At 51.1% G+C, this 57,671-nt stretch carries 49 protein-coding genes, 2 tRNA genes and 4 pseudogenes (2 of these 55 only partly in view); 19 read left to right on the plus strand and 36 right to left on the minus strand.

Going from position 1 to position 57,671, the window contains the following annotated elements; translation table 11 throughout:
- The 8 genes from accA to dnaQ all read right to left on the minus strand — a co-directional run.
- A protein-coding gene (gene accA, locus C5610_RS08360) for an acetyl-CoA carboxylase carboxyl transferase subunit alpha (RefSeq protein ID WP_105306772.1) crosses the window boundary here: on the minus strand, positions 1–914 show its 5' portion. The gene continues 43 nt to the left of window position 1, outside the view; the window shows 914 of its 957 coding nt (coding positions 1–914); it begins with the start codon at positions 912–914; its stop codon lies off the left edge, out of view.
- Between the two features lie 15 nt (positions 915–929).
- Positions 930–4,409: a DNA polymerase III subunit alpha gene (gene dnaE / locus C5610_RS08365; protein WP_105306773.1), complete on the minus strand. Its 3,480-nt coding sequence runs from the start codon at positions 4,407–4,409 to the stop codon at positions 930–932.
- Positions 4,410–4,484: 75 nt separating this feature from the next.
- Positions 4,485–5,777, minus strand: a complete 1,293-nt coding sequence (locus C5610_RS08370; protein ID WP_105306774.1) for an NAD(P)/FAD-dependent oxidoreductase — start codon at positions 5,775–5,777, stop codon at positions 4,485–4,487.
- 120 nt (positions 5,778–5,897) lie between these two features.
- Positions 5,898–8,084 (minus strand): M3 family metallopeptidase, encoded by a 2,187-nt coding sequence (locus tag C5610_RS08375; protein ID WP_105306775.1) that lies wholly within the window; start codon positions 8,082–8,084, stop codon positions 5,898–5,900.
- A gap of 165 nt (positions 8,085–8,249) precedes the next feature.
- A tRNA-Asp gene (locus C5610_RS08380) sits at positions 8,250–8,326 on the minus strand.
- Between the two features lie 44 nt (positions 8,327–8,370).
- Positions 8,371–8,447, minus strand: a tRNA-Asp gene (locus C5610_RS08385).
- Positions 8,448–8,585: 138 nt separating this feature from the next.
- Positions 8,586–9,896, minus strand: a complete 1,311-nt coding sequence (locus C5610_RS08390; RefSeq protein ID WP_105307760.1) for a TIGR03503 family protein — start codon at positions 9,894–9,896, stop codon at positions 8,586–8,588.
- Entirely contained in the window at positions 9,881–10,591 is a 711-nt protein-coding gene (gene dnaQ / locus C5610_RS08395; protein WP_105306776.1) for a DNA polymerase III subunit epsilon, read from the minus strand. The genes C5610_RS08390 and dnaQ overlap by 16 nt, the downstream gene beginning before the upstream one ends.
- Before the next feature lie 52 nt (positions 10,592–10,643).
- Between dnaQ and rnhA the strand changes: the two genes are divergently transcribed.
- Positions 10,644–11,123 carry a ribonuclease HI gene (gene rnhA / locus C5610_RS08400; protein ID WP_105306777.1) on the plus strand — a complete coding sequence of 160 codons (480 nt, stop codon included), beginning with the start codon at positions 10,644–10,646 and terminating at the stop codon, positions 11,121–11,123.
- A gap of 10 nt (positions 11,124–11,133) precedes the next feature.
- Here the strand turns inward: rnhA and C5610_RS08405 are convergent, their stop codons facing one another.
- Both C5610_RS08405 and C5610_RS08410 read right to left on the minus strand, forming a co-directional pair.
- Positions 11,134–11,526 (minus strand): rhodanese-like domain-containing protein, encoded by a 393-nt coding sequence (locus C5610_RS08405; protein WP_105306778.1) that lies wholly within the window; start codon positions 11,524–11,526, stop codon positions 11,134–11,136.
- Positions 11,519–12,313 (minus strand): class I SAM-dependent methyltransferase, encoded by a 795-nt coding sequence (locus C5610_RS08410; protein ID WP_105306779.1) that lies wholly within the window; start codon positions 12,311–12,313, stop codon positions 11,519–11,521. Before C5610_RS08410 ends, C5610_RS08405 begins: the two co-directional genes overlap by 8 nt.
- A 61-nt stretch (positions 12,314–12,374) precedes the next feature.
- Between C5610_RS08410 and gloB the strand changes: the two genes are divergently transcribed.
- From gloB to C5610_RS08425, 3 genes are read left to right on the plus strand one after another with little or no spacing between them, the layout of a single operon-like run.
- The gene (gene gloB, locus C5610_RS08415) at positions 12,375–13,136 is read left to right on the plus strand and encodes a hydroxyacylglutathione hydrolase (protein WP_105306780.1); all 762 of its coding nucleotides are present in this window, start codon (positions 12,375–12,377) and stop codon (positions 13,134–13,136) included.
- Between the two features lie 48 nt (positions 13,137–13,184).
- A complete protein-coding gene (locus C5610_RS08420; RefSeq protein ID WP_105306781.1) occupies positions 13,185–14,834 on the plus strand; it encodes a LysM peptidoglycan-binding domain-containing protein in 1,650 nt (549 codons plus the stop codon).
- A gap of 10 nt (positions 14,835–14,844) precedes the next feature.
- Positions 14,845–15,354: a hypothetical protein gene (locus tag C5610_RS08425; protein WP_262339821.1), complete on the plus strand. Its 510-nt coding sequence runs from the start codon at positions 14,845–14,847 to the stop codon at positions 15,352–15,354.
- Positions 15,355–15,392: 38 nt separating this feature from the next.
- On the opposite strand, the gene ligA is transcribed toward C5610_RS08425, so the two are convergent.
- From ligA to smc, 3 genes are read right to left on the minus strand one after another with little or no spacing between them, the layout of a single operon-like run.
- Positions 15,393–17,417 carry an NAD-dependent DNA ligase LigA gene (gene ligA, locus C5610_RS08430; RefSeq protein WP_105306782.1) on the minus strand — a complete coding sequence of 675 codons (2,025 nt, stop codon included), beginning with the start codon at positions 17,415–17,417 and terminating at the stop codon, positions 15,393–15,395.
- Between the two features lie 28 nt (positions 17,418–17,445).
- Positions 17,446–18,387, minus strand: a complete 942-nt coding sequence (gene zipA, locus C5610_RS08435; RefSeq protein ID WP_105306783.1) for a cell division protein ZipA — start codon at positions 18,385–18,387, stop codon at positions 17,446–17,448.
- 25 nt (positions 18,388–18,412) lie between these two features.
- Entirely contained in the window at positions 18,413–21,880 is a 3,468-nt protein-coding gene (gene smc, locus C5610_RS08440) for a chromosome segregation protein SMC (protein ID WP_105306784.1), read from the minus strand.
- Between the two features lie 115 nt (positions 21,881–21,995).
- Between smc and cysZ the strand changes: the two genes are divergently transcribed.
- Positions 21,996–22,736, plus strand: coding sequence for a sulfate transporter CysZ (cysZ, locus tag C5610_RS08445; protein WP_105306785.1), 741 nt, complete (start codon positions 21,996–21,998; stop codon positions 22,734–22,736).
- A gap of 409 nt (positions 22,737–23,145) precedes the next feature.
- Here cysZ and rmuC read toward each other — a convergent pair whose 3' ends face one another.
- The gene (gene rmuC, locus C5610_RS08450) at positions 23,146–24,468 is read right to left on the minus strand and encodes a DNA recombination protein RmuC (RefSeq protein ID WP_262339822.1); all 1,323 of its coding nucleotides are present in this window, start codon (positions 24,466–24,468) and stop codon (positions 23,146–23,148) included.
- Positions 24,469–24,471: 3 nt separating this feature from the next.
- The gene (locus C5610_RS08455; protein ID WP_105306786.1) at positions 24,472–25,995 is read right to left on the minus strand and encodes a fumarate hydratase; all 1,524 of its coding nucleotides are present in this window, start codon (positions 25,993–25,995) and stop codon (positions 24,472–24,474) included.
- 139 nt (positions 25,996–26,134) lie between these two features.
- On the opposite strand from C5610_RS08455, the gene pabB reads away from it, so the two are divergent.
- From pabB to C5610_RS08470, 3 genes are read left to right on the plus strand one after another with little or no spacing between them, the layout of a single operon-like run.
- The gene (gene pabB / locus C5610_RS08460) at positions 26,135–27,571 is read left to right on the plus strand and encodes an aminodeoxychorismate synthase component I (RefSeq protein ID WP_105306787.1); all 1,437 of its coding nucleotides are present in this window, start codon (positions 26,135–26,137) and stop codon (positions 27,569–27,571) included.
- Complete coding sequence (locus tag C5610_RS08465; protein ID WP_105306788.1) at positions 27,568–28,182, plus strand: CoA pyrophosphatase; 615 nt, start codon at positions 27,568–27,570, stop codon at positions 28,180–28,182. The genes pabB and C5610_RS08465 overlap by 4 nt, the downstream gene beginning before the upstream one ends.
- 59 nt (positions 28,183–28,241) lie before the next feature.
- The gene (locus tag C5610_RS08470) at positions 28,242–29,615 is read left to right on the plus strand and encodes an L-serine ammonia-lyase (RefSeq protein ID WP_105306789.1); all 1,374 of its coding nucleotides are present in this window, start codon (positions 28,242–28,244) and stop codon (positions 29,613–29,615) included.
- A 28-nt stretch (positions 29,616–29,643) separates the two neighbouring features.
- Here the strand turns inward: C5610_RS08470 and cysB are convergent, their stop codons facing one another.
- On the minus strand, positions 29,644–30,618 hold the full coding sequence (gene cysB / locus C5610_RS08475) for an HTH-type transcriptional regulator CysB (RefSeq protein ID WP_105306790.1): 975 nt from the start codon (positions 30,616–30,618) through the stop codon (positions 29,644–29,646).
- Between the two features lie 102 nt (positions 30,619–30,720).
- Between cysB and C5610_RS08480 the strand changes: the two genes are divergently transcribed.
- From C5610_RS08480 to yciH, 3 genes and pseudogenes are all read left to right on the plus strand, one after another.
- Positions 30,721–31,410 (plus strand): sensor histidine kinase, encoded by a 690-nt coding sequence (locus C5610_RS08480; RefSeq protein WP_105306791.1) that lies wholly within the window; start codon positions 30,721–30,723, stop codon positions 31,408–31,410.
- 58 nt (positions 31,411–31,468) lie between these two features.
- On the plus strand, positions 31,469–32,224 hold the full coding sequence (locus C5610_RS08485; RefSeq protein ID WP_105306792.1) for a hypothetical protein: 756 nt from the start codon (positions 31,469–31,471) through the stop codon (positions 32,222–32,224).
- Positions 32,225–32,230: 6 nt separating this feature from the next.
- Positions 32,231–32,559 (plus strand): annotated as a pseudogene (gene yciH / locus C5610_RS08490) (stress response translation initiation inhibitor YciH); the annotation flags it as partial.
- Positions 32,560–33,150: 591 nt separating this feature from the next.
- Here yciH and C5610_RS13870 read toward each other — a convergent pair.
- Together C5610_RS13870 and C5610_RS08510 are read right to left on the minus strand one after the other, a co-directional pair.
- Positions 33,151–33,809: pseudogene (locus C5610_RS13870) on the minus strand (PP2C family protein-serine/threonine phosphatase); the annotation flags it as partial.
- Between the two features lie 405 nt (positions 33,810–34,214).
- Positions 34,215–34,530, minus strand: a pseudogene (locus C5610_RS08510) (STAS domain-containing protein).
- A gap of 238 nt (positions 34,531–34,768) precedes the next feature.
- Here C5610_RS08510 and C5610_RS13820 point away from each other — a divergent pair.
- Together C5610_RS13820 and C5610_RS13825 are read left to right on the plus strand one after the other, a co-directional pair.
- Complete coding sequence (locus tag C5610_RS13820) at positions 34,769–35,224, plus strand: response regulator (protein WP_316042205.1); 456 nt, start codon at positions 34,769–34,771, stop codon at positions 35,222–35,224.
- A complete protein-coding gene (locus C5610_RS13825) occupies positions 35,224–35,415 on the plus strand; it encodes a hypothetical protein (protein WP_316042206.1) in 192 nt (63 codons plus the stop codon). Before C5610_RS13820 ends, C5610_RS13825 begins: the two co-directional genes overlap by 1 nt.
- A gap of 63 nt (positions 35,416–35,478) precedes the next feature.
- Here C5610_RS13825 and C5610_RS13710 read toward each other — a convergent pair whose 3' ends face one another.
- The 5 genes and pseudogenes from C5610_RS13710 to C5610_RS13875 form a co-directional block, all read right to left on the minus strand.
- A complete protein-coding gene (locus C5610_RS13710; RefSeq protein WP_262339823.1) occupies positions 35,479–35,646 on the minus strand; it encodes a hypothetical protein in 168 nt (55 codons plus the stop codon).
- Between the two features lie 161 nt (positions 35,647–35,807).
- Positions 35,808–35,951: a hypothetical protein gene (locus C5610_RS13715; RefSeq protein WP_262339824.1), complete on the minus strand. Its 144-nt coding sequence runs from the start codon at positions 35,949–35,951 to the stop codon at positions 35,808–35,810.
- 4 nt (positions 35,952–35,955) lie between these two features.
- Positions 35,956–36,498: a hypothetical protein gene (locus tag C5610_RS13720; protein ID WP_262339825.1), complete on the minus strand. Its 543-nt coding sequence runs from the start codon at positions 36,496–36,498 to the stop codon at positions 35,956–35,958.
- A gap of 122 nt (positions 36,499–36,620) precedes the next feature.
- Complete coding sequence (locus C5610_RS13725; protein WP_262339826.1) at positions 36,621–36,791, minus strand: hypothetical protein; 171 nt, start codon at positions 36,789–36,791, stop codon at positions 36,621–36,623.
- Positions 36,775–39,855 (minus strand): annotated as a pseudogene (locus tag C5610_RS13875) (amidohydrolase family protein). The gene C5610_RS13725 and the pseudogene C5610_RS13875 overlap by 17 nt, the downstream one beginning before the upstream one ends.
- Positions 39,856–40,005: 150 nt before the next feature.
- Between C5610_RS13875 and C5610_RS08530 the strand changes: the two are divergent.
- Positions 40,006–40,476 carry a c-type cytochrome gene (locus C5610_RS08530; protein ID WP_105306797.1) on the plus strand — a complete coding sequence of 157 codons (471 nt, stop codon included), beginning with the start codon at positions 40,006–40,008 and terminating at the stop codon, positions 40,474–40,476.
- Here C5610_RS08530 and C5610_RS08535 read toward each other — a convergent pair.
- The gene (locus C5610_RS08535) at positions 40,473–41,120 is read right to left on the minus strand and encodes a cytochrome b/b6 domain-containing protein (protein WP_105306798.1); all 648 of its coding nucleotides are present in this window, start codon (positions 41,118–41,120) and stop codon (positions 40,473–40,475) included. The genes C5610_RS08530 and C5610_RS08535 overlap by 4 nt on opposite strands.
- Before the next feature lie 75 nt (positions 41,121–41,195).
- Between C5610_RS08535 and C5610_RS08540 the strand changes: the two genes are divergently transcribed.
- Complete coding sequence (locus C5610_RS08540; RefSeq protein WP_241970572.1) at positions 41,196–41,570, plus strand: response regulator; 375 nt, start codon at positions 41,196–41,198, stop codon at positions 41,568–41,570.
- A gap of 18 nt (positions 41,571–41,588) precedes the next feature.
- On the opposite strand, the gene tyrA is transcribed toward C5610_RS08540, so the two are convergent.
- From tyrA to ffh, 7 genes are all read right to left on the minus strand, one after another.
- Positions 41,589–42,749, minus strand: a complete 1,161-nt coding sequence (tyrA, locus tag C5610_RS08545; RefSeq protein WP_105306799.1) for a bifunctional chorismate mutase/prephenate dehydrogenase — start codon at positions 42,747–42,749, stop codon at positions 41,589–41,591.
- Between the two features lie 46 nt (positions 42,750–42,795).
- A complete protein-coding gene (locus C5610_RS08550; protein ID WP_105306800.1) occupies positions 42,796–43,389 on the minus strand; it encodes a DNA-J related domain-containing protein in 594 nt (197 codons plus the stop codon).
- A gap of 157 nt (positions 43,390–43,546) precedes the next feature.
- Positions 43,547–43,912 carry a 50S ribosomal protein L19 gene (gene rplS / locus C5610_RS08555; RefSeq protein ID WP_105306801.1) on the minus strand — a complete coding sequence of 122 codons (366 nt, stop codon included), beginning with the start codon at positions 43,910–43,912 and terminating at the stop codon, positions 43,547–43,549.
- A gap of 31 nt (positions 43,913–43,943) precedes the next feature.
- Positions 43,944–44,690, minus strand: coding sequence for a tRNA (guanosine(37)-N1)-methyltransferase TrmD (gene trmD / locus C5610_RS08560; RefSeq protein WP_105306802.1), 747 nt, complete (start codon positions 44,688–44,690; stop codon positions 43,944–43,946).
- Positions 44,691–44,701: 11 nt separating this feature from the next.
- Positions 44,702–45,241: a ribosome maturation factor RimM gene (gene rimM, locus C5610_RS08565; protein ID WP_105306803.1), complete on the minus strand. Its 540-nt coding sequence runs from the start codon at positions 45,239–45,241 to the stop codon at positions 44,702–44,704.
- 35 nt (positions 45,242–45,276) lie between these two features.
- A complete protein-coding gene (rpsP, locus tag C5610_RS08570; protein WP_105306804.1) occupies positions 45,277–45,525 on the minus strand; it encodes a 30S ribosomal protein S16 in 249 nt (82 codons plus the stop codon).
- A 118-nt stretch (positions 45,526–45,643) separates the two neighbouring features.
- On the minus strand, positions 45,644–47,008 hold the full coding sequence (gene ffh / locus C5610_RS08575; RefSeq protein ID WP_105306805.1) for a signal recognition particle protein: 1,365 nt from the start codon (positions 47,006–47,008) through the stop codon (positions 45,644–45,646).
- A 170-nt stretch (positions 47,009–47,178) separates the two neighbouring features.
- Here ffh and C5610_RS08580 point away from each other — a divergent pair, with 170 nt between their 5' ends.
- Together C5610_RS08580 and C5610_RS08585 are read left to right on the plus strand one after the other, a co-directional pair.
- Positions 47,179–47,973 (plus strand): inner membrane protein YpjD, encoded by a 795-nt coding sequence (locus C5610_RS08580; protein WP_105306806.1) that lies wholly within the window; start codon positions 47,179–47,181, stop codon positions 47,971–47,973.
- Positions 47,974–47,984: 11 nt separating this feature from the next.
- Positions 47,985–49,283, plus strand: a complete 1,299-nt coding sequence (locus C5610_RS08585) for an HlyC/CorC family transporter (RefSeq protein WP_105306807.1) — start codon at positions 47,985–47,987, stop codon at positions 49,281–49,283.
- On the opposite strand, the gene C5610_RS08590 is transcribed toward C5610_RS08585, so the two are convergent.
- Together C5610_RS08590 and gshA are read right to left on the minus strand one after the other, a co-directional pair.
- Complete coding sequence (locus tag C5610_RS08590; protein ID WP_105306808.1) at positions 49,280–49,915, minus strand: hypothetical protein; 636 nt, start codon at positions 49,913–49,915, stop codon at positions 49,280–49,282. The two genes, C5610_RS08585 and C5610_RS08590, sit on opposite strands and share 4 nt — an antisense overlap.
- A 112-nt stretch (positions 49,916–50,027) precedes the next feature.
- Positions 50,028–51,647, minus strand: coding sequence for a glutamate--cysteine ligase (gene gshA, locus C5610_RS08595; protein WP_105306809.1), 1,620 nt, complete (start codon positions 51,645–51,647; stop codon positions 50,028–50,030).
- 160 nt (positions 51,648–51,807) lie between these two features.
- Here gshA and C5610_RS08600 point away from each other — a divergent pair, with 160 nt between their 5' ends.
- A complete protein-coding gene (locus C5610_RS08600) occupies positions 51,808–54,408 on the plus strand; it encodes a response regulator (protein ID WP_105306810.1) in 2,601 nt (866 codons plus the stop codon).
- Between the two features lie 7 nt (positions 54,409–54,415).
- Positions 54,416–54,589: a hypothetical protein gene (locus tag C5610_RS13630; protein WP_187346262.1), complete on the plus strand. Its 174-nt coding sequence runs from the start codon at positions 54,416–54,418 to the stop codon at positions 54,587–54,589.
- Positions 54,590–54,605: 16 nt separating this feature from the next.
- On the opposite strand, the gene C5610_RS08605 is transcribed toward C5610_RS13630, so the two are convergent.
- The 3 genes in view from C5610_RS08605 to C5610_RS08615 are tightly spaced (at most 59 nt apart) and all read right to left on the minus strand, a layout consistent with a single transcriptional unit that may run on beyond the window.
- Positions 54,606–55,733 (minus strand): sodium ion-translocating decarboxylase subunit beta, encoded by a 1,128-nt coding sequence (locus C5610_RS08605; RefSeq protein WP_105306811.1) that lies wholly within the window; start codon positions 55,731–55,733, stop codon positions 54,606–54,608.
- 3 nt (positions 55,734–55,736) lie between these two features.
- On the minus strand, positions 55,737–57,530 hold the full coding sequence (gene oadA / locus C5610_RS08610; RefSeq protein WP_105306812.1) for a sodium-extruding oxaloacetate decarboxylase subunit alpha: 1,794 nt from the start codon (positions 57,528–57,530) through the stop codon (positions 55,737–55,739).
- A gap of 59 nt (positions 57,531–57,589) precedes the next feature.
- Positions 57,590–57,671, minus strand: the 3' end of a protein-coding gene (locus C5610_RS08615) for an oxaloacetate decarboxylase subunit gamma (RefSeq protein ID WP_105306813.1). Its footprint extends 167 nt past the window's final position; 82 of the gene's 249 nt are visible here — the last part of the coding sequence; its start codon lies beyond the right edge, outside the window; the stop codon is at positions 57,590–57,592.

Consider the following 57,671-nt stretch of genomic DNA (forward strand, 5'->3'; position numbering starts at 1 on the left):
AGTAATTCGCTGCGCTCCAAGCCACGCAGGTCATTCAGGTCAGTGACCAGACGTTCCTTCAGGGACTGTGCCATTGCGTCCATATCGCGGTGTGCGCCGCCAAGCGGCTCAGCAATAACGGTATCAATAAGCCCCAATTGTTTACTGCGTTGCGCGGTAACGCCCATCGCTTCGGCTGCTAACGGCGCTTTGCTGGCGCTCTTCCAAAGAATCGACGCACAGCCTTCAGGTGAAATCACCGAATAGGTGCTGTATTGCAGCATATTGACTTTGTCACCGACACCAATGGCCAGAGCACCGCCTGAGCCGCCCTCGCCAATCACTGTACAAACGATGGGCACGCCAAGACGCGACATCACTTTGAGGTTGCGGGCAATGGCCTCACTCTGCCCGCGTTCTTCGGCGCCAATCCCCGGATAGGCACCCGGCGTATCAATGAAGGTTACAATGGGCATTTTAAAACGTTCGGCCGTTTCCATCAGACGTAACGCTTTGCGATACCCTTCCGGCTTTGGCATGCCAAAATTGCGGCGTATTTTATCTTTAGTTTCGCGGCCTTTCTGTTGCCCGATAACCATGACGGGTTCATCGTTTAACCGCGCAATACCACCAACGATGGCTTCATCATTGGCGTAAGTACGATCCCCTGCCAGCTCATCAAACTCGGTAAAAATACGCGGGATATAATCCAGTGTATAGGGACGCAGCGGATGGCGTGCTAGCTGAGCGACCTGCCAGGCGCCAAGCTCTGAGAAAATCTTTTCCGTCAGCTCACGGCTTTTATTTGTCAGACGTTGGATTTCCTCTTCGATATTAATATCCAATGCCCCACGCTCGCCGACACTTTTTAGTTCTTCGATCTGCGCTTCCAGCTCGGCAATGGGTTGTTCAAAATCCAAAAAGTTCAGGCTCATTCGCTACCAATTCCTTTAAAATTCTAACGAGACCCACTGCTCACCCAGCAGCTCTCTTAAATGGTGTATTAATTCGTCAGCCGGGCGCACATACCATTGAGGCCCGGCTCGTAACGTCGCATTCGCCTTGTCGCCCTTAAAATGAATCAGTAACGGGCAAGTTCCTTGCGCATAGGGTTGCAATTCATTTTGCAACTTGGCGGCCATGCCATTTTTTAACTGTTCACTGGTCACGGTAATGGCGATATGACGCAGGAAACTCTCCCGCGCCTGATCAATACTCATCACTTCACGGGCTATCATTCTATTACCACCGGAGAAGTTATCAAATCGTACCTCCCCTTTTGCCCACAAAATTCTGTCTTTTTCGAGTAAATGTTGGAAACTATCGTACTCGTTACTATAAAGCATTACATCCATGCGCGCGCTTTTATCGTCTAATGTTACTACCGCGAAGCGCTGTCCACGCTTGTTGACAATGACCCGCACATCAATGACCAGGCCAGCGATAGCAACCAGCTCATTTTTGCGCGTTTCGTTCACTTCCGATAAGAAGCCGGCAACGTAATGCCGTAATTCCTTGCGAAAACGATTGATCGGGTGGCCGGTCAGATACAGCCCCAGAGTTTCCCGCTCGCCTTCCAGCCAAACCGCTTCCGGCCAGGGTTTAACGTTAACAAATTCGTGCTCAACGGCCTCAGGTTCGGTGGTTAACACGCCAAACATATCGCTCTGGCCAATACTCTCAGCCTTATGATGCTGTTCCGCCTGACGCATGGCCTTTTCCAACGAGGCCATTAAGGTTGCCCGATGAGGCCCGAGGTTATCCATGGCTCCGCCGCGGATCAGTCGCTCCATCACCCGTTTATTCAGGCGTTTTAAATCGACCCGACAGCAAAAATCAAATAGATCAGTAAAAGCACCACCCTGCTCACGCGCCTCAATGATCGCTTCAATCGGGCCTTCACCTACGCCTTTTATGGCGCCAATGCCATAAACCACGCGTCCCTGTTCATCGACGGTGAATTTATACTGACCTTTATTGACATCCGGCGGCAACAGCTTCAGCCCCATGCGCTCGCATTCGTCCGCCAGTGTCACAATCTTATCGGTATTGTCCATATCCGCGGACATAACCGCCGCCATAAACTCCGCCGGATAATGGGTTTTCATCCACAGCGTCTGATAAGAAACCAACGCGTAGGCGGCCGAGTGCGATTTATTAAAACCATACCCGGCGAACTTTTCCACCAGGTCGAAGATTTTCATCGCCAGTTCTGGGTCGATGTTATTTTTCGCCGCGCCCTCACGGAAGATATCCCGCTGTTTGGCCATTTCCTCGGGTTTTTTCTTACCCATTGCGCGCCGCAATAGGTCGGCCGCCCCCAATGAGTAACCGGCCATCACCTGCGCGACCTGCATCACCTGTTCCTGATACAAAATAACCCCGTAGGTCGGCTCCAATATCGGTTTCAGGCAGTCGTGCTGATAGGTGGCGTCGGGATAGGAAACTTCTTCACGGCCATGCTTACGGTCGATAAAGTTGTCCACCATGCCCGATTCCAGTGGTCCCGGTCGAAACAGCGCCACCAGGGCGATGATGTCTTCAAAGCTGTCCGGCAACAGGCGTAAAATCAATTTTTTCATGCCCGCGGATTCCAACTGGAATACCGCGGTCGTTTCAGCTCGCTTTAAAATCTTAAAGCATTGCGGGTCATCCAGCGGTATCGCATTGATATCAACCAGCGGCTTGCCGTCACGTTGATGTCGGGCATTGACCATGTCCAGCGCCCACTGAATGATGGTCAGGGTTCGCAAGCCAAGAAAGTCAAATTTCACCAGACCCGCGGACTCAACGTCGTTTTTATCAAACTGAGTGACCGGGTTTTTGCCTTCATCGTCGCAATACAACGCCGCAAAATCAGTAATGGTGGTGGGCGAGATGACTACCCCACCAGCATGCTTGCCGGCGTTACGGGTGACGCCTTCCAGGATCCGCGCAAAATCGATCAGCTCTTTGACTTCCTCGTCCTGATCGTAGCGCTCACCCAGTTCAGGCACTTGCTGGAAGGCTTTTGCCAGGGTCATACCGGGGTCGCCGGGCACCAATTTGGAAATCCCGTCAACAAAACCATAGGGGTGACCCAGCACTCGCCCGACATCGCGAATCGATGCCTTCGCCGCCATGGTACCGAACGTAATGATCTGCGATACCGCATCACGGCCGTACAAGTCGGCCACGTGATCGATGACTTCATCACGACGATCCATACAAAAGTCGACGTCAAAGTCGGGCATCGATACCCGTTCAGGGTTTAGAAAACGTTCGAACAGCAGGTCAAATTCCAACGGGTCCAGATCGGTAATTTTTAACGCATAAGCGACCAGTGAACCAGCACCGGAACCACGTCCGGGCCCTACCGGAATGCCATTATCCTTACTCCACTGGATAAATTCCATAACGATTAGGAAGTAACCCGGGAACCCCATTTGGTTGATAACGTTCAACTCAGTCTGGAGACGCTCGTCGTATTCCGGACGTCGCCGTGCCCGCTCGTCCGGGTCAGGAAATAAAAACGCCAGACGCTCTTCCAGACCTTCTTGTGACACTTTAACCAGAAAGTCTTCGGTACTGAGGTCGCCGGTCGGGAATTCCGGCAGGAAATACTCGCCCAGGCGAATGGTGACGTTACAGCGCTTAGCGATTTCTACGGTGTTTTGTAACGCTTCGGGCAAATCCGCGAACAACGCCTGCATCTCTTCTGCCGAGCGCAAATACTGTTGTGCCGAGTATTTTTTCGGCCGCCGTTTATCACCCAGTTGGTAGCCATCATGAATGGCAACACGAATTTCGTGGGCCTCAAAGTTTTCCTCTTTTAAAAACACCACTTCGTTGGTCGCAACCACCGGTAACTGGTATTCACCGGCTACGGCCACGGCTTTATGCAGGTAATCTTCTTCGTCAGGGCGGCCGGTACGAATCAACTCAAGGTAGTAACGGTCCGGAAAATAGCGCTGGTAAAATGCCAGGCACTGTTGCAACGCCTCCGAATGCCCCTTCAGTAACGCCCGTCCGACATCCCCTTCACGGGCGCCGGACAGCAACAGCACCCCTTCGTTGTGCTCAATCAACCAGTCTTTATCGATAACCGGTTTATCGCCGACGTGACCACGTAAATAGGCTTTCGAAACCAGTTGGATCAATTGCTGATAGCCGGTGTTGTTCAGCGCCAGTGCTGTCAACCGGAACACTTCACCTTGCGGGTAGTCACTTTGTACCCAAAGATCACAGCCCACAATCGGTTTAAGCCCCTGTTTGTGCGCCGCGCCATAATATTGAACCAGCCCACAGAAATTCATTTGATCGGTCAACGCCATCGCCGGCATGCCGGCCTCAGCCACGCCCTGACAGATCGGCCCGATTTTGGTCAGGCCATCAATCATAGAGAAATCGCTGTGAATGCGCAGATGAACGAAGTTGGTATCGCCAGTCATGAAATTTTTATGGTTGTTGTGTTAGTGCCTATTGTGCCTTAAAGCATAACGGCCGTCGAGGATACCGCACCGCCGTCAGTGCAACTTGAGGCGCGGCTTCACTGCATGGTTGAGTTTATCCACTGTAATGATCATCAGCATTTTCCACCAACCATGCAACGCCCGCTGATGCATACGATAAAGGCTGGCGTAAGCGTAGCGTGCCAGCGTGCCTTCAATCGACATCGACAAACTCTTGCTTTGCATGAGGTTTCCAACCGCAGAGAAGCGACTGAGTGACACCAGTGAACCGCGATCTTTGTACACAAAGGGCTTGGCAGACTTACCTTTGTTTTCGCGAATAAAGTTTGCCGCCAGGCGCTTTGCCATTTGATGAGCCGACTGCGCCCGCGGTGGTACAAAGCGCTCATCATCAATGGCACAAGCCGCACAATCGCCAATCGCATAAACGGCATCGTCCGTCGTTGTCTGTAAATAGTCGTTAACCAATAACTGATGATTCTTGCGCGTTTCCAGCCCCAGTTTCGACAGAAACTCCGGCGCCCGAATGCCCGCTGCCCAAACCATCAAATTGGCCGCTACCGGTGTCTCGTCCTTCAGTTGCAAGCCGTCACGACTTGCTCTTACCGCCGGATTGCCCAGAATTACGGTAATCCCCAATGACTCCAGCTTTTGTTGTACCCGGTGTGCAAGTCCTTCCGGTAAAGCCGGGAGTAGCCTTGGTCCCGCCTCAACCAGCGTCACGTTAAGGTGTTGACGGTCAAGGTGAGTGAGGCCATAGATATTCAATAGCGACACCGAATGCACCAGCTCGGCCGCCAGTTCCACACCGGTGGCTCCACCACCCACTATGGCGATATCCAATGTTTGTTCGTCGCCGTCTTCAAGCGCCTGGTTAACGCGCAGAAATTCGTTCAGCAGTTCGTGATGAAACTTATCAGCCTGTGCCGTCGAGTCGAGGAAAAAACAGTGCTCGGGCACGCCTTCTACACCAAAATCGGCGGTCACACTGCCGACCGACAAAACCAGTTTATCGTAGTGTACGGTACGAGCTGCCAGGACTTCTTCACCATCTTCTTTGATCGCCGCCAACTGTAGCGTTTTTTCTTTCCGATCAATGTGTTCCAGTGTGCCAACCAGAAACCGAAAGCCGGTTCGGGCGCCCTGTCCACGATAATCGAGTTCAGCCAGTCTGGAGTCGAGCGCGCCCGAGGCCACCTCGTGCAGCAACGGCTTCCAGACATGGGTACTGTTGCGATCAATCAAAATGATTTCTGCGCGGCGTTTTTTGCCGAGCTTACGACCCAACTCGGTTGCCAACTCGAGGCCGCCGGCACCACCTCCTACCACAACAATGCGTTCCGCCATTGCGATTCCTTAAGGATAATTTGATTGCGTTAACACCAGCCAATAAAAAAGCCACTGACGATAGTAACGCCAGTGGCTTTTTTTCGCATCCCTGTTTTACCAACAGGGTGACATTTTTACTTAATCGATGGATGGGTCAGTTAAGCCGCGACGCTCCAGCAGAGCTTCAACGGTTGGTTCCTGACCACGCCAGTCGATGTACTGTTGCATAGGGTCTTTGCTGTTGCCCTGCGACAGGATTTCTTTACGGAATGCCTGGCCGTTTTCCAGCGTCAAACCACCATTATTGTTCATGTGTTTGAACGCATCAGCTGCCAGTACTTCACTCCACATATAAGCGTAGTAACCTGCCGAGTAGCCGCCCGCGAATACGTGCGCAAAGTAGGTTGACCGATAACGCGGTGGTACGGCTTCAACCGCAACGCCATTACGCTCCAGCGCTTCTTGCTCAAATGCCTGAACATCAGCAATTTCAGTGCCTGGCTCGATAGTGTGGTATTCGAGGTCAAGCAATGCGGCGGCAACGTACTCAAGGGTATCAAAACCTTGGTTGAAATTACGGGCAGCCAGCACTTTGTCCAGCAGCTCCTGAGGAATCTGCTCGCCGGTTTCATAATGTTTAGCAAAGTTATTGATCACTTTCTCGTTCAGCATCCAGTCTTCCTGGAAGGTCGACGGGAACTCAACATAGTCACGTGATACTGCGGTACCTGCCAGTGACGGGTATTTTACGTCCGAGAACATACCGTGCAGAGCATGGCCCATTTCATGGAACATGGTCGATACTTCATCAAAGCTCAGGAACGTTGGCTCACCTTCTGGTGCACGGGTGATGTTCATGTTGTTCAAAATAACCGGCTTCTGATTCATCAGCCCCGATTGCGAACGGAACGAGCTCATCCAGGCGCCGCCACGTTTGCTGTCGCGAGCAAAGTAATCAGCATAGAACAGGCCAAGGCTGCTGCCGTCTACGTCAAACACTTCGTAGACTTTTACGTCTTCCTGATAAACCGGAATGTCGCTGCGCTCTTTAAAGGTGATACCGAACAGCTCACCCATCGCATAGAATACGCCGTCTTCCAATACACGGTTAAACTCGAAGTATTTTTTCACTTCATCAGAATCTAACGCGTATTTCTCCGCACGAACTTTCTCTGCGTAGTAGAACCAGTCCCATGGCTTCAGTTCAAAGTCTTTGCCGTCTGCTTCAATGGCTTCCTGAATCGCAGCCGCTTCACGCTCTACGTTCGATACCACCGCCGGCACCAGATCCCGCAACATTTTTTTAGCGGCTTCAGGGTTACCGGCCATGTTGCTTTCCAGTACATAGTCGCCCCAGCTGTCATAACCAAGCAGGCTGGCTTTCTCAGCACGCAATTTTACCAGTTGCTGTACTAATGGATTCTGATCGGTTTCGGTATTGCCGGTACCACGGTTAGCTGACGCTTCCCAAATACGCTGACGCAATTCACGATTTTCCAGATCAGCCAAAATCGACTGGCGTGTGGTGTTGGTCAAAACAATCGCGTACTGGCCATCTTTGTCCCGGCTCTTTGCGGCGTTCGCCAGGCTTTGAATTTGGCTGTCGCTAAGGCCTGCCAACTCTGCTTTGTCCTCAACGAAGACAACGGTTTCCTGAGTCAGTGACATCAGTCCGTCACGGAATTCATTGGTCAGACTGGAAAGCTGTTCGTTCACTTCACGAATTTGCGCTTTCTCCTGCTCATTCAACTGCGCGCCCGAACGAACAAAATCTTTGTACGTTTCTTCTAACAGACGCAGGCTTTCCGCATCCAGGTTCAGCTCATCACGCTGCTCATACAAACTTTTTACCCGTGCAAATAAATTCGCATTAAGACTGATGTTGTCGCTGTGGGCGGCCATTTTTGGTGCCAGCTCAGCTTGCAAGGCACGAATATCATCGTTGGAGTGCGACGACGACAGGTTATAGAACACTGAGCTCACACGATTGAGGATAGCGCCTGATTTTTCCATCGCGACGATGGTGTTTTCGAACGTTGGCTGCTCGGAATTGTTGGCAATGGCCTCAATTTCTGCCATGTGTTCTGCCATGCCTCTTTCGAAGGCTGGGGCAAAATGTTCAAACTTAATTTTATTGAAATCCGGCGCTTCGTATTGCAAGGTGCTCGCCGTGAAAAATGGGTTTTGCTGCTCTGCTGGCTGCTGAGTTGCTTCGGCCGCTTGTTGTTCGGTTTGTTGATTGGCCGTCGCTTGCTGCTCATTGTCGCTACACGCGCTCAGTGATACAGCTGCGCCAATGGCAACGGCAACTAATGTTTTACGCATTGGTATTCTCCCGCTGGATTATAATTAAGTGCGCCAATACTCTAGTCGCGGATGGCGCCAGGCTCAAGAGCTGCACGGCAGAAAAGCGCAAATAAACGGTAAATGGATGTTGCAGATACAGAGGACAAAAACAAAAAAACACGCTCGAAGGCGTGTTTTTTGAGATGGCGGAGCGGACGGGACTCGAACCCGCGACCTCCGGCGTGACAGGCCGGCATTCTAACCAACTGAACTACCGCTCCACATCTGAGATGTGGTGACCTTTGGGTAAAGGTCGAGGTTAAGGTGGCGGAGCGGACGGGACTCGAACCCGCGACCTCCGGCGTGACAGGCCGGCATTCTAACCAACTGAACTACCGCTCCACACTTAACCGCTGTTGAGGCTCTCCCCTCAACGCGGCGTGAATATTACGAGCGAGGGGCAAAACAGTCAACCCTTTTTTTCATAAATTTTTAAACAAAATGACCGTTTGACTGAATATTACTCAGATTACCGCTTTTTTAATCAGATTTTTCTGTTTTGCCCTTATTACTGTCGTTATTTTCAGCACCTGCCTGCGCCCGATTGTTGCGCTGCCGACGTTTCCACCAAACCCATAAAATGGCCGCGGCGATTAAAATAACATTAATGATGACCACAATGAATAAATTAATCATCAATTGGCGCTCTTCAGCCTCGCGTTGCTGACGTTCGATGGCTGCCTGACGCTCGGCTTCCTGTCGGGCCTGTTCAGCTCGCTCGGCCGCGCTGAGCTTTTTAACCGGCTCTACCGAAATAAAACTCAAATCATCCAGTGCTAACTCAATCTCTCGTCCTTGTTGCGAGGTCGCAAAGACCGACAGTTCAACCCGGTGCTTACCATAAGCAAGGTTATCCAACGGCACGGCATGCGGGAATTTTTCGATTTGCGTTACCGAAAATCGCCGCTCCTCGCCATTGGGGTAACTAATGATGCCGTTAATGGCTACGCTCTTCGGACGAATTAAGGCATCGTTCACCTTAACCTTTAACACGTTATCCGCACCACGCTCTTCACTGAGCTCAAACTCAAATGTGATTGGCTGCGCTTCTACGATAACAGGACTATCCTCAAACGAACGCTCGTACAACGGCGTTTCAAGCTGGTAACTCGGTATGTACTCGCCGGGGACAAGATCTAACGCAAAGCGCCCGGTGAACACCCCATCCCCGGGGACTTCATCGTAGCCCTGCCCATTATCCTCAAATTCAGTGACACGCTTAGGATCGACGCCAAAGTTATCAAAGTCCGGATTGTTGCTACTGACGAACAGCACATCCAGCAACACAGTTTCACGAAAACGGGCGGTTTTTACTCGCTCATCGCCATTGTATAACACCCCCTCCACTTTCAACTGTTCGTTTTCAAACAACTGCTGTGGTAAAGGCTCAGCCTCAAAGCGAATAGAAGAAACAATAACCGCTTTATTTTTTTCATCAACGCGGCCCGCTACCTGCCAGGGACCAGGTTCCGGATCGACGATTTTGATCATGTCAAAATTAGGGTCGGTATACCAGGTGACACGTTCCAGTGGGTAATCGCTGTCGTACCATTTGCTGCCGTCGGGCCGGATCAGAATCAATGGCGCGCTTTCCGGTTCGCGGAAGAATAACAAGGTGATTTCATCGACATTGGCATCAATACGAAACCGCTGCCCCTCAATCGGCAACAGGTTATTCATCGAGTTATCAATTAACTCCATGCCATCGTTTGTTGCATCGGATTGTTGTGCCAGCACCAGCCCCGCAGGAAGCAGCCAGCACAACATAATAATGGTCAGGACTCGAGCCACAAACACTTACCACCCTCATCTTTTACGCGCGCCAGGCGCTGCTGATGTTGTTCTAGTTCATCGGCCGTTGCTGCTAAAACCTTAAGCGCTGGTCGATTTTTTACCGGTTGATGTTGTACTTCGCCAGGACCATGCGCAGCGCCCCGCTGTTGACTGTTGTGTAAATTCAAATCGGTTTGACCACCGGTCATGGTCAGATAGACATCGGCAAGGATCTCGGCGTCAAGCAATGCGCCGTGCAGTTCCCGTGCTGAGTTATCGACCTCATAGGCTTTACACAATGCGTCAAGGCTATTGCGTTGGCCGGGGCGCATCTCCCGTGCTAATTGCAGTGAATCGAGTACCGTGCAGTAGTCGGTGGTTTTGCCATAACCGGCCTGTAACCGGGTAAACTCAGCGTCCATGTGGCCGACGTCGAAGGGAGCATTATGAATAACAAGCTGGGCGCCTTTAATAAAAGCCAGAAAATCATCAACAATTTGCGCAAAAACCGGTTTGTCGGCAAGAAAGTCGTTGGTAATCCCGTGCACTTCGATGGCTTCTTGCTCAACCACGCGCTCCGGATTGATATAGACGTGATAGTGGTTGCCCGTCAACTTACGGTCAATCACTTCAACACAACCAATTTCGATAATTCGATGACCCTCTGCGGGGTTAATACCGGTTGTTTCGGTATCCAATACCACCTGACGCATGCTTATTTCCTGATATACTCTGACCAAATTTGAGCTAATAGTAGCAATATTTATGACCAACACAAACGCTGTGCATTTGTATACTGACGGATCCTGCCTGGGAAATCCCGGCCCGGGTGGCTACGGGGTGGTATTAGAATACAACGGACACAGCAAGGAACTCAGCGCGGGGTTTACCTGTACCACCAACAACCGCATGGAAATGCTGGCCTGTATTGAAGGACTGCGCGCCCTAAAACGCGCCTGTCATGTGGTCATTACAACCGACAGCCAGTATGTTAAGCAAGGTATCGAAAAGTGGATGGCCGGCTGGAAGCGTAACGGTTGGCGTACCGCCGCAAAAAAGCCGGTGAAAAATCAGGATTTGTGGCAACAACTTGACACCGAACTGCAGCGCCACACCGTTCACTGGGATTGGGTTAAGGGGCACTCCGGGCATCCGCAGAACGAACGCTGCGATGAACTCGCCCGCGCGGCGGCGAGCGGCTCAAAGCTTCACGAGGATAAAGGCTATCAGCCCAATCCGGAGTGACCATTAGTCGTTAACTTTCGCCGGCAACCACCGGGCGTTTTTCTTCTGCCCAGGCGCTCATACCGCCATTGACGCTGTACACCTTGTCAAACCCCATACGCTCTAAACTTTCTGCCGCCAGTGCGGAGCGTCCACCGGTTTTACAGATAAGATAAAGTGGTTTGTCGGCAATACGTTGCAACGCATCGTCATAGCCGGCAACATCCGGGTGCTGATTTAACTGCATCTCTAATACGCCACGCGGCATATTAACGGCTTCACGAATGTGGCCCTGAGCGTACTCCGCAGGTTCACGTACATCGATGATCCGGGCGCCATCACGAAGTGCTTGTTGTAACTGCTCGGTAGTGACTTCGTTCACGTTATTTTTTGCCATTTGGCAAAGTTTCATTGCATCAATCATGCAGTACCTCATTATCTCTGTTTAATGTCGAGTGAATATCCAATGCTTTAACCCGCGCCGCCGCTACTGGCTGCCGGGTCAAGCGTGCCGTCTCGCGCAGTTGCAGTCGTGGTCGCCGCAGGTAAACACATTTACGCGCTAAAATCGCATAGCCGCTGTTCAACAGCGGTAGCTTGCGGCACAGCGTTTCAGTCCAAACGTTTTTCTGGCTGTGCTCAGCGACCTCCGCATCACTCACTAAAAAGCGACCAATATAATAATCCTGTTGCACAATTTCATAACCCAACAGCGACAGCCAATCCTTAACCCGCAACGCCGAAAAGTAGCGTCCTGACCAGGGAAAGCCTTTGCGCCGACCGGGTAGCCAGCCACTCAACAATGCCGGACTAAAGGGGTTGAACCCGGTCAAAAAAATATACCCGTCATCGGCTAATATTCGGTTCACTTCCCTTAAGATCTGATGGGGGTCACGGCAAAATTCAAGTACAAAGGGCAAGATAACCTGATCCGCCACCGCATTCTTAATCGGTAAATGCTCGAGTTGCGCGCGGATTCCCGCCCGCTGGATGTGTGGTGCAACAATAAACGGCTTATTCAGACTAAAAGCCTGATACTGAAGTTGTTCAGCCAGATTGCCCAAGCCCACGGTGGTTCCGGCCCGCAGACGTCGACCATAGTCATCCAGCAACATCTGCGTTTGCGCGCGAATGTATTCGCCACAGGCAAGCTCATTCCAGCTTCGCGGAGATGGCAACCGCGATGGGCTATAAGCAGGCTTTAACAACACCGGCGGCTCCTTTGTGTTAGGCTAATACCAGTAACTTTATCCTAGCGTTAATGAGGGCCATATGCGAGTACATCCGATTAAGGCGTACGATGATAATTACATTTGGTTAATTCAGCCCGGCAGTGACAACACCGTTATCGTGGTTGATCCGGGTGATGCGGAGCCGGTCAAAGATTGGCTAAAGCGCCATGATGCCCGTGTTGACAGCTATTTCATAACCCACCACCATTGGGATCACACCGATGGTCTGGAGCCATTACTGGACGGTTTTCCGGCACCGGTATTTGGCCCGCGGGACTCGCGCATTAAAGCCATTGACCACCCGCTCAGTGAAGGCGAGCAGGTACAACGGCTGGGCAAGACCTTTGACGTACTGGCTACCCCGGGTCATACCCTGGATCATATCAGTTTCCATCATCACGGCTTTTTGTTTTGTGGTGATACCCTGTTTTCCGGTGGTTGTGGGAGAATGTTTGAGGGCAACCCGGAAATGTATGTCGAGTCGCTGAAAAAGTTACGGCGATTGCCGGGCGACACTCGAGTTTTCTGCGCTCATGAGTACACCCAGGCGAACCTGACGTTTGCCAAACTGGTTGAACCGAATAACGCGGTACTGCACAGCTACCTGGAAAAAATAAAGCTGATGCGACAGCAACAGCAAGTGACCTTACCCAGCTCAATGCAATTGGAGCTGGCGATTAACCCTTTTTTACGTTTCGACCAAACCGCCGTGATTGCCGCGGCGGAAGAACATGCCGGCCAATCATTGAATGGTGACGCCGAGGTTTTCGCCACCATTCGACAGTGGAAAGACAACGCATAATTCATTAAACTCGAATCGTTTTAAAAATAACCAGAGAATAATAACTGCATGAAGTTGACGATTGTCCCTGTTGCTGTAGCCTCGTTTTCCGCACTTTTTTTGGCTGGCTGCCAAAGCACTGCTCCGGAAACTTGGTTTTTAGACGAACAACGCGTGAACAGTGAACAAGCCACTGCCGAGCCAAGTCGCGAACCGGAGGTGCAGCAAGAGCAGCCGCTGTCGTTGCAAGCAGTCCCTGAGCTGGCGCTGGGCACCGGCTATTTGAAAGATCAGGCAACCGCTCAGGCGGCGACTGTGCCGGAACAAGATCTGTGGCAACGCATTCGCCAGCAGTTGCAGTTCAAGGCGCCGGAAAATCCGCGCTTGCAAGCACAACGTAACTGGTACCTGAGCCATCCGGACTATTTAGAACGTGTCGGTAAACGCGCTGAGCCATTTCTGCATCTGATTGTTGAAGAAATTGAAAAACGCCAACTGCCAATGGATCTGGTGTTGTTGCCGATTGTTGAGAGCGCATTTGATCCGTTCGCGTACAGCCATGGCAGCGCGTCCGGCGTATGGCAATTTATCCCGGGCACCGCCCGTCATTATGGCTTAGACATCAACTGGTGGTACGATGGTCGCCGCGATGTTTACGCGGCGACACACGCGGCTCTGGATTACCTGGAAGATCTTTACGATTACTTTGACGGCAACTGGATGCATGCGCTGGCCGCCTACAATTCAGGTCAGGGGCGTGTTGGTCGCGCCATTCGAAAAAATCAACGGGCCGGTAAACCAACCGATTTCTGGTCGCTCGATTTACCCCGTGAAACCCGCGCTTATGTCCCCAAACTTCTTGCGCTCTCTGACATTCTTGCCAACAGTGAAAAATACGGTATTGTCTGGTACCCCATCGAAAACCAGCCACAACTGGAAGTCGTTGAGCTACCTGCGCAAATCGATTTGGCAAAGGCGGCGGATATGGCCGGTATGCCCTTAGAACTGTTGCACACCTATAATTCGGCTTATAATCGCTGGTCCACCGCCCCCAGCGGCCCGCACCGGTTACTGTTGCCACAACAAAATGCCCAACAATTTGAACAGGCCATCGCCAACTCAGACCCGAAACAATGGTTAAGCTGGCAGCGTCACCAGGTTCGTTCCGGCGAGAGTTTGTTAACCATCGCAAAGCAATACCACACCTCTGTGGAAGTGATTCAACAAGTTAATGACATCAGTAGCCACATCATCCGTGCCGGTGAGTTTTTGCTGATCCCGGTGGCCAGTAATGAACTGAGTGATTATACCCTGTCTCAGGGACAACGCTTACTGGCGACTCAGGATCGTCAACGCGACGGCAGTAAGACCGAATATGTTGTTCAGGCCGGCGACACGTTGTGGGACATCAGCCGTATGTACGATGTCGGCACGCGCGAGCTGGCAAAGTGGAACGGCATGGCACCGGGTGATTTTTTACGGCCGGGACAAAAACTCGTCATTTGGTCAAAAAATAGCTCGTCATCTGAGCGTGCTGCTGGTTTAATAAGAACCATCACCTATCAGGTACGAAATGGTGACTCACTGGCTCGCATTGCGGATAAGTTTAATGTCAGTATTCGTGATATTGAACAATGGAACAACATTAACCGTAGCCGTTATTTGCAGCCAGGGCAACGGCTCACATTAAAAGTTGATGTGACAAACGTTAGTGGTTAGGGAAGCGATCATGATGAGAAAACTGTTGATGTCGTGTGTCATGCTGTTTGGCGTTATTGCCAGTCAGTCTGTGAGTGCTCAGGAATGGGATGCTCCGGGCTCAGGCAAGGTCATTTATCCCAGTGGCCGTGCAGAGGATTTATCCTTTGGCTTTGCCTATCAGAAGAACTTTGACAGCTTTATTTTCAGCGCCGGTGAAGCCAACCTGCGCACCGAGGAAATGCCGCCGAATTACATTCTGAATGTCATCATCAATAAAGAAGGCCTTATCTATATTGCCGAATTTGCCGACGGTTTCTTTGAATCCTTTGAATTAAACCTGGGCGGTCATTACCTGGCAATAAAACCACGTAAAGCATTTGACGAAGACGAACCCTACAAGCATCTGGTTGTGCATGTCGATGACATGAGTTACCTGATTGATACCACGCACCCTTCGTTGAAATTTGTTTTCTCCGATGACGGTATCAAAGATATTGACGGGGTCGGTCTTATTCGCGACTTAAGTTCTCGTCGTTGATTCAGTGTGAAACGCCGCCGTTAACCGGCGGCGTTCGCTTAATCGCCGGCCAGTAATGCCTGCAAGTCATCCTCTGACAGTACCGCAACACCAAGCTGTTCGGCTTTTGTCAGTTTTGAACCGGCACTCTCGCCGGCAATGACCGCCGTGGTTTTCTTCGACACCGAACCCGTGACTTTAGCGCCAAGCGCTTCCAGTGCCTGCTTCGCTTCATCACGCGTCATCGACGCTAAGGTACCGGTCAACACGTAGGTATTACCTGCTAAGCGATCATCTTTGCTCGCAATTGCCTCGCCTTCCGGCCATGCAATAAACCCGCGCAATTCACTGACCACTTGCTGATTGTGCGGTTCGGCAAAAAAGGTATGAATGTGGTGCGCCACTACTTCACCGATGTCATCAACTTCCTGTAAGGCCTCTATCGACGCCTCGGCGACTTTATCAAACGCCTGGAAATGAGCCGCCAGAGACGCTGCTGTAGCCTCCCCGACTTCCCGAATACCCAGCGCGTAAATGAATTTAGCCAGGGTTGTTTCGCGCGTTCTGGCAATGGCATTAACCAGATTTTTCGCTGACTTCTGCCCCATACGTGGCAATGACGCCAGCATCGGTTCGGTAAGACGGTACAAATCTGCCGGCGACTTCACCCAGTCCCGCTCGATCAGTTGCTCGACGATTTTGTCGCCCAAGCCATCAATGTCCATGGCTTTGCGGCTGGCAAAATGCTTAATGGCTTCTTTGCGTTGCGCCGCACAAATCAGTCCACCGCTGCAACGCGCGACCGCTTCATCCGCCACTCGTTCGATTTCTGAATCACATACCGGGCAACGGCTGGGAAATTCAATGGCTTCAGTATTTTCCGGCCGTTGATCAGTAATCACACTGACCACCTGCGGAATCACATCACCAGCGCGTCGAATGCTCACCACATCACCGATGCGCACCCCCAGACGCTCAATCTCATCGGCGTTATGCAGCGTTGCGTTGGAGACCGTAACGCCGCCGACCGTGACCGGCTGTAACCGCGCGACTGGCGTAATCGCACCGGTACGGCCAACCTGAAAATCGACACCAATGATTTTGGTTAACTGTTCCTGAGCCGGAAATTTTCGAGCAATAGCCCAGCGCGGCGCTCGCGCCACAAAACCGAGGTCGTTCTGCAGGGCGATGGCATCGACTTTATAAACAATGCCGTCGATTTCGTACCTCAGTTGCTCACGTCGTTGCAGAATGTCCTCGTAAAACGCCTCACATTCAGCCACGGTTGCGGCGGTTTTAACCTCTTCATTCACCGGCAGCCCCCAGGCCGCTAACTGTTGTAAGCGCTGATAGTGACTGCCCGGTAACTGTTGCTCCGCCTGCTCATCGATAACACCAAGGCTGTAAGCGTAAAAGTGCAACGGTCGTTTGGCGGTTATGCGTGAATCCAACTGACGCAGACTGCCTGCGGCCGCATTACGCGGATTGGCAAAGACTTTATCACCGCGAGCCCGCGCCTTGTCATTAAATTGATTAAAAGCGGCCACCGGCATAAACACTTCGCCACGTACTTCCAGACGTTTTGGCGCGCCGGCGGCTAAACTTAACGGCACGTTACGGATGGTCTTGACGTTGGCGGTGATGTTTTCTCCACGGTACCCGTCCCCCCGGGTTGCTGCTTGTACCAATTCACCCTCTTCGTACAGAATACTGACGGCTAAGCCGTCCAACTTGGGTTCACAGCAAAAGGTGATCGGTTGGTCACGATCCAGGCGTTGCGCGACACGCTCCGCAAAGGCTTCGAATTCTTCTTCAGAAAATGCGTTATCCAGCGACAACATGGGCACTTCATGCTCAATGGTGTCGAATTTGTCCAGCGGCTTGCTGCCCACCTTCTGGGTGGGTGAATTGGCTGTTGCCAATTCGGGATGGTTTTTTTCCAGTTGCTGCAGCTCGCGAAATAACGCATCGTATTCACTGTCGGGAACGGAGGGTTCATCCAACTCGTAATACTCTCGGTTATATCGGCTTAGCAGCTCTGTTAGGGTGTCGATGCGCTGTTTAACGGACGACTTTTCAGACATAGTAATACAACTCAATTAAAGGGTTAGGCTAGGCACCGGCCTGCGCTTTCTCAAACTCGCGAATGGTGTGATGAGCGCGTTGAATCGACTGTCGAGACAGCACCTGACGTTGGCCATCCAGCACTTGCCCCTGCGGAATTTCCATCGCCAATTTTTTCGCCGCATTCAACATCATATTGAACGCCTGCTGGCCGTCATAATCCAGTGGCAGGCTCATAAACAACGCCACTCCGTCGGTTTCAAAGTTCTCAATGTTGTCGAGGTCGAACGTACCCGGGTTATACATGTTTGCCACGCTGAAGATCAGCGGCCCATTACCCGACGTCTGTTCATAGCGGTGGAAAATCCCCATTTCGCCAAACTTGCAACCGAGCTCAGTCATCATCTGCAACAGCACGGCACCTTGCACCGAGCCTTTTACAAATAACGAAATCACTTCCTGTGCCGGCTGTGGTTTTTCCATAGCTTTGGCCACCGGCGCTTTGTCCTGCTGCGTTGAAACCGATTCCGGTTGTGACGGCGTGTCGGAATCGACGTTATCTTCAGGTTTCGCCGATGCTGTGGCCTCACGGGAAGCCTTTACCGAAGTCTGCGGCGGCTCATCGGTTTGTGACTCCGGCACTGATTCAGGCTCGAGCTTAAATGCTTCCTCCGCGGCGGGTTCGACGTCATCGTCATTTACCCGCATTGACGGTAATGGCGTGTCATCATCATCGATATCAAGGTTCATTGACATCTGTTCAACCGGGTCATTGGCTTTGGCTCTATCAATCACCTTAACCGAGCCCACGCCGTCATCATCAAAGCCGTTATCCTCTGTGCTTTCCCGTTGCTGACGTTTGGCCGCGACTTTACGCGCCTGCCGGGTCATTTGCTGACTGTTCCGGCGCATCGTCCAGAGGCCGTGACCAATGATGGCGACGATCAGTAATACACCGACGATACTTAAGGTTATCTGTAGATTGCTCATTCAGTTGCCAACCCTTTTGTTATAGTTATTCGCCTTCCGTCATCGCGACGGCTTGTTCGACATCCACGGCTACAAGGCGCGATACACCGGCCTCCTGCATGGTAACACCGGCCAGATGCGAAGCCATCTCCATAGCAACTTTATTATGGCTGATGTAGATAAACTGAACCGTTTCGGACATTTCACTGACCAATCGGCAAAAACGCCCGACATTAGCGTCATCGAGCGGCGCGTCCACTTCGTCCAGTAAGCAAAACGGCGCCGGATTCAACCGGAAAATCGCAAAAACTAATGATAAAGCGGTTAGCGCCTTTTCTCCACCACTTAACAGATGAATTGTACTGTTTTTCTTGCCCGGTGGGCGCGCCATGATAGTAACCCCGGTTTCCAGTAAATCATCATCGGTGAGCTCAAGCTGTGCACTGCCGCCACCAAAAACTTTCGGAAACAACACCTGCAGGTCATTGTTGATCGCCTCAAACGTGGTTTTAAAACGCTGCCGGGTTTCTTTGTCAATTTTGCGAATCGCGTCTTCCAGTGTTTCCAGCGCTGAGGATAAGTCATGGTATTGCTGATCCAGATAGTCTTTACGTTGTTTTTGCGTTTCCGCTTCGTCAATCGCCGCCAGGTTAATCGCACCCAGCCGTTTGATCTGATTTTGTACCTTATCCAGTTGCTGTTGCCAGCGCGTTTCGTCCGCCTCATCACTGAGTTCCTGGAGCAGGGTTTTAAGACTCATTTTGGTCTCTGCCAGCGCCTCCAGAACCGTTTGTGTTCGTTCCTGTAACTTCGCCAATTCGATTTCGGTGTTTTGCATACGCTGTTCAATCTGATGGATTTTTTCGCGTAACACCGAGCTTCCCTGACTCAGTTCATGCAGTTCGTGCTCGACCGTTGCCAAACGCTCCCGCTGCTCCAACAAGGCCTCGCTGGCGACTTCCCGTTGTTCCAGCAATTGCTGCAGTTGCTCACGTTGCACCTGTTCGTCATTCACATCGTTTTGCGCTGCCGCCAATTGTTCAAGTTCATCAAGCAGTGCCTGCTGACGCTGCTGATGACGCTGCTGAAGCTTTTCTTGTTGCTGTAACTGACTGTTCAGGTGTTGCCTTTCCAGCTGCAACTGTTGCTGTTTGCTGCCCAACTGCTGATGCTGTTGCTGTAACTGACGCAGTCGCTGTTCCAGCTCAGCGCCGGCGGCGTTATCCTGCGCAGGTAGTTGTGACAACTGGTGCTCAAGCTGTTCCGCCTGTTGCTGCAGTTGCTGCTGTTGCTCCTGCGCCTGCAATTGTTGCTCCATCAACTCTTCTGCCTGCTGCTGCGCCTGTTGTTGTTGCGCCTGATACTGCTGGTATTGTCGCTCAGCGTAGTGACGTTGTTGTTCGCCGGTTGCGACATCGGTGCGCAACTGCTGCACCCTTTGCTGCTCCGCCTGCAGCTCGCTCTGTGCCTGCGTCAATCGCTGCTGATGGTCGGCACAGGTCTGCTGTTGCTGCGTCAGTTGCTGTTGCAAGCGCTGTATCTGCGCGGCAAGTTGTTGTGTTTCATGTTGGGTGGCCAGCACACTGTCTTCTTCATCCACGGCTTCCGTTGTCAGTGAATAACGAGTACACCATTGCCCCGTTACCGTTAGCGCCAGCAGAGCTTGAGGGTTTTGTTGCAGTTGTTGCTGTGCTTCGCCGATATCCTCTACCAGCAGACACAGCGACAGCAGTGGCCATTTCCGGGTAACACCACTCACCACACGAGCGGCTGAATTTGCCGGCTGCTGCGGCGCATTCACCGTGCTTGCCGGCCACAACAGACTGACCCCCTCAGGCACCCGCTGCGACGGCTCGGCGTCAACCCAGAAGCTCTCCAGCCAAGGCTTGACCAAGGATTCGATGGCACCTCGCCAACGCGGCTCGACCTCCAGCACCTCACGCAAGGGCCGCGCGCTGTGTTGCTGCAACCACTGCCGCGCCGCTTCACTCAGGTGCGACTGCCGGCGTTGCAACAGTTGCTGTAACGCCTCATAACGGGCACTGGCCTGCTGCTCGCTGCGCTGATATTCCGTCAACTGCTGTTGATGTCGCTGTAATCCTTGCTGCAGTTCCGTGATTTGCTGTTCACGTTGCTGCAATTGCGCGGTTGCCTGTTCCAGTTGTTCGGTTAACTCAGTCAGGCGTTGCTGTTGCTGTTCCAGCTCAGCTTGCGCCTGCTCGCAGTTACTTTGGTCGTCTCGTTGTGCCAGTTGCTGACGTTGCTGCTGCAGATATTCCAGTTGCTGCTCAACCCGTTGCTGCTGCAACTGCAGCTGTTGCTGCTGATGTTGCAATTGCTGCTGCTGTTGTTGATGCTGGCGTTGTTGCTGTTGAAATTGCTGCCACTGTTCGTCAGCCTCCTGCAATTGCTCCTCAAGCAACAGCAGTTGCTCTTCGAGCTGTTCTGTACGCGGCTCGAGCTCTGCGTATTGCTGCTGCAGTTGTTGTTGATGCTGCTGATCTTCCTGGTTCTGTTGTTGCTGTTGCTGCAATTCCTGCTGCAGTTGTTGTTGCCGTTGCTGACGTTGCTGTTGCAACTGTTGTTGATGCTGAAGTCCTTGCTCCAGCCGAGTGATTTGGTTGGATAAATTAAACAACGCCTGTTGTTTGTCATCAACCTGCTGCTTCAGTTGTTCCGCCTGTTCACGCCGTTCTATCACACCGCGTTCATCACCGGTCTGCTCGGCCTGCCAACGTTCCCGTTCGGTACGTTGCTGCTCCAACTCGCTCTGTAATTGCTGACGTTTCTGTTCAAGCTTTAACCAGCGCAACGCATACAGCTCGCCTTTTAACTGGCGCTCTTCCGCCTTCAGGTCTTTATAACGTTTTGCCGCCGCAGCCTGACGTTGCAGTTTTTCCAACTGTTGACCGAGTTCCTCGCGCACGTCACTGATGCGCTCGAGGTTATCACGGGTATGCGCAATTCGGTTCTCGGTCTCGCGGCGCCGTTCTTTGTATTTCGAAATCCCCGCGGCTTCTTCAATAAATACCCGCAGTTCTTGTGGTTTTGATTCAATCAGACGGGAAATCATCCCCTGTTCGATGATCGCGTAGCTGCGCGGGCCAAGCCCCGTCCCTAAAAACAGATCGGTAATGTCCCGGCGGCGGCACTTACTGTTATTGAGAAAATAATTCGACTGCCCGTCACGGGTTACCTGACGTTTTACTGAAATTTCTTTAAACGCCGCATATTCGCCCTGGATGCGCCCACTTTCGTTATCAAACACAAGTTCAACACTGGCTTGAGAAACCGGTTTGCGCGCCGTTGAGCCATTAAAAATGACATCGGTCATGGCGTCACCGCGCAAATTTTTGGCAGAACTCTCACCCAGCACCCAACGCACCGCATCAATGACGTTCGATTTGCCACAGCCATTCGGGCCAACGACACACGTCATTTGATCGGGAAACGGAACTTTTGTAGGGTCGACAAAGGATTTAAAGCCAACCAGTTTTATATGTTTTAGCCGCATTATTGTTGTTATATCGTGTTTTGTAACAATTTCAAGGATGCATCCACTGCCTGCTCGCGCTACTATCTTAGCATTAAAGGTACTCAGATACGCTAGTCAAAAGGACGATGTTAGCATGCGCACGACCATCTACAGTGACAACGGTTTCGCCTATTTAGCACGTGGCCTGCAATTAATCCAAAGCAAAGGCTTAAAGCGCTTTGTGATCATTCCGATCCTGGTTAATTTACTGCTGTTTAGTGCGGCTATCTACTGGCTCACGGTGACCACACAACAGTGGACAACCCAGTTAATGGAATGGCTACCGGGTTATTTCCAATGGGTGGAGTATCTGATTTATCCGTTGCTGGTGATTTTTATTATTGGCATGTTTTATTTTCTGTTTACCTCGCTGACCAATTTAATTGCTGCGCCTTTCAATGGTTTACTGGCCGAGAAGGTCGAACAGTACGAGAGTGGACAACGCATCGCCGACGATGGCATTGCCGGCCTAATCAAAGATATTCCGCGCACCCTTGGCCGTGAATTTCAGAAAATGGCGTATTTTATTCCACGCGCCCTCGGCTTTTTCCTGCTCTCTCTGCTTATCCCCGTTATCGGACAGGTTATTTGGTTTGTCTGGGTTTGCTGGATGATGGCGATTCAATATCTCGATTACCCATTCGACAATCATAAACTGCCGTTTACCCGTATGCGCTTCGAGTTACGCGCGCAAAAAGGTAAGTCCTTGAGTTTTGGCTTAGGTATTACGGTGCTTACCATGATTCCGCTGATCAATCTTATCGTCATGCCACTGGCCATCGCTGCTGCCACATCATTGTGGGTCGATCACTACCGCGCCAAAGCGCTACAGTAGTACATCGACGTCAGTCAGCGGTCACTGGTATTTTGCGGCGCTGTTTTTAAACTGAAACAACCAACAGTTTGGTTTTGTTAGATCAGGAAGGACAGCGATATGGATGCGCGCCAGACGAGCCCTTACGTTTATTTGTATCAGCCACAACATGGGGTATTGCTGCTCAGTAATGCCCTGCAAGCTTTCTATAACCTACCCAATCAACAGCGGCTGTGCCCGCCGTTGCGTTGGTTCAACTGCCATGGCCCCGAGTCTCAACAACAATTGAAACAGGCCTTTGCAGCGCTTTGTTTTGCCAACGATGACAATCGTCTGCAACTGACGCTAAAGCTCAACTCCCATACCATTGACGGCCAAAGCCGGCCGGTTGAGCACAAGTTGTGCATGGTACTGATTAACGAGCAACGTTTTATTTGCGGTCGTGTGGCACCGATTTGGAATCCGCGTCTGAGTCGTCGTCATCGAGCCATTCATTGGCAATCCGTTTACTCGTCTGCACCCCCATCTCACGGAATTTCTCGATTCTGCTGACCAGGTTACCGCGGCCGCTGGAGAGCTTTTTCATTGCTTCCTGGTAGCGGTTATCCAATGTCTGGAGACTGCTACCGACTTTTTCCAAATCCTCAATAAAGCCGACAAACTTGTCGTACAGCTTGCCCGCATCAATGGCTATCTTCTCGGCGTTACGATTTTGGTATTCATACTGCCAGATGTTGTGGACGGTGCGCAGTGCAACCAACAGGTTAGTCGGACTCACCAGCATGATTTGCTGTTCCAGTGCCAGTTTTATCAACTCGGGTTCACGATCCACGGCTAATAAGAAGGCCGGCTCGACCGGCACAAACATCAGCACATAGTCGAGCGTCCGTAAGCCTTCCAGTTGCTGATAGTTTTTCTTACCAAGCTGCTTGATGTGCTGTTTTAACGACTGCACATGCTCTTGCAGCAAGCGCTCTTTTTCCGCCTCATCATCACTGTTAAAGTAACGTTCATAGGCCGACAAACTGACTTTGGAGTCAATGACCACGTCTTTTTGGTTTGGCAAATGCACGATTACGTCGGGTTTGAAGGACTTACCGTCTTCATCGCGATGATGACTCTGGGTTTGATACTCATGCCCTTCGCGCAATCCCGACTGTTCCAGAATCCGTTCCAGCACCAACTCGCCCCAGTTGCCCTGTTGTTTGGTGTCACCTTTTAACGCGCGGGTCAGGGCTTCGGCTTCATGCGCCATTTGTCGGTTGAGTTCACGCAGACTCATTAACTCGCTGCGCAATGCACTGCGTTCTTTGGTTTCGTCGCTGTATTGCTGTTGCACCTGCCGCTTGAACGATTCTAACTGTTGCTTGAAGGGTTCCAGCGTAGCGCTTAGCGTTTGCTGATTCTGCTGTTGCAAGCCCTGCGATTTTTGTTCAAAAATTTTATTGGCCAAATTCTCAAACTGTTGCGACAAACGCTCTTCGGATGCCTGTAATAAGCGCAATTTTTCATCGGCGTTACGGCGCTCCTGCATCGCCGTGGCGCGCAACGTCTGTAACTGCGCTTCTGCATACTGAGCCCGTTCTCTCAGTTCGTTATTGTGCGCTTGTGTTTGCTGCAACTGCTGTTGCAGACGCCGGTTCTGGTTGCGTGACATCCACACCACGACCGCCGTCAGTAGCACCACCAGCAGCACAAAAAATAAGGGTATCACCCAGGCGGTGATACCCTCTTGTGTCAGAAACGCTGCCACTGATTAAGCTCCCGCTTTATCACGCATATCAGCAATTTTCACTTTCCAGATGGCCGGTCCTTCCGTGTGGGCATTGTTCCCCTCACTATCTACGGCGACCGTTACCGGCATATCTTCCACCTCAAATTCGTAGATGGCTTCCATACCCAGATCCTCGAACGCAACCACTTTTGCTTGCTTAATCGCCTTCGCCACCAGGTAAGCGGCACCACCTACGGCCATCAAATAAACGGCTTTATGCTGACGAATGCTTTCAACGGCTTGCGGCCCACGCTCAGCCTTGCCGATCATGCCAATGATACCGGCTTTTTCTAACATTAAGTCGGTGAATTTATCCATCCGCGTTGAGGTCGTCGGGCCTGCCGGGCCAACGACTTCGTCACCCACCGGGTCAACCGGGCCGACGTAATAAATAAAGCGATTATTAAAATCAACCGGCAACGCTTCGCCTTTCTCAATCATGTCCTTAATGCGCTTATGCGCCGCGTCGCGACCGGTCAGTAATTTACCGGACAGCAGCACGGTTTCGCCCATTTTCCAGTCCTGGATGTCTTCTTTCGTCACTTCATCAAGGTTAACGCGACGCGCATCGTCACCGAGCTCAAAGGTAACATCCGGCCAGTCTTCCAACTTCGGCGGTGTTAAATCGGCAACCCCTGAACCGTCCAGAGTAAAGTGAACATGCCGGGTCGCCGCGCAGTTCGGAATCAAGGTGACCGGTTTCGAGGCGGCGTGAGTTGGCAAGGATTTAATTTTTACATCCAGCACCGTCGTCAATCCACCCAAACCCTGAGCACCGATGCCCAGATCGTTCACCCGGTTAAAAATCTCCAGGCGCAGTTCTTCTTCGGCCGTTTGCGGGCCACGCTCAATCAGTTCATGGATATCAACCGGATCCATTAACGACTCTTTCGCCAGTACCGCTGATTTCTCGGCGGTACCGCCAATGCCAATACCCAGCATACCCGGCGGACACCAGCCAGCCCCCATTTTCGGCAACGTTTCAACCACCCAGTCGGCGATTGAATCACTGGGGTTCAGCATCACCATTTTCGACTTGTTTTCTGAACCACCGCCTTTGGCGGCAATCATCACTTCAACCTTGTCACCGGCGACCATATCGAGATGCACAACAGCCGGCGTGTTGTCACCGGTGTTCTTACGCGCGCCGGCAGGATCAGCCACAATCGACGCCCGCAGTGGGTTATCCGGATTGGTGTAAGCGCGGCGAGTACCTTCATCAACCATTTCCTGCACGGTCATGTCGGTCTTGTCCCATTGCACGCCCATACCTACTTTGACAAAACAGGTGACGATACCGGTATCCTGACAAATCGGACGATGCCCTTGCGCCGACATCCGTGAGTTTGTCAGTACTTGCGCGATCGCGTTCTTCGCGGCTTCGCTTTGCTCGCGTTGATAGGCTTCATCTAATGCTTGAATGAAGTCCAACGGGTGGTAGTAAGAAATGTATTGCAACGCATCTGCGATGCTTTCAATAAAGTCGCTTTGACGAATAGTAGCCATCCAACAACACCTCATGGTTTGGGCATGCAAACGTAAATCCTTAATAACAGCCCGCATAATAGCGTTTTAATCGCCCGCTGACCAGTCACTGAGGTGCTGTGATATACTCGCCAAAAACAGCGATAAGGAAGATACTGCGGTGCTCTCAGGGTTAACGCTTAGATGGCAGAATTTTACCAACGCACTCGCTGCTCAGACTAGCGGCACGATTGATGACTGGGTAAAAGCGCGTGTGGCGCAACATCAGCAGGAAGATTATCTGCTATGGTTCGACTCCGCCGCCGACAACCATCCCAACAGCCGCTTTCATATTTTATTACGGCGGCCGCAATTTTTTTTACAGGCGACCGAGCGCGGCGCCAAAGTATTACTGAACGCTCACGCGGCAGCCGATGCCGAACGATTGCAAAGCTATTGCAGCGACCGCTCGTTGTTACAGGCCGCCAATGCCATTCTTGTTGATTTGCAAGCGGCCATCAGCGTAGAGCCGCATACTGAACTGCCCTTTAACGGCGGCTTTGCCGGTTATTTAAGCTATGATCTGGGCCGTCAAATCGAACACCTGCCGGCTCTGAGTCCAACCGAATACCAATTGCCTTATGCCGGCCTGGGCTTTTATACCGAAGCGTTGGTTGTCGACAAACAACGGCAACAATTATGGGTGTTAGCCGCCGACGGTCACCACCAGGCTTATTTTGACAGTTGGCTAAACAAAGCCTCAGCAGGCGCAACACGGCCCTTTACCCTAACGGCACCATGGCAAAGTAATTTAAACCGCGCACAATACAGTGACCGCTTCGCTCGGGTTCAGGCCTACCTCACCGCCGGTGATTGCTATCAAATTAATTTGGCGCAACGCTTCTCGGCCGCTTACGAAGGTAGCGAATGGCAAGCCTATGATGCTTTGCGTCGTGTCAACGGCGCTCCTTTTTCGGCCTTTATGCGACTGCCACAAAGCGCGATTCTTAGTGTTTCGCCGGAGCGCTTTCTGGCGGTCGACCGTCAACGACGAGTTGAGACTAAGCCCATTAAGGGCACGCGCCCACGTCATCCCGATCCGCAACAGGATCAACGGCAGCAGGAGCAATTGCGGGCATCCGCTAAAGATCAGGCCGAAAATCTCATGATCGTTGATCTGCTGCGCAATGATTTATCCCGCAGTTGCGCCCCCGGCAGCATCGAGGTACCGCATTTGTTTGCCATCGAGAGCTTTCCGGCGGTTCATCACTTAGTATCCACCGTTGTTGGTACCCTGGAGGCCAACAACACCGCGTTTGACTTGTTCGAAGGCGCGTTTCCCGGAGGTTCAATCACCGGCGCACCTAAGGTTCGGGCCATGGAAATTATTGAAGAACTCGAACCCAATCGTCGCGCCTGTTATTGTGGGTCTATGGCGTATTTCTCCTTGTGCGGTGCCAGCGACAGCAGTATCACCATCCGCACCCTCCTGGCCGAGCAAAATACGCTGTACTGCTGGGCCGGAGGCGGTTTAGTGATTGACTCAGAAGACGCCGCCGAGTACCAGGAAACGCTGGACAAAGTGGCGCGCATCTTACCGGTACTGGAGCAACCATGAGCATCAGAACGCGGCAGGATTTTATCCGGCGTTTTAACCTGCACCCCCATGCGCCGGTCAATCGACGGGTTGACGAACCGTTGCGCAAGCGGCTGCGGCCGGCAGCGGTGCTGATCCCGATCATTGAGCGCCAGCATGGGCTGTCACTGATTCTGACCCAACGCTCGGCGAAGCTGCGCCAACACGCGGGTCAAATCAGTTTTCCCGGCGGACGTTACGAGCACCAGGACCAGCACCTGCTCACCACCGCGCTGCGCGAAACCGAAGAAGAAATTGGCTTACCCCGGCAACAGGTGGAAGTGATCGGGCGTTTGCAGGACTACCCGGTGCTGAGTAACTTTATGATTCGCCCCTTTGTCGGTTTTGTGACGCCCCAACAACCTTTGGTCGCAGAAGCCGGTGAAGTGGCAGAGATTTTTGAGGTGCCGCTTGCGGATATTCTTGATCTCAACAATCATTATGCCTATCGCATTCGCAAATTTATCTACGACAGGGTGTATTTTATTCCCTGGCAACATCGTAATATTTGGGGAGCAACTGCCGGCATTTTGCGCGAGTTGGCAGAACAGTTACAACCTGAGCTCCGCCATAAGCTGCGCCCCCTTAACTAAGTCCGCAAAGCGTGCGACAATAAGTTGTAAATACATTTAATCGAGATAGGTCACAATTAATGATCAGTGTTTTTGATATCTACAAAATTGGTATCGGCCCATCCAGTTCTCATACCGTCGGACCGATGCGTGCAGCCTATGACTTTCTGCATGCTGCCAAACAAGCCGGCCACCTCCAACAGGCCAATGGCGTCGAAGTGGAATTGTTTGGTTCGCTCGGCCAAACCGGTAAAGGCCATGGCACCGGTAAAGCGGTGATCCTCGGTTTGGCGGGTGAACTGCCGGAAACTGTTGATACCGACAACGTCGACAACTTTTTAGAACAAACCGACAAAACCCAGCAACTTAACCTGCTTGGCGAATACCCGGTGCACTTCCCGCGCCAGGGTGCGATTGTGTTTCACCGTCGCAAAACCATGCCTAAGCACGCTAACGCGATGGAATTGCGTCTGTTGAAAGACGGCGAAGTGCTGTACAAAGACTTGTACTATTCAATTGGCGGCGGTTTTATCGTGCGCGATGAAGATTTCGACGAAACGTTGGAAGAAGCCATTGAGCAATCGAGCAAGCCGATTCCGTACCCGTTTGATACGGCGGCCGAACTGCTCGAACATTGTGAAGAACACGGTTTGCGCATTAGCTCGCTGATGATGGCTAACGAAAAAGTCTTTCGTAGCGAAGACGAGATTCGTCAGGGGCTCATGAAGATCTGGCGTACCATGCAGCAAAGCATCGAAAACGGCATCAGTACCGAAGGCATTCTGCCCGGCGGCTTAAAAGTTCGGCGCCGTGCCTCGGCGCTGTACCAGCGTCTGAAGAAAGAAAAAACCACCGAGCCGATGCAGTTCATGGATTGGGTGGATTTATTTGCCCTCGCCGTGAATGAAGAAAACGCAGCCGGCGGCCGCATCGTAACGGCCCCAACGAACGGTGCTGCGGGTATCATTCCTGCGGTAATGAGCTATGCCGATAAGTTTATTGAGAAACTGGATGAAGATGCAGTGGTGCGTTTTCTGCTTACCTCCGCCGCTATCGGTATTCTCTATAAGAAGAACGCGTCCATCTCCGGTGCCGAAGTCGGCTGTCAGGGCGAAGTGGGTGTGGCCTGTTCGATGGCAGCCGGTGCCTTGGCTGAGTTTACCGGTGGTTCACCACGCACGGTAGAAAACGCGGCTGAAATTGGTATGGAACATAATCTGGGACTGACCTGCGATCCGGTTGGTGGTTTGGTTCAGGTGCCTTGTATCGAACGTAATGCCATGGGCGCTATCAAAGCCATCAACGCGGCGCGTTTGGCTATGCGTGGCGACGGTAATCATAAGGTGTCTCTGGATAAAGTCATTAAGACCATGTGGGATACCGGTAACGATATGAAAACCAAGTACAAAGAAACGGCCCGCGGTGGCTTGGCGGTTAACATCATCGAATGTTAAGCGCATGACAGCCTGCCGACGCAGTGGCTTACAGCGTCGGCAGTTCTTCCTCAGCAAATAGTTGCTCGATTTCCTCATGGGTTTTTAAACGCATCGCCTGCTCAACGCGTGGCTTAGTCAAGTGCGGCGCAAAGTTTTCAATAAAATCATACATATAAGTGCGTAGAAAAGTCCCCCGACGGAAACCTATCTTGGTGGTACTCGGTTCGAACAAATGGTGCGCCGGGATGGCCACCAGATCCTTATCTTCTGCTTGGTTGTAGGCCATCGAGGCCACCACACCGATACCAATACCCATGCGCACATAGGTTTTTATCACATCGGCATCGGTTGCGGTAAAGACGATATGAGGCTCTTTGCCGGCCGCCGCAAACGCCCGATCCAATTCCGAACGTCCGGTAAACCCATGCACATAAGTAACCAGTGGAAACTCGCTGATATCGGCAATGCTCAGTTTGCTCAGTTGTGCCAGCGGATGATCTCGAGTGACGATGATCGAACGGTTCCAGTGATAACACGGCAACATGATCAAATCCTGATACAAATGCAGTGCTTCGGTAGCAATGGCGAAATCGGCGCGGCCTTTAGCAGCGGCCTCGCTGATCTGTTGTGGTGAACCTTGGTGCATGTGCAGCGACACTTTCGGATACTGCTTGATAAACCGACTGATGACGGACGGCAGCGCATAACGTGCCTGAGTGTGTGTGGTGGCGATATTCAACTTGCCACAATCTGGCTGATTATGTTCAGCCGCAACGGCTTTAATGGCATTGACCTGTTCCAGCACTTGCTGCGCAATATCAATCACTTCCCGACCGGCTGGGGTAATGTGTGTCAGGTGCTTGCCGGTACGGCCAAAAATCTGAATGCCCAGTTCATCTTCCAGCATCCGCACCTGCTTACTGATACCAGGTTGCGACGTGAACAAGCTTTCCGCCGTCGAAGATACATTCAAATTATGGTTCATAACTTCGACAATGTATCTTAATTGCTGTAATTTCATTCTAACGCGACCTGCCGTTGCCAAACTAGGTTATGCGAAAATACTATAGTAAATTACTTATTTATGCCAAACACTAAATAACGGTCTCGACCAACAGTTACTATGAATGAGCCACAACGACAACTCGATTTTACGACCGTACTGGCCAGCTCAGTGCATGATATGAAAAATTCATTAGCGCTGGTGTTGCAACAGTTGGAAGCCGTGGTCATGCGCGTCGATGATCCGGAACTTGGCAGTGATGTCGCCAATATTTATTATGAAGCACAACGCATTAACGCCAATTTGGTCCAATTACTGCAGCTGTATCGTCACCAGCAACACAGCAATTCGCTGAATATTGAACGCCACTTTGTGGATGAAATTATCGAAGAAGTGGTGATGAACAATGAGCTTTATGTCGAGCAGCGTGGCATTAACCTAAGCATTGATGTGAGCGATAACTGTCCGGCGTACTGTGATCGTGACCTTATTGTTAACCTGTTAAATGATATCGTCATTAATGCAATGCGCTATACCGCCGATAGCCTGTCTATTGAGGCGGAATCGGGGCCAACCGGTGAAGTCACGATTCGCGTGAGTGATAATGGCCCGGGTTATCCTGAGCACATGCTGGCAGCGGTGCCAACCCTACAGGCTCCGCAGCCGCAGAACAGCTCCCGCACTGGGCTGGGGCTGTATTTTGCTCAGCAAATTGCCAGTGCGCACGAACGCAACGGTAAAAAAGGTTTTATTACACTGCAAAATGGCGGACACTTAGGTGGTAGTGTGTTTAAATTAGTGTTGCCCTAAAGGTTTATCCATAACCGTTTAATGATAAAAACAATATGAGCATTGACTCGGATTACGCATGTTATACACCATTATCATCTCGCTGATCGTTTTGCTTGCAATACTGGCGGTCATGATAGGCGCTGTGCAACAGCACAAACAAAAGCAAGATATTCTGCGTCGGCAGAAACTGGCTAAATTTAGGGCTGCCCTGGAGCAAGTTGAGGATTTACTCAACATGGCCAGTTACTTTCCGATCGGTAAGTCAATGTTAGCAGTACTCAATGCCCGCGCCAAAGAGCTGTTGGAGGGTATGGACGAAGTCAGCCCAAGCGATGACTACAAAGCGCGGATAAATGATTATGCGCAACGCCTGCAACAAATGGATCGTAATGACACGTCACTGATTACCGAAGATTTTGAACTGCCTCATAACGATAAACAAATCATTGCCATGATCAATGCCCTCAAGCGTTTACGCAGCGCGCTGCGTTCCGAGCACACCCGCGGCAAGGTTGACAGCGGCGTTTACACCACCGAAGATGCCCGTTTGCAGAAGTTGCAGTTAAAAATCAGTGTAGAAACTCTGATTCGTCGAGGTCAAAACGCGTATCAGGGACATATGTTGGGTTCCGCACGACAGTATTATGAAAAAGCGCAAAAAATGCTCGAGGACCAAACGTACAGCGATGACTATATCGAAGGTCGTAGCCAGGTGATCGACCAGGCACTGGAGCAGATCACCAACGAATTGCGTGACGTTAATACTCGTGATGCGGCTAATCGCAAGCAAGACGAACTTGAAGAATTATTCCAACCGAAGAAAAAGTGGTAAGCGGTAATGACAGACTGGAAAGACCAACTGAGCCAATTGGTGTACTCTACTGACAGTGGCAAAGTCGACCCCGAACCGCAACCTGAACAGATTCCTGAGGGTGACGGCATTGTTCGGCTTCAGCGTCAGACCAAAGGCCGCAAGGGTAAGGGCGTCACCATTGTCAGTGGCATAGCTGCTCCGCAGCAGGAACTGAAATCTATTGCTAAAACCTTGAAACAGCACTGCGGTGTCGGTGGTGCCGTCAAAGACTACACCATCGAGTTACAGGGCGATCAACGTGACGCGGCTGAGCAGTGGCTGACCAAAAGGGCTACCGGGTTAAAAGGGCGGGGGCTGAGGTCGTACTCAACGTGCAACACCTGCCCTTCGGCACGCCATTCCACCTTACCCGCAAAAGTTTCAATTAACTGCAGACCGCGCCCAAACAGCGCTTCCTCGTTGCTTTCTGAGGCTTTACCGGTGGACGCTTTTGGACTGTATGGCGCAAGGCCGTTTGAGCTGATATCGAAACTGATAAATTCTTCCTCTGGCAAGTAATGAATCACAATTTCTACACAAAAATGTTCATTTTGCTCGAGTCGCCGCTGCCGCTCTAAATAATAACGCTCAAAGCCAAGTTCGTCCTTCATGGTCGAATCCATCTGCAGCACATTGTGATCAAGAATGTTGTTAAAACACTCGGCAAACAGCAGATACAAAGTGGTTTTGTGACTTTTTAAGGCATCCAATTTGCCGAGCGAATCAACCAGCTCCTGGACCGGATCGAGCCGCATCACCTCGCGTTTGCTGATGGTCACGGTTAACGTAAAGGGTAAGTGGTTATGCACCACCGGTTGTTCTGTTCTTACCGGCGGCTGTCGCTGGCACTGCAGAGCGATCAGGGACACATCATCATGAATTTGCTGTTTCGCCTCCATCATTGCCAAGAGCTGGTCGCGGACAGTGGCAAATCCATTTTCTCCCTGCTGCCAGGCATCGGCCAATAATTTTTCAAAGCCGCGCTCACCAAGCATGTTATCGTCCGCCAATTGCATTTCGACCACGCCATCGGTAAACGCAATAAGTGTCTGGTCAGCGCGCACAAACAAATGCTCGACCTGACTGTCGAATTGCTCCTCGGGAACAATCCCCAACGCCATATGACGTGACGGAATACGATGCTCAATCTGTCCGTGTCGATTAATCACCAGAGCGTCAGGTATACCGCCGTTCCAGCACGTTAACCGCTCTCCTCCCGGCGACAGCTCGATGATCAAGGCGGCACAGAACATGTCATCGGTAACAACTTTAACAGCCGCAGATTAAATTCAGTGGCCATATCGCTCACTGACATACCGCGCTCTGCCATACCAAAGAATGCCTGTGCAATGGGCAGGGTTCCGGTTGCCGGCGCCAGCCCGTGGCCAGTAAAGTCACCGACAAACAGATAATAATTGCCAAACGGACCTTCTTTGCCCAAACAGAGATCGCCGTTAAAGGTAGAAACTGAACGCAGAAAGGATTTTACATAGGGTTTGTCGAGCTCATTTTCGCTCAGTGCGTTGTGCAGCATATGACGGACAATGGTCTGCTCACGTTCCATCCATTAGCGTTTTATTCTTTTGTGCCAGCGAGTAACTCAACTCCCGCACCCGGGCATGAGCATTAATTTTGCCTGTAACACCACCGGCTCAAACGGAATACTGAGAAAGTCATCGCCCCCAACTTCCAGGCAACGCAACAACGTATCCTTAGCGTCTAATGCGGTAATAAAAATGATCGGTAGGTGTACATCACCGCTCAGTTCTTTCAGTAATGGCGCTGTTTTTCAAAGCCATTTAACACCGGCATCATCACATCAAGCAAGACGATTTGTGGTTTTACCTCGGCAAATACATCCAACGCCTGTGACCGTTATCGGACACAATGCACCTTATGCCAATACTGGTCAGAAGCCCCTCAAGCATGATTTGATTGGCTTTTTGATCATCAACAACCAGAATTTTCATTAACTGATTGGTAAAATTTTATCGAACCGCGAAATATCCAAAATGCGCTTAACTTCGGGGCGCGCATTAATTAACTGGATGCCCGTAGACTATTGCCTAGCGATTTACGCATATTCAACACATACCTAACGCCGAGCTGTCGAGGTATTCGGTTTCACGCAAGTCGATAATAATGAGTGGTTGCGTCTCACCAACATGGCTGTAAGCCTGCCGAAATTCCTGTACCAGACTAAAATCAAACTTTCCTTTGATGGCAATGACCAACTGTTTTTGGGCCGCCGAAAACTCTCGTGTTACACCCCATAACAGCCTCATTTTATTGATTGTTCTATTAGCATATATTTTTTTCATTGAGTTTGTCTGCTAAATCCATAATCTTTTTGCACCACCAATCAAATGCAACCACCTATGTCTGTAGCGCTAGACAACTTCGGATTTTGTTGGTAGAACCATCCCGCGTGCAACGCAAAGTGATCTCGCAGCATCTCAATCAAGCCGGCTTGACCAAACTCGGGCGCTGCAGCATTAGCGAAGCCAAACAGTTGATTCAAAGTTGGCAACCCGACATTGTACCAGTGCCATGTACTTTGCCGATGGCACGGGTCATGAATTAATTGAACACATTCATCAGAACAATTTACACGACACCGTGCATTTTATGTTGGTGTCCAGCGAGCACCGCGCCGATCAGCTGGAACAATTTAAGCAATCCGGTATTGTTGCTATCCTACCAAAGCCGTTCACGCCGGAACAGTTGCAAAAGGCAATTAAAGCCACCGTCGATTTACTCGAACCTGAACACCTTGAACTCGACCTTTACGATATTGAGGATTTACGGGTATTGGTGGTTGATGACAGCTCGACTTCCCGCCATGTGTTACGCCGGGTGCTGGAAAACATGGGGGTTGAGCATTGCGTCGAAGCCGAGAACGGGCAACAGGCTATCGACATCCTGTCAGAGCAACAGTTTGATTTGATCGTTACCGGATTTTCACATGCCGGAAGTTAATGGTAGCGAGCTGGCTCAATACGTTCGTAACCACTCAGCGCATTCACACACCACCCATGTTGATGGTGACAGCTCGCGCTAATGAGCCACAACTGGCAAACGTCAAGCAAAGCGGTATTGATGCTCTGACCGATAAACCCTTTGAACCCGAAACCTTACGCAAGATACTGAGTAAACTACTCAGCCATTAAGCAGCCTTCAGGTACAAAAAAACGCGCTGCCAACAGCGCGGTTTTTTATTTCAGCAGCAGCCATTATTCTGGTTTTTGCTGATACTTTTCGTACAACTCCGTATGGCGGCTTTCAAGTTCGACCGCTCGTCCGCTGATAAACAAGTGGGTCAAATCCTGACCCATAGGGTCCAGTAAATCCCCTTTTGATACACTGAAGGTTGCATTTTTGCCCACTTCCAGTGAACCCAACTGATCAGCAACACCCAGGAATTCCGCTGGTTTTCAGCGTGATGGCTTTTAACGCCTGTTCGACATCAGACCAAAAGCAACCGATTGACCGGCGGCAAACGGTAAGTTGCGAACATCCCAGTAACCCGGATAAGAAATCGCGAAATTAACGCCTGCTTCGGCTAAACGGCCGGTGTTGCAAAGGCCTGATCATAGCCTTCGTCATCGCGGGCCGGTAACCCAAACGGTGAACCAAACACCACAGGGGTCTGAGTTTCAGCCAGCCGATCGGCAATACGCCATGCGTCACGCGCTCCCATTAACACGAGATCAAATCCGTATTCCTGTGTCAATCCAGTGCCTGTTCAATCTGGCGCTTATCTTCGGCGTGAACGAAAAGTTTTTTGGAGCCGTAAACAGCCCTAACATCGCTTCCCAGCGTTGATCGACCAGCATATTAAGGTCGGCTTGCTTGGCATCATAGTAGGCTTTAGCATCCGCAAACACACGCTTAAGGCGTTTTAATGCCTTGGCATTGGCTTCCCGCTGTTCAGCCGGAGAACGACGCTCCCACCAGGTATCAACAACGTAGGTCCGCGGCCAGCTAACGTGCACACCGACTTCCGCCGCAACCAGGCTATCCTGATAGTTCCAGCCGTCCAACTGCATCAACGAGGATTGACCGTTGACCAGTGATCCTTCAGGCACGACCTGCGCATGAGTAATGCCGTGGTAGCGTACCGTCGGGATCACTTCAGAATCGGCATTAAAGGCAATATGCCCGGCCACTTCCGGGGTGACTTCGCCCACTTCACGGGCGTCGCGAGTCGCTCGCACCGCCTCGATTTCGTTCAAGCCCAGAGTTGTATCCATGGCAATCACGCCCGGATAAACATGCTGCCCGGAGATATCAACCACCTCGGCATTGTCAGGAACGGCAACATCGGTGCCGATGGCGGTAATTTTACCGTCACTGAATACCAGGTCCGTATCGACTAAGGTGCCTTGGGTAACGTATGCAACGTGCCGCCCTGCAACACAATTGGCTGTTGCTGCTTAGCGCCCGGAACCTGATCATGAGCCTGAGTTGCCGACGTTGCAGCCAGTGCACTATTGCTGCCGCAGCGAGAGTTTTGGTTAATGTTTTCATTAGTGTTTACCTCCATGGCTATGGGCACCGGCTAAGAAATGATCCATCCATACGTCGTGATCCGTGTCGCAATGCCAAGTTGGCTGGTCGGCTTTATACACGTCTTCTGCACCAATATAGGCTTGATCGCCCTCTGCCAATACTTTCTGGATTAACGCGTTCTTCTCAGCTTGTACACGTTGCTGACGTTGTGCATCCAGCTCACGGTCAAAGAACTTACGACCATTAATCCAGGTTTGCTGAGCTTGAGCATAAGCACTCAGCGGATAGTTATTCCACAACACAAAGTCAGCGTGCTTGCCTTCTTCGATGCTACCGACGTATTGATAACTTTCAGTTGTTTGGGCCGGGTTAATGGTCACCATCTTCAGTGCTTCGTGCGGATCCATACCGCAGTAACGTACGGATTTCGCCGCTTCGGTATTGAGACGACGTTGCAGGTCGTTACTGTCTGAGTTGATACTGGTCAACACACCGCGGTCATGCATCAGACAGGCGTTGTGTGGAATCGCATCATAGACTTCAAACTTGTATGCCCACCAATCCGCGAAGGTCGAGCCGCCGGCACCGTGAGCAGCCATTTCGTCTGCCACTTTGTAGCCTTCCAGAATGTGATGAAGGTATCCAGCGTAAAGCCAAAATCTTCCGCCACTTCCATCAGCATCAGGATTTCTGACGCGACATAGGAGTGGGCGTGAACAAAACGCTCACTGTTGAGGATTTCGATCAAGGTTTCCAGACGGTAGTCCGGACGCGGCGGCGCCTGTTTTGTTTCTCAGCGCGACTTAAGCGATCATAGGCTTGTTTTTTGCTGCTGATACTCGAGGGCGGCCTGGAATCCATCACGCATAATGGTTTCTACACCCATGCGTGTTTGTGGGTAGCGAACGGTCATGTCGTCGCCCCAGTTACTTTGCTTAACGTTCTCCCCCAACGCAAACTTGATACTCCTCAGGCGCGGCGTCAAATTTCATTAAGTCAGCATTAGCACCCCAACGCAACTTGATGACTTGTGCCTGCCCACCAATAGGGTTAGCGGAACCGTGCAGTAGCTGTGCCATGGTGGTACCGCCGGCAAGCGAACGATAAATATGAATGTCATCGGGGTTCACAACATCACCAATGCGTACTTCTGAGGTAATGGATTCAGAACCTTCGTTAACACCACGGTCAATCGCAATGTGCGAATGTTCGTCAATAATACCCGGTGTCAGGTGCATGCCAGAACCGTCGATGACTGTGGCACCACGCGGCGCAGACAAGTTGTTACCGATATCGGCGAATTCACCATTTCGCACCAGTACGTCCGTATCTTCTAAAATGCCGTCCTCGGTTGCGGTCCAGACCGTTACGTTACGGATCAATACATCCTGGCGCTCCGGCAGACCGTCAACACCATAAGCGACATTCGGGAAGGTTAAATCACCTACGTATTGAACTGTTTGTTCAGTGTCTTCCGCCGCATCCTGTGGTTTCGCACTGTAACTGGCGCTCAGTTGTTGTGCCGCACCATCGGGCGCTTTGGCGGTTAACTGAAACTGGTTTTGTGCGCTTGGTTCAAGTTTGAAGCGCCAGGTTCCCGCCGGCGTTGCCTGTGGCAGATCAGCAACGAATTCCATCACGTCCTCTGCCGCATTGACATGGCGTAACTTGATGGTGTCTTCACCCCATGTAAATTCACCACTGGCCGTCGGCTTCGCGGTAATATCGAGCGTCACTTGGTTACCCTGCCAGTCGATGTTGTACTGGCCGGCGAAATCGACCTCGTGGCGCGGCAGCAATTCGACTTCTTCACCCTGCATCCACACCGACTGAATGACGCCGTCGTCAAACACGTCACCTTTTACCATCACAAAATCGGCCATATTAGCCCGCTGCCAATTTACCGACTTTATCGCTGACACCGGCAATCTGCGCCGGAATGGTTGTCAGTGCTGCCAGAGCATCCTGTTTTGACAAACCGTGTTTGACCGCTTTACGGACGTTTGGCCAGAACTGATCGGCTTTATCCAGACCGTGCATGGTCAATGCAAAGTCAACGTCAGCCTGAGCCAGCATTGCCGGGTTAGCCGGCGCGCGTTCCCAGTGACGAAGCTTGGCTAAATCAACATCCAAATGCGCATCAACACCAGAAACATCCGGTGCTGCCGGGAAGTTCAACGGCAAAATTAACGGACTACCGGCGTTCTTAACATCGTCTAAGCGGGCATATTCGTAACCGGAGCCAACGTAGATCGTTGGTACATTAAATTGGTCAAACACCGCGTCAGCCCGCAGCAGGGACTTTTCGTCTTCAACTTTAAAAACAATCCCGGTGTCTTCAATCGACGCCAGCGAATCGAGCGCGGCATTAAACTCCACCGGGCCTTTACCGGCTTGTTTACCATAGGCTTGCTCATACCAGTTAGCGTCTGACAGGGTCTGCCGAACCAACGCGATACTGCCCATCAACGAGCTTGGGTATTGCTGTTGTGAGGAGCTTTATCAAAGGAGCCAAAGTGTCGTGTTTCTGCTTTATAAATCACGTCATTGGCGATTTTATCCGCCAGTGAAACCGTAACCGCGCGACCCTGGAAAATGCCGTCTAAACGTGCCGACTGCACACTGGTAAAACCGGCATCAACAAAGTTTTTGCTCGCCGCGCTGTCCGTTTTAAACGCACGAAACCAGGAGTCATCTGCATGAATAGCGTCGTTTGCCGCATTACCGCCCTCTCGTTCGTTGTTGTAGATCGGACTGTCCGGACGCGACGCTTTTTCCGGCGACGGCACACCATAATTGGCATAAGCATCGATAAAGCCGGGGTACACAGTATAACCCGTCGCATCAACAATGCGGGCACCTTCCGGCGCGCGGTTATTCTGTTGTACTGCAACAATTTTTCCGTTTTCAATGACCAGAGTGGCATTGTTGACCTGTTGCCCTGGTTCAGTAACTATGGTGGCATTCTGAATAGCGATCAGACTGGGTGTGTTGTCGCGCATACCGTTAACGCGCGAAGTCTGATCAGCTATTGCTGAGGTCGTGAACGCTGTGCTCAGCGCCAACGCCAAAGCACTTAACTGATGCTTTGCTTTCATTATGGGTTCCCCGTTTTCGTTATAAAAATGTACTTATTAACCCTAATGACCAAATTATTCGTAATGCTGTAAAGTAACAAGTGTTAACCGACAGAAAGTGTAAATTTGTCGTTAAGTTTCACCTAAAACAATAAGATGAAGGAAGTGACTATGAACAAGCTGACGATCACAGCCGTTACCACGGCGTTACTGAGCTTTGGTATTGCCGGCAACGCCATGGCCGACAAACATGCGTTTAACGACGCAGAATCGGCCGTCGAGTACCGCCAGAACGCATTGTCAATCATGCGCGATAACTTTGCCGCTATGGGCGATATGGTAAAAGGAGATGTTGCATTTGACGCCGCCATCTTTCAGCAACGCGCCGAGGACTTTGCCCGTCTGAGCCATATCCCATGGGCCGGGTTTTCAGTAGACGGCGCGATGCCAGGCGACAACACCGATGCACTGCCTGAAATCTGGGATAATTGGGACGACTTCAAACAACGCACCGTTGATTTTACCGCTGACGCCGAAAAGTTGGCAGAAGTAGCCGCCGGCGGCTCACTGGACGACATCAAGCCAGTGTTTATGGCAGCCGCGAAGAACTGCAAGGGCTGCCATGACAATTACAAGGACTAATTGATCAGCAAATAAAGGATAAACCACACCGCCACCGTCAGCAGCATTGCCTGCCAGCCCGGCTTTAACTCGGGCTGGGTGGCTTTGCTGTTACGATAGCCGCTGAACATCGCCCCCAGCAATGGCACACCGAAGATTCGGTAGATCACAACGGCTAACACATGCAGCGCCACCAACGCCAGAATCACGTTAAATTGCGCCTTATGCCAGTCCGTTGCCCAATCCACCAAATCGCCACTGGCGTACCCTGCTAACGGTCCCGAAAACAAAATACCATCGCTGCTGAACATGCCGGTGATAATTTGCATCGCCAGGATCAGCAATAATGCAATCACCGACCACCCACCGGCTGCATTATGTGTGTCTCCGGTGCGATAACGTCGTTGCAATAATGCCTGCGCGTGTTGCGGAATTTTCATTGGCGAGCGGATAAAATAGCTAAAGCGAGTGTTTTTGCTGCCAAAAAATCCCCAGCCAATACGCACAATTAATAATGCGGTTAATACAATCGCGAAATCCTGGTGCAATGCCATCTCGCCATTTTCACCGCTCCACCACAGTGCCCCGACAAGCGCTACCATCAGCCAATGATAAAACCGGATAAAGCTGTCCCAAACCTTGATCCTGGGCGCCTTTACAGCCATCGTATCTCTCCTTTCTCTAGGCAAAAAGCTATGACAATGCTAGGGTAAAGCTATTATCAGTAAAACGGTAGTATTATGAACGAAGTTAACCGCATGACGGTGCTGGTTGCGGACGATGATCTCATCAGCCTGGAAGTCTTTAAGGCGATGTTGAGCCAGCATCCCATTGACGTCATTACCGCTGAAAATGGGGAACAGGCGCTGGCCGCGCTGGAGTCACAACCGGATTTGATTTTTCTTGATTTCGAAATGCCTGACATGTCCGGCGCTGACGTTTGCCGGACATTGCGGCAACAAGCGGAGTTTTCGGATACCCCGGTCATTGCCGTCACCAGTCACCAGAGTGCCACCGAAATGGAGGCCTGCCGAGATGCCGGCATGAACGCCACCTTACACAAGCCGGTTGCACCTGATGCCCTAGCGGAATTACTTGAGCAATTCCGCCGTTAGCGCCACACAGCGCCTTTGTCAACCACCGTGTTGTTGACGAAAGCGCTGATCATCGGCCAACTGCACCATACCCTCACTTTCATCGAGAAACTGACTGGCGTAGTTGCCAAAATACGCCTTTACTTGCTCAAACTGTTCAATAAAGCGAGCTTTATCGCCCTTTTCTAAATACCCTAAGGCTTCCCCAAAACGCTCCAGATAGCGACCAATGGTTGGAAACTGCTGCTTGTTCGCCATAATGATATCGGCATAAAGCTCCGCGTTTTGGGCAAACAAGCGCCCGACCATCATCAGTTCCATGCGATAAATTGGCGAGCTCATCTGCAATAAAGCATCGATATCCGCATTTTCTTCAGCCATATGCAAACCATAGCTAAAGGTGCTCAAATGGCGCATAGCCTGAACCCAACCCATTGCCTCGTCGTGTTGCCCCGCATCGCTGGTTTCAATATGAGCCCCCCAGTTAACAAACTGATCCAGCAACCACTGACAAGCGTTAGCGCCCCGCCCCGGCGTCACCACCACCAACTGTTTCGCCAAGTTTTGTACCGACGGGCCAAACATTGGGTGTAATCCCACCACCGGTCCACTGTGCTGTTCCAGCATCGCCTGCAATGGTTCGGACTTAACACTGGTCACATCCGCCAAAACACAGTCAGCGGCCAACGCTGGCAGTTGCCGAATCACCCCAACCGTCTGATTCACCGGCACCGACAGCATCACCAACTGCGCCTGCGCAGCCAATTCATCAGTCCACTGATCGCCCTTATCCAGCACCGTCACCTGATAACCGGTCTGCCCAAACAACTTAGCCAGCAACTGACCCAACCGTCCACGCCCACCAACAATCACCACCGGACGTGACAAATCGGTCGAGGTTGGCGTCGCCTGCATAGTCTGAGTGCGGTACGACTCCCGAATGATGCGGCGCAATACGTCCTCTATCAAATCCGCTGCCAAGCCTTTTTGCTCGGCATATTGGCGCCGCGCACGAATCAAACTATGCTCACGCTCAGGGACATAAAGGGGTTGTTTCAACTGACGTTTTACCTGCCCCACCTGAGCAGTGATCGCAGCACGTTGTGCGATTAAGTCGACCAATTGGGTATCGACGGCATCAATGGCATCACGCAGTTGGCTCAACTGCGTAGCCGCGGCATCGGCGCTTTTACTGGACATAGTTACTACTCACTTATCCTATGTATGGGTTAATCAATGTTTTCAATTACAACTGCGTCATCAGTGTCTGATACGCCTTTTTAATGGTCTGCATTTTAACAAGACTACCGCCTTTATCCGGATGGTGTCTATGAATTAAGCGCCGGTACTGACGTTTGACTTGCGGCGCTGTCAGCGGCGGTGCCACCTCCATCACTTCACACGCTTGCTCATACGGCATTTGCGCCCCGGCGCTGGGTTTATGCGCCCCCATTTTACGCCAAAAGTCATCCAATAACGCTTCAACGTCAGCACAGGTCGTACCCGTTAATTGCGTAAGATCAAGATAATAGTCCGCCAACGGGTCATGTGGTTGCAACCCCGCTTCCCCTGCCTGCCAGGGTAAGGTTTCAATCTTTAAGGTATTGATCGTTAAATCCGCCTGTTGACGTTCACGCCAATCAGCTCGCAGTCGATAAAGACAATGAAAGATCAAAAAATGCGTCTGAAATAACGATAAGGGATCGCGCAAAGCCCCTGCCTCCAGCAGCTCATAAGGCGGCTTTTGCAAGGTTTCGATTAACTGATGTTCAGTCCATTGCGACTTTTGTTGCAGTAAATCCGCCAACGCCGCCGTGAGTATTGCGATATCTTCGTCCATAGCGCCAGCTTAGCATTTAGCACTAAAGCACGCTAGCAGAGCGGGCTGCATTGAACATGCTGAAGGCTATCAGGTCATGAATGGCCGGCAATCGGCGCTTGCCTATGACAGGCATAAAAAAACCCGGCCGAGGCCGGGTTTTTCAAAGCGACACCAATTACTTGGTTGCCAGCTTTTCGCGGATACGTGCAGATTTGCCTGAACGCTCGCGTAGGTAGTAAAGCTTGGCGCGACGTACTGCACCGCGACGCTTCACATTGATGCTGTCGATCAACGGGCTGTGCGTTTGGAACGTACGTTCTACGCCTTCACCGCTTGATACTTTACGAACCGTAAATGCAGAGTGCAAACCACGGTTACGAACACGGATAACCACACCTTCAAATGCCTGAAGACGCTCACGGTTACCTTCTTTTACTTTTACATTTACACTGACCGTATCGCCTGGAGCGAATTCCGGTAAATCTTTTTTCATTTGCTCTTCTTCAAGAGCCTTAATGATGTTTTGGCTAACTTTTGCCATGGTATTTCTCCTATCCTAGGTAAACTGTACGCTATTTTTCGGACGAGTGCTGCTCGATAAATTCGTTCAGCAACTGTTCCTGCTCGTCAGTCAGAGCTAGGCGATTCATTAAATCCCGACGTTGCAACCAGGTTTTACCCAGTGATTGCTGCAAACGCCAACGACGTATCTTTTCATGGTCGCCGCTCAGTAATACTGAGGGTACCCGCTGCTCGTTATAAACCTCCGGGCGAGTGTAATGAGGACAATCCAGTAAGCCATCAGCAAAAGAATCTTCGGCTGCGGAATCTTGATGTCCCAATACGCCGGGAACCAACCTCGCTACAGCATCAATCAGTACCATTGCTGGTAACTCACCGCCGCTGAGCACGTAATCCCCAATTGACCATTCAGCGTCAACATATTGCTGAATGACTCGCTCGTCGATACCTTCATAGCGACCAGCAATTAAAATCATTCGATCATGTTGGGCTAACTGTGCTACCCCTTGATGATCCAGTTTTTGCCCCTGGGGCGACAGATAAATAACCGGTGTTTCTTCACCCAGACGTTGCTTCGCGGCATTAATGGCGTCCACTAGAGGTTGCACCATCATTAACATGCCAGGTCCGCCACCATAAGGTCGATCATCAACCGTACGATGTTTGTCCTGCGTGAAATCACGTGGGTTCCACACCTCGATACTCAGCAAGCCATCCTGAATCGCCCGACGCGTAACACCGTGCTCGGTGATCGCGGCAAACATTTCGGGAAACAAACTGATAACGCCTACTTGCATCGGCAAGTCCGCTAAAAGTCTGCTGGCCAGTCCACCTGAATGAGCTGATTATCGTTGTCCACGGCCAGTATGTACTGGCTTTGCACAAACGGAATCAGTCGCTCAGACTTCCCAAACGCATCGTTCGAGTTGGCACTCACAACCAGCACATCGTTCGCTGGTGTTGGCATAATCTGTTCAACCACCCCCATGTCGTAGCCTTGTTTGTTTTTCACTCGCATACCAATCAGGTCACGCCAGTAAAACTCATCTTCGGCTAACGCTGGTAACTCATCAGCTGCAATACTGATTTCCATGCCAGTCAAGCGACTTGCTTCATCGCGGTCATTAATACCATCGATGAGCGCAATCAAACCTTTATTGTGACGACGCCATTCGACGACAGTCACGGCCTGTTCGCTTTGTTGGCGTGCTGCAGAACTCTGCAGGTACCAAGGGCTATAACTAAAAATATCTTCCGGGTTTTCGGTGTATGACTGAATCTTCAACCAGCCTTTCACGCCATAAACCGCACCGATGCAACCGATGACGACGTTATCTGATTGTGCCATATGCCGACGACCCTATGACTGAATAAGTCTTATGCTTACGCCGCAGCGCGAGCATCTTTTACTAATTTCGCAACGCGATCGGATAACGATGCGCCTTGACCTACCCAGTGTTCAACACGGTCTAAGTCGATGCGAAGTTTTTCTTCCTGACCACGAGCTACCGGGTTGAAGAAACCTACATTTTCGATAAAGCGACCGTCGCGGGCATTGCGACTGTCAGCAACTACCATTTGGTAGAAGGGGCGTTTTTTAGCGCCGCTGCGTTGTAAACGAATGGTTACCATTGCGTTCCTCGATTTCAATTGTGTAAATGTAAAACGTATCTGTTAAAAACAGCAAAGCCCTCCGACACGGTCGGAAGGCTCGGCAATTCTACTGATTTTTTCTTCAAATGCAAGTTAATTAGCGTCCTGGGAACATTCCCGGCGGCAGTTTTCCGCCCATGCCGCGCAGCATTTTTTGCATGCCGCCGCCTTTCATCTTTTTCATCATCTTTTGCATTTGCTGGAATTGCTTCAGCAATTTATTGACGTCCTGCACTTGAGTGCCTGAACCGGCGGCAATACGACGCTTACGAGAGCCTTTGATGACGTCCGGGTGCGCGCGCTCCTGCGGCGTCATCGAGTTGATGATGGCTTCCATGCGGATGGTGACCTTATCGTCCATCTGCCCCTTGATTTGGTCGGTCATCTTACCCATACCGGGCAATTTATCCATCAACCCCATCATGCCGCCCATGTCACGCATTTGCGCCAGTTGATCGCGGAAGTCTTCCAGCGAAAACTGGCCTTTTTTCATGACCTTGCGCGCCACTTTCTCGGCTTTCTCGCGGTCGACCTTGCGCTCGACTTCTTCCACCAGTGACAACACGTCACCCATGCCGAGAATACGCGACGCTACCCGATCCGGGTGGAAAGGCTCCAGCGCGTCGTTCTTCTCACCGACACCCAGGAATTTGATCGGTTTGCCGGTGATGTGGCGAATCGACAGTGCCGCACCGCCGCGCGCATCGCCATCGGTTTTGGTGAGGATAACACCGGTCAGTGGCAAGGCGTCGTTAAAGGCTTTCGCGGTATTAGCCGCATCCTGACCGGTCATCGAGTCAACCACGAATAAGGTTTCGATCGGCTTGATGCTGGCGTGCAGTTGTTGGATTTCCTGCATCATATCTTCATCAATGGTAAGACGACCGGCGGTATCCACCAGCACCACATCGATGAACTGTTTTTTCGCCTGCGCAATCGCGGCCTTAGCAATATCTTCCGGCTTCTGGTCGGTACTGGACGGGAAAAACTCAACGCCGGTTTGCTCTGCCAGCGTCTCCAACTGTTTAATCGCGGCCGGCCGATAAACGTCGGCACTGACCACCATGACCTTTTTCTTTTCCCGTTCTTTTAGGAACTTCGCCAGTTTGCCGACACTGGTGGTTTTACCGGCACCTTGCAAGCCCGCCATCAAAATCACGGCCGGCGGCTGGGTATTCAAGCTGAGCGGAACGTTGGCTTCGCCCATGGCCGCTTCCAACTCGCTTTGCACGATTTTGACAAAGACCTGCCCTGGGGTAAGGCTTTTATTTACCTCGGTGCCAACGGCGCGTTCTTTGACTTTACCAATAAATTCTTTGACCACCGGCAAAGCAACGTCGGCTTCCAGTAAAGCCATACGAACTTCGCGCAAAGTGTCTTTTATATTGTCATCCGTTAACCGACCGCGGCCGCCGATATTACGGAGCGATTGTGACAGTCGTTCGCTTAAATTCTCAAACATAAGGGCGATCTCTTCCGTTACTTGTCGCGTTTGCTGACGAATTGCCTTGTTAGATGGGGCTAGTATATCTGATTTGCAAGTAACTTTCGCCCTCAGATGCTTGGGTTTGTACCATCATGATCGTATACTCGGTGTAAATCATCGTTTCAATTGAGGATTGCGAGCCCGTGATGCTCACCATTCTGTTGCTGTTAGCCATCGCTGGATATGTCATCAGCGCTGTTGTGATTTTGCGAAACTTATTGCAAAACCGCGAACTGCATTCCGGATTTCATATTATTCCGGCGCTGGTTGCTATCATTAGCCACGCGTTGCTGGTTTTTAATGAATTTTCGGCAGATAACTTTCACCATATCAACATTGCCTCCAGTTTAGCCAGTGTGTCCTGGTTGGTGGCCTTGTTTGCGCTCTTGCGCAGCCATCACTCCGGTAGTCTGTTACTGAAACCGGTTGTTTATTTATTTGCCGCACTCACGTGTTTGTTGCTGGCCTTAGCGCCGGCGCAATGGGGCAGTTACATTAATATGAACGCCGGTCTGTTGGTTCATATTGTGTTGTCACTGGTTGCTTATGGCGTACTCGCCCTGGCTACTCTGTATGCGATTCAGGCCGCTTACGTCAGTTACACGTTAAAACAACGTCGCAACCCGACGTTGTTCCATAAATTACCGCCACTGATGACCATTGAGCGTTATTTTTTCCGTTTGCTGTTCAGTGGCACTATCTTACTCATTTTAGCGCTGTTATCCGGCTTTGCCTTTTTAGATAACATGTTCGCTCAAAACGTCGCCCACAAAACCTTTCTCAGCATCGCCGCCGCCATCGTTTATGTCGTGGCAAATGTCATGCACCGTGTCAGTGGTGCCCGTGGTAAAGTGATGGTAATCCTGACTTTAGTCGGCAGTTCCCTGCTGACGTTAGGCTACTTTGGCAGTCGTTTTGTTAAAGATATTATATTGACCTGAGGACAGTAATCTTGGACGAGATATCGACGAGTACGTTACTCGTTAGTTTGGTTATTTTAATTGCTTTATCGGCTTATTTTTCCGGTTCTGAAACCGGTATGATGTCCATCAACCGTTACCGGTTACGGCATCTGGTACAACACCAGCACAAAGCAGCTACCCGCGTACAATACTTATTGGATCGGCCCGATCGCTTGATCGGCTTGATTTTGATCGGTAACAACCTGGTTAATATTGCCGCCTCCTCGATTGCCACCATTTTGTTCATGCGCTGGCTTGGGGATTTAGGCCTGCTGTTGGCACCTTTCGTCTTGACTCTAGTGGTATTAATCTTTGCGGAAGTCACCCCAAAAACCATTGCCGCTCTGCACCCCGAGCGGGTTGCGTTTCCAAGCTCGCTGATCTTACGGCCGTTGCTGACACTGCTCTACCCTGTTGTCACCAGCGTAAACTTTATCACCAACTCGTTCATGCGCTTGCTTGGCATTGACCCCAAACGCGCCCATGTTGGTGATGCGTTAAGCTCGGATGAGTTGCGCACCGTCGTCAACGAGGCCGGCAACTTGATACCGACCTCGCACCAGGAAATGCTGACCAGTATTCTTGATTTAGAAAAGGTGACGGTCGAGGACGTCATGATCCCGCGTAATGAGATCGTTGGTATCGATATCAACGACGATTGGTCAAAAATCACCAAGCAAATTGAACACGCACAACACACCAGGGTGCTGCTCTATCGCAACGATATCGATGATGCAATTGGCTTTTTGCACGCGCGCGACATCATGCGTTTGATGAGTAAAAATCATTTTCAGACCGATAAGTCATCGCTGGTGCGTGCCGTTCGCGACATCTATTTTATCCCCGAGGGAACCCCGCTTAACGTGCAGTTGCTCAAATTTCAGCGTCGTAAAGAGCGTATTGGTCTGGTGGTCGATGAGTACGGCGATATTCAGGGGTTGGTCACGCTGGAAGACATTCTCGAAGAAATTGTCGGTGATTTCACCACCTCAATGGCACCGCCGCCGAGCGAGACCGTCACGGTTCAGCCCGACGGCAGTTATTTGGTCGAGGGTAGCGCCAACTTGCGCGAATTGAATAAAGAAATGGACTGGCACTTTCCCACCGATGGCCCTAAAACCCTCAGTGGCTTGATCATCGAACAATTTGGCGATATTCCGTCTGCGCGCATGAGCCTGCGCCTGGGCGGCTACCCAGTAGAATTGATCGAAGTGGGTGACACCATGATCAAACAAGTACGGGTACTACCGAATTACTACAAACCCACTAACGAGCATAACGACGACTAACCGAAAAACAGATTCCACAACCAGCCATGCTGAAAATCTTCTTCACAGGTTTTCAGCTGCGCTGCGTAGCGCAGAGAACGCTGCTTCACGATCTTCGATGTGCGCACCAGCCAAGGCTTCTGCAAATAGCTTTTACGTTGATAGCCACCCCAGCCTTCATGATAATTTAAGTACTGGCCATAGGCGTCCCATTTTGACACCCCGTTAATGGTGTAGGTCTTGGTAATAAACCAACCCATAAAATCAATGGCGTCCTCGAAATCACTGCGGCTGGCCCAGCCATTTCCGGTTTCTCGTTGATAGTCTTCCCAGGTCATGGTTTTCGCCTGAGAATAGCCGTACGCACTGCTTACCCGGCCCCAGGGAATAAAACCTAACAGGTAGTCACGTGGCGGCAACGCATCGTGTTTAAACGAGCTTTCCTGGTACATCATTGCCATTGGCACGTGAATGGGTACCCCCCACTTATCGCGGACGTCTGCTGCGGCGTGGTACCAGTCTTCCTTCTCTTCAAAGATATGGCAAATATTATCGGGCGATGCTGGCGGTGCCGTCGCACAGCCGCTGATGGCCGCTGTTGCAACAACGATAAGAGAGAGTTGCTGGATTTTTTTTAATTTTTTTTGGTTCATTGTTGAACTTCTGTTACGCACAAGACTCTGAGTTAATGAGCAGCGATGTTGTGTTCATCCCCTGAATGTATTTTTTGACGCGGCCACCTTGGGTGACCGCGTTTTTTTGTGCTCATGATTTGGCTAAACCACCCGGTTTAGCGGCTTCTTTAAAATAATTGCTTAAGAAAGCGTCAAAATCAACGACATTGTCGTGTTCTTTACGTGCCACAAACGCCGTTTCCGACTCTTGTTTCCAGCGCAGAAAGTCCTGCGGCTGATAATATTCCAACTCGGTACTGCGGAACTCGTGCTGATATTTGTGCGCAAGATCCATCCCCAGCGTGCTGAAGTCCCAATGATTTTCTTTCAAAATCGTTAATACCCGACCGGACAACGTCAACTCCGGGTTTAGCACACACTGATACAACTCGTTTAAGTGGCTTTGATACTGACCCGGATTATCTGAGAACTCGTCCAGTGAGCGTGCAATCAACGTAAAGTCAGCAAACAACTCTTCCAGCCAGTCAGCCATCAACCGTTGCTGGCCCGCCTGCCATAATTCCAGACTGGGGTTGCGCCCTTCAAGCACAACCTTGGCAAAGTTCTTATCGTATTGTTGCTGTTCTTCCCATGACATTTCCGGGCTGTCAGTCAACAGGCAATACATTAACAGCAGATCTAAAAAGTGAATTTGTTGTTCCGTAATGCCAATGCCACTGAAAGGGTTCACATCAAGCGCCCGTACCTCGATGTATTCCACACCACCACGCTCTAATGCCTGGCTCGGTGTTTCACCGGACTGCGCGGTACGTTTTGGCCGTATCGGCGAGTAAAATTCATTTTCAATTTGCAGAATATTATCGTTCAGTTGATGGTATTCACCGTTCACTTTTACGCCGATTCGGGCGAATTGCTTTGACGGTGTCGTAATGGCTTTACGCAATCCGGCGACGTACTCATCCAGCGAATTATAAGTAATGCCCAGGCTGGCCTGCTCTTTATTGGTGTAACCCAGATCACTCATGCGCAGAGATGTGGCATAAGGCAAATAAGCAGTACCTTTACCAAGGCGCTGGAAGTTCCAGTCGGTGTCTTTTTGCTCGGTACCGGTCTGCTGGAAAAACGACTGACAAAATGCCGGTGACGCGCCGAACAGATAGGGAATCACCCAGGCAATGCGTTTGAAATTACGTATTAACGCAAAGTATTTTTCAGAACGGAACGCTTTATCATCAGGACGTTGCTGTTGCTGCGCCAACTGCTCCCACATTGCTTCCGATACAGAAAAATTATAATGCACACCGGAAATGATCTGCATGGTCGCGCCATAGCGATGGGTCAACCCCCGCCGATACAGGCTTTTCATGCGCCCGGAATGCGAATCACCGTAGTTAGCAATACGAATATCATCATCAGAACCAAGATAACAGGGCATACTCATTGGCCACAGCAGCTCGTCACCCAGCGCCTGATAGGTAACCCGATGAATGTCACGCAGTTGCGCCAGGGTGTCACTAATGCGACTGGCAACGGGGGTAATAAATTCAAGCAAGTTTTCCGAGTAGTCGGTCGTGATGGTTGGGTGCGTCAGCGTTTTACCCAGTTCGGCCGGATGATCCGTCGTAGCTAAAGTTCCGTCTTTCATGATGCGCAGCGCTTCGCGCTCGATACCGCGGTGAATACCCGACCAGGCCTTACCCTGCTGCGCTTGATTCAAATCCTTTACGCGATCTGCTAGTGAATTCTGCAAAATACAACTCCATCGAACCGTTTCATTCTGGCTAGCCCCAAAGCTTACTGGGAATTTACCTTAACGTCTATGTTTGGCGGCGCTATCGTCCGCAACAACTTGGTGTTTTTCGCCGCTCATGGCAAACTACTTGACACATTGACATCACCCACTGGCAATCATGACTTCTATTTGGACGTTTCTGCAAATCGCCTTTATCGCGCTGCAATCCATCAGCCTGGTTTTGTACCTGGTGTTACCCGCCCCATGGAACGCCAGTGCGCTACTGGTAACGGTTATCATCAGTCTGATACTGGCCTGCAGTGTGTGGCTCTGGACGCACCGCACATCGCTAACGTCACCGTTACAACAGCCGTTTTTATCGTCCAATTCACTGCACCTGTTCGAGCAGGTATTCAATGACTTGCCGACGCGCGTTTACTGGCGTGATCGGGATCTTAAGTTGCTGGGTGGCAACCATGCCTTTTGTCAGGACATTGGCATTGCCGAAGATCAACTCAGTGGTAAAGACGATCGTGACATCAATATCCTCGCTAACAACGAAATTTTGCGCCAGCGGGATCAACAAACACTTAAGAATCAGCACGCATCCTGTAACGATGAAATCGAATTGACACTGACCAGTGGCCAACGCTGGGTCGAACACTCGAGCGTGCCTTTATACGACGAAGACCGCAACGTCATCGGCATTCTGGGCAGCTACTATGACATTTCCAGCATCAAGTCGGTCGCCGAACAAATGGAAAAAGCGAAGGAAACGGCGGAGCAGGCAAATCAGGCGAAAGGTGAGTTTCTGGCCAATATGAGTCATGAAATTCGAACCCCGATCAACGCCATTGTCGGTATGGCTAACCTATGCCTTAAAACCGAGTTGAATCAGAAGCAAAAACGCTATTTAAAGGTCATTGATTCCTCATCGCAGGCGTTGCTGGGGGTCATCAATGACATTCTCGACTTCTCTAAAATTGACGCCGGCAAACTCACCATCGAGCGCATTCCGTTCGATTTACAGGATGTCCTGACCTCACTTGCCGATATGTTTGCCTACAAAGCTTACGATAAAGATCTCGAGTTCATCATTAACTTGCCGGCCAATATTCCAACGCGGTTACTTGGCGATCCTCTGCGTTTGAATCAGGTATTGGTCAATCTGGTCAGTAATGCCATCAAGTTTACCGACGATGGCGAGATTAACGTCGCCGTTACCTTGTTGGAAAAGTCCGATGCGCAAGTGTGGTTACGTATTTCGGTCAGCGACACCGGCATTGGCATGGACGAAGAACAGCGGGCCAACCTGTTCCAGGCCTTTACTCAGGCAGACACCTCAACCACACGCAAATACGGAGGAACCGGCCTGGGTTTGGCCATTTCACGGCGGTTAATTTACCTGATGGGCGGTGACATCGGGGTCACCAGCGGCGTTGGCCAGGGTTCTACCTTCTACATTGAATTGACACTGCCATTACAAGACGAGCAGGATAATTCGCACCATCAGTATTTGATGCAGAAACTTGAAGGTGTGCGGGTATTGGCGATTGACGACAATCTCAGCACCCGTGAAATGATTCAGGAGATGCTGCGCAGTTATCGGGTGGATGTAAAAGTCTGTCGCACCGCTGAGCAAGCGTTAGAAATCTATCAGAGTTCGGTTGCCGACGAACACCCCTTTGATTTGATTTTAGTCGACTGGCGCCTGCCGGGTATGGACGGACTTGAGTTCTGTCGCCGTATCAGCCAGCACTACAGTGGCGAACAACGTCCGGCGCTGGTGCTTGCCACCGGCTACTATGTCGAAGAATTGAACGAAAAAGCGCGCCAGGCCGGCGTCGATGACATTTTGTCAAAACCCTACACCGCAGCCAGCCTGGGCCGCAGTTTAAGTTCAACACTGTTCCCATCGGCGCAGCCTGCCATCAATGACAGCAATAACCATGCGAAAATACCCGATAGTATTCGTCATGCCCCCATCCTGGTGGTCGAAGACAACGAAATAAACCAGCAGGTTGCCCGTGAATTGCTGCAGTCGCACCAGTTCCGGGTGGATATTGCAGAGCATGGCCAGGCTGCCATCGAGGCCATAGAACGCAAACGTTATGCGCTGGTGCTGATGGACATTCAAATGCCGGTCATGGATGGGCTTACCGCCGCCAAACAGATCCGTGCCCATTACAACTACCAGCAGTTACCCATTCTGGCGATGACCGCGAACGCCATGAGTGGTGATGAAGAACGGTCACTGGCGGCGGGCATGCAAGGACACATCGCCAAGCCTATCGATGAGGCACAACTGCTGAAAGCGATGGTCAAATGGTGTGTTCCCGGCGACTACGATGGCGAAGACAGCGATACCTCAGCGGCAACCACCGAACAGCAGCCGGATAAACATCCTAAATTGCGTTATCCGCAAACCAAGGGGATTGATTTCGACGGGGCGTTGGCGCGGCTTGGCAATAATGTTGAACTGTACATTAAGTTGGTTGGTCAGCTTTATGAGCAGTACCAAAACAGCGCCATGAAGGTATCTGACTTTATCACCCGCGGACAGCACGAAAGCGCCCGACGCTATTTTCATTCTCTGAAAGGAGCGGCCGGTAATTTAGGCCTTGATGCGCTGCAAAACAAAGCCAGTGAACTTGAAAAATATATGGCAGACGGCGATATTGACAAAGTTGCTGATCAAATCACGGTGCTTGAAAAACGTTTGCAGCATGCCTATCTGGCCGCAAGTGATCTGGACGCTATCCAGAACCATCAAGCTTAGGAGCGTTATGATTCGTTTTATTTTTCTGATCCCGTTGGTGTTGAGCTTAGCGTGGCTCATCTACCTAAAACTTAACGGCTGGACCATTAAACAAGGATTGAAGGGGTTCGCTTACATCGCGATTTTCAGTACAGTGATCGCGTTATTTTACACGCTGATGATGTGGGTGACGGGTCGCTAACCCGTCACCCGTTCCATTAGACAAGCGCCAGCAACACACCGGCAGCCACCGCAGAGCCAAGCACCCCGGCGACATTCGGTCCCATTGCATGCATCAATAAAAAGTTACTCTGATTCGCATCCAAACCCACTTTATTGACAACCCGGGCCGCCATCGGTACCGCCGATACACCAGCCGCACCGATCAACGGGTTAATCGGGCTTTTACTGAATTTACCCATCAGTTTTGCCATTAGGATACCGCTCGCTGTACCAATGGCGAAGGCGACCGCACCTAATACCAGAATACCCAAGGTGGTAAAACTTAGGAATTGCTCCGCCTGCAGCTTTGAACCGACCGCAAGCCCCAGAAAAATGGTGACGATATTGATCAGCTCGTTCTGCGTGGTTTTTGTTAAGCGTTCCACCACACCCGATTCGCGCATGAGGTTACCCAGACAGAACATCCCGACTAATGGCGTCGCACTGGGCAGGAACAACAGCGTTAACAGAATCACGGCTAATGGGAAAAACAGCTTTTCACGACGACCTACCGGGCGTAGCTGCTCCATTTTTATCTGCCGCTCTTCCTTGTTCGTCAGCAGCCGCATAATGGGTGGCTGAATAATCGGGACCAGCGCCATATACGAATAGGCGGCCACGGCTATCGCACCCAATAAATCAGGAGCCAGTCGCGATGCCAAAAAGATAGCGGTCGGCCCGTCCGCACCACCGATAATGGATATCGCCGCCGCATCAGCCAGCGTGAATTCGATGCCCGGAATCACGTTCAGACCGATCGCGCCGAATAATGTTGCGAAAATGCCAAACTGGGCGGCACCGCCAAGCAGCATCATTTTGGGGTTGGCCAACAACGGGCCGAAATCCGTTAGCGCACCCACACCCATAAAAATCAGCAGCGGGAACATGCCGGTATCGATACCCACGTTATAAACGTAATAAAGCACCCCACCGGGTTCATTAAAGCCGCCCAGCGGGATATTGGCGAGAATAGCACCAAAGCCGATCGGCAATAACAACAATGGCTCAAACTTCTTCGCGATGGCAAGATACAGCAAGATACCGCCAACGATGATCATTGAGGCCTGGCCTATGGTCATCGCCGCAATACCAGTGGTCTGCCACAAGGTTAATAATTTATCCATAATTTAACCCAAGGTTACCAGCTCATCACCCACAGAAACGGCGTCGCCTTCTTTAACATGCAGCGACTTAACGGTGCCGCCGGTCTCAGCCTTAATATCCGTTTCCATCTTCATCGCTTCCATCACGATCACCACATCACCGGCCGCTACCGCTTGCCCTTCTTTGACAACCACTTTGAAAACATTACCGGCTAATGGCGCTTTGATGGTTTCGCCACCCGTACTCGATGAATCACCACCCTTATCCGTGGACGACTTCGGCGCCGGTGCAACCTCTTCTAATTCGCCAGCCGGACCAATCCGGACTCGATAGCGTTGACCGTCGACATCGACATCATACGCTTCCGGCTCAGCCGAGCCGCTGCTTGTTGCCGGTTTCGACGTTGATTTGGCAGGACTTTCAGACTGCGCTTGTGGTGCCGGCTCAAAAGCGTCCGGATTATCACGGTTCTTAAGAAATTTAAGCCCGATTTGAGGGAATAGCGCATAGGTCAGCACGTCATCAACCACAGCGTCTGCCAGACGAATGTCTTCATTTTTGGCTTTTTCTTTTAGCTCGTCTGTGAGCTTATCCAACTCGTTATCCAACAAGTCGGCAGGCCGCTGCGTGATCGGCTCAGCACCGTCTAAAACGCGTTTTTGCAGATCTTCGTTAACCGGTGCGGCTGTAGCACCGTATTCACCTTTTAATACCGCCGCGGTTTCCTTCGAAATATTGGCATAACGCTCACCACTCAAAACGTTCAGTACCGCTTGAGTACCGACAATTTGAGAAGTTGGCGTCACCAGAGGAATAAAACCTAAATCCTCGCGAACTTTAGGAATTTCTTCCAGCACCTGATCAAATTTTTCGATGGCACCCTGTTCTTTCAACTGGTTTTCCATATTGGTCAGCATACCGCCGGGCACCTGTGCCAGCAGAATGCGCGCATCAACGCCTTTCAGTGAGCCTTCAAACTGCGCGTATTTTTTACGCACATCGCGGAAATAGCTCGCAATTTCTTCCAGCAACGGCAAGTCCATACCGGTATCACGATCCGTGTTTTCCGTCATAGCAACCAGTGTTTCTGTTGGCGAATGGCCGTAAGTCATACTCATGGATGAGATGGCGGTATCCAGCATGTCAATGCCGGCGTCAATGGACTTCTGATACGTCGCAACACTTAAACCGGTGGTAGCGTGGCACTGCATCGCAATCGGCAGGCTGGTGTTCTTTTTCAGCGCCGAAACCAGCTCGAACGCATCATTAGGCCGCAATAAACCGGCCATGTCTTTAATACACAAGGAATCGCAACCCAGGTCTTCCAGTTCCTGCGCCATTTCTACCCATTTCTCTAAGGTATGTACGGGGCTCACCGTGTAAGACATTGTCCCCTGCGCGTGTCCATCAACGTCTTTTGCCGCTTTAATTGCGGTTTTTAAATTGCGCACGTCATTCATCGCATCAAAAATACGGAATACGTCAACGCCATTATCTTTCGCCCGTTCAACAAAGCGCTTAACCACATCGTCAGCGTAGTGCCGGTAACCAAGCAAGTTCTGACCGCGTAACAGCATCTGCTGTGGCGTATTGGGCATGGCCTTTTTTAATTCACGGATGCGCTCCCAGGGGTCTTCACCAAGATAGCGAATACAGGCGTCAAAGGTTGCGCCCCCCCAGGATTCCATTGACCAATAACCGACTTTATCCAGTTTTTCGGCAATCGGTAACATATCGTCGATGCGCATACGCGTTGCAAGCAACGATTGATGCGCGTCACGAAGCACTAACTCCGTGAGCTTAAGTGGGTTACTCATGCGGAACTCTCCTTATTTTTTTATGCGGTTTGGCTGACCATGATTATTTACGGTGAGTATTAGTTACGGTGAGTTTTGCGATAACGATTTACCGCCACACTGATGGCGGCAACAACACCAGGTGATGGATTGCCATCTGAG

The sequence above is a fragment of the Idiomarina sp. OT37-5b genome (genome assembly GCF_002968395.1).
In the GTDB taxonomy this organism is placed as follows: domain Bacteria; phylum Pseudomonadota; class Gammaproteobacteria; order Enterobacterales; family Alteromonadaceae; genus Idiomarina; species Idiomarina aquatica.

Coding starts and splice junctions, on each gene's coding strand:
- dnaQ (WP_105306776.1), bottom strand. CDS start 10,591: ATGCGTCAGGTGGTATTGGATACCGAAACAACCGGTATTAACCCCGCA.
- smc (WP_105306784.1), bottom strand. CDS start 21,880: ATGCGGCTAAAACATATAAAACTGGTTGGCTTTAAATCCTTTGTCGAC.
- C5610_RS08535 (WP_105306798.1), bottom strand. CDS start 41,120: ATGGCTGTAAAGGCGCCCAGGATCAAGGTTTGGGACAGCTTTATCCGG.
- C5610_RS08420 (WP_105306781.1), top strand. CDS start 13,185: ATGAAGTTGACGATTGTCCCTGTTGCTGTAGCCTCGTTTTCCGCACTT.
- C5610_RS08405 (WP_105306778.1), bottom strand. CDS start 11,526: ATGATTGATGCAATGAAACTTTGCCAAATGGCAAAAAATAACGTGAAC.
- C5610_RS13825 (WP_316042206.1), top strand. CDS start 35,224: ATGGTAGCGAGCTGGCTCAATACGTTCGTAACCACTCAGCGCATTCAC.
- gloB (WP_105306780.1), top strand. CDS start 12,375: ATGCGAGTACATCCGATTAAGGCGTACGATGATAATTACATTTGGTTA.
- C5610_RS08465 (WP_105306788.1), top strand. CDS start 27,568: ATGAGCATCAGAACGCGGCAGGATTTTATCCGGCGTTTTAACCTGCAC.
- C5610_RS08485 (WP_105306792.1), top strand. CDS start 31,469: ATGTTATACACCATTATCATCTCGCTGATCGTTTTGCTTGCAATACTG.
- oadA (WP_105306812.1), bottom strand. CDS start 57,530: ATGAGTAACCCACTTAAGCTCACGGAGTTAGTGCTTCGTGACGCGCAT.
- C5610_RS08580 (WP_105306806.1), top strand. CDS start 47,179: ATGCTCACCATTCTGTTGCTGTTAGCCATCGCTGGATATGTCATCAGC.
- ligA (WP_105306782.1), bottom strand. CDS start 17,417: ATGTCTGAAAAGTCGTCCGTTAAACAGCGCATCGACACCCTAACAGAG.
- C5610_RS08470 (WP_105306789.1), top strand. CDS start 28,242: ATGATCAGTGTTTTTGATATCTACAAAATTGGTATCGGCCCATCCAGT.
- C5610_RS08605 (WP_105306811.1), bottom strand. CDS start 55,733: ATGGATAAATTATTAACCTTGTGGCAGACCACTGGTATTGCGGCGATG.
- C5610_RS08425 (WP_262339821.1), top strand. CDS start 14,845: ATGATGAGAAAACTGTTGATGTCGTGTGTCATGCTGTTTGGCGTTATT.
- C5610_RS08600 (WP_105306810.1), top strand. CDS start 51,808: ATGACTTCTATTTGGACGTTTCTGCAAATCGCCTTTATCGCGCTGCAA.
- C5610_RS08455 (WP_105306786.1), bottom strand. CDS start 25,995: ATGGCTACTATTCGTCAAAGCGACTTTATTGAAAGCATCGCAGATGCG.
- rimM (WP_105306803.1), bottom strand. CDS start 45,241: ATGGCACAATCAGATAACGTCGTCATCGGTTGCATCGGTGCGGTTTAT.
- C5610_RS08540 (WP_241970572.1), top strand. CDS start 41,196: ATGAACGAAGTTAACCGCATGACGGTGCTGGTTGCGGACGATGATCTC.
- C5610_RS13720 (WP_262339825.1), bottom strand. CDS start 36,498: ATGGATACAACTCTGGGCTTGAACGAAATCGAGGCGGTGCGAGCGACT.
- C5610_RS13725 (WP_262339826.1), bottom strand. CDS start 36,791: ATGGAGGTAAACACTAATGAAAACATTAACCAAAACTCTCGCTGCGGC.
- tyrA (WP_105306799.1), bottom strand. CDS start 42,749: ATGTCCAGTAAAAGCGCCGATGCCGCGGCTACGCAGTTGAGCCAACTG.
- rplS (WP_105306801.1), bottom strand. CDS start 43,912: ATGGCAAAAGTTAGCCAAAACATCATTAAGGCTCTTGAAGAAGAGCAA.
- dnaE (WP_105306773.1), bottom strand. CDS start 4,409: ATGACTGGCGATACCAACTTCGTTCATCTGCGCATTCACAGCGATTTC.
- cysB (WP_105306790.1), bottom strand. CDS start 30,618: ATGAAATTACAGCAATTAAGATACATTGTCGAAGTTATGAACCATAAT.
- ffh (WP_105306805.1), bottom strand. CDS start 47,008: ATGTTTGAGAATTTAAGCGAACGACTGTCACAATCGCTCCGTAATATC.
- C5610_RS08375 (WP_105306775.1), bottom strand. CDS start 8,084: ATGCGTAAAACATTAGTTGCCGTTGCCATTGGCGCAGCTGTATCACTG.
- C5610_RS08550 (WP_105306800.1), bottom strand. CDS start 43,389: ATGGACGAAGATATCGCAATACTCACGGCGGCGTTGGCGGATTTACTG.
- cysZ (WP_105306785.1), top strand. CDS start 21,996: ATGCGCACGACCATCTACAGTGACAACGGTTTCGCCTATTTAGCACGT.
- zipA (WP_105306783.1), bottom strand. CDS start 18,387: ATGAGCAATCTACAGATAACCTTAAGTATCGTCGGTGTATTACTGATC.
- C5610_RS08590 (WP_105306808.1), bottom strand. CDS start 49,915: ATGAACCAAAAAAAATTAAAAAAAATCCAGCAACTCTCTCTTATCGTT.
- trmD (WP_105306802.1), bottom strand. CDS start 44,690: ATGCAAGTAGGCGTTATCAGTTTGTTTCCCGAAATGTTTGCCGCGATC.
- C5610_RS08370 (WP_105306774.1), bottom strand. CDS start 5,777: ATGGCGGAACGCATTGTTGTGGTAGGAGGTGGTGCCGGCGGCCTCGAG.
- C5610_RS08480 (WP_105306791.1), top strand. CDS start 30,721: ATGAATGAGCCACAACGACAACTCGATTTTACGACCGTACTGGCCAGC.
- rpsP (WP_105306804.1), bottom strand. CDS start 45,525: ATGGTAACCATTCGTTTACAACGCAGCGGCGCTAAAAAACGCCCCTTC.
- C5610_RS13630 (WP_187346262.1), top strand. CDS start 54,416: ATGATTCGTTTTATTTTTCTGATCCCGTTGGTGTTGAGCTTAGCGTGG.
- rnhA (WP_105306777.1), top strand. CDS start 10,644: ATGACCAACACAAACGCTGTGCATTTGTATACTGACGGATCCTGCCTG.
- C5610_RS08530 (WP_105306797.1), top strand. CDS start 40,006: ATGAACAAGCTGACGATCACAGCCGTTACCACGGCGTTACTGAGCTTT.